The sequence below is a fragment of the Streptomyces sp. NPDC093586 genome (genome assembly GCF_044764905.1).
Taxonomy (GTDB): Bacteria; Actinomycetota; Actinomycetes; order Streptomycetales; family Streptomycetaceae; genus Streptomyces.
The window spans coordinates 1-53,625 of the sequence record NZ_JBIWJA010000048.1; the positions used below are offsets into that span (position 1 = coordinate 1).

The 53,625-nt window shown below is 68.8% G+C and carries 52 protein-coding genes and 11 pseudogenes; 31 read left to right on the top strand and 32 right to left on the bottom strand.

Annotation, left to right across the window (positions count from 1 at the left end):
• Positions 1–353, top strand: a 353-nt coding sequence (locus ACIRFH_RS32330) for a transposase (RefSeq protein WP_403528733.1), incomplete at its 5' end; no start/stop codon positions are given.
• Positions 354–405: 52 nt separating this feature from the next.
• On the opposite strand, the gene ACIRFH_RS32335 is transcribed toward ACIRFH_RS32330, so the two are convergent.
• Positions 406–1,104 carry an alpha/beta fold hydrolase gene (locus ACIRFH_RS32335; protein WP_403528736.1) on the bottom strand — a complete coding sequence of 233 codons (699 nt, stop codon included), beginning with the start codon at positions 1,102–1,104 and terminating at the stop codon, positions 406–408.
• A gap of 40 nt (positions 1,105–1,144) precedes the next feature.
• Between ACIRFH_RS32335 and ACIRFH_RS32340 the strand changes: the two are divergent.
• Positions 1,145–1,942 (top strand): annotated as a pseudogene (locus ACIRFH_RS32340) (IS5 family transposase).
• 21 nt (positions 1,943–1,963) lie between these two features.
• On the opposite strand, the gene ACIRFH_RS32345 reads toward ACIRFH_RS32340, so the two are convergent.
• The 3 genes from ACIRFH_RS32345 to ACIRFH_RS32355 are packed head-to-tail and all read right to left on the bottom strand — an operon-like array spanning position 1,964 to position 3,232.
• Complete coding sequence (locus tag ACIRFH_RS32345; protein ID WP_403528739.1) at positions 1,964–2,242, bottom strand: hypothetical protein; 279 nt, start codon at positions 2,240–2,242, stop codon at positions 1,964–1,966.
• A gap of 19 nt (positions 2,243–2,261) precedes the next feature.
• Entirely contained in the window at positions 2,262–2,777 is a 516-nt protein-coding gene (locus tag ACIRFH_RS32350; protein ID WP_403528866.1) for a transposase, read from the bottom strand.
• Positions 2,693–3,232, bottom strand: coding sequence for a winged helix-turn-helix domain-containing protein (locus ACIRFH_RS32355; RefSeq protein ID WP_403528869.1), 540 nt, complete (start codon positions 3,230–3,232; stop codon positions 2,693–2,695). The genes ACIRFH_RS32350 and ACIRFH_RS32355 overlap by 85 nt, the downstream gene beginning before the upstream one ends.
• A gap of 209 nt (positions 3,233–3,441) precedes the next feature.
• On the opposite strand from ACIRFH_RS32355, the pseudogene ACIRFH_RS32360 reads away from it, so the two are divergent.
• Positions 3,442–3,642, top strand: a pseudogene (locus tag ACIRFH_RS32360) (peptidase M4 family protein); the annotation flags it as partial.
• 963 nt (positions 3,643–4,605) lie between these two features.
• Here ACIRFH_RS32360 and ACIRFH_RS32365 read toward each other — a convergent pair.
• The gene (locus ACIRFH_RS32365) at positions 4,606–5,091 is read right to left on the bottom strand and encodes a recombinase family protein (protein ID WP_403528743.1); all 486 of its coding nucleotides are present in this window, start codon (positions 5,089–5,091) and stop codon (positions 4,606–4,608) included.
• 217 nt (positions 5,092–5,308) lie between these two features.
• Between ACIRFH_RS32365 and ACIRFH_RS32370 the strand changes: the two genes are divergently transcribed.
• The 3 genes from ACIRFH_RS32370 (at position 5,309) to ACIRFH_RS32380 (ending at position 7,097) form a co-directional block, all read left to right on the top strand.
• The gene (locus ACIRFH_RS32370; RefSeq protein WP_403528746.1) at positions 5,309–6,034 is read left to right on the top strand and encodes a molybdopterin-dependent oxidoreductase; all 726 of its coding nucleotides are present in this window, start codon (positions 5,309–5,311) and stop codon (positions 6,032–6,034) included.
• Positions 6,018–6,686, top strand: coding sequence for a cytochrome b/b6 domain-containing protein (locus tag ACIRFH_RS32375; RefSeq protein WP_403528749.1), 669 nt, complete (start codon positions 6,018–6,020; stop codon positions 6,684–6,686). The genes ACIRFH_RS32370 and ACIRFH_RS32375 overlap by 17 nt, the downstream gene beginning before the upstream one ends.
• 165 nt (positions 6,687–6,851) lie before the next feature.
• A complete protein-coding gene (locus tag ACIRFH_RS32380; RefSeq protein ID WP_403528752.1) occupies positions 6,852–7,097 on the top strand; it encodes an ATP-binding protein in 246 nt (81 codons plus the stop codon).
• 101 nt (positions 7,098–7,198) lie between these two features.
• On the opposite strand, the gene ACIRFH_RS32385 is transcribed toward ACIRFH_RS32380, so the two are convergent.
• Positions 7,199–7,840, bottom strand: a complete 642-nt coding sequence (locus tag ACIRFH_RS32385) for a TetR/AcrR family transcriptional regulator (RefSeq protein ID WP_403528755.1) — start codon at positions 7,838–7,840, stop codon at positions 7,199–7,201.
• Positions 7,841–8,226: 386 nt separating this feature from the next.
• Here ACIRFH_RS32385 and ACIRFH_RS32390 point away from each other — a divergent pair.
• From ACIRFH_RS32390 to ACIRFH_RS32405, 4 genes and pseudogenes are all read left to right on the top strand, one after another.
• Positions 8,227–8,499: pseudogene (locus tag ACIRFH_RS32390) on the top strand (aldehyde dehydrogenase family protein); the annotation flags it as partial.
• 332 nt (positions 8,500–8,831) lie between these two features.
• The gene (locus ACIRFH_RS32395; RefSeq protein WP_403528881.1) at positions 8,832–9,032 is read left to right on the top strand and encodes a hypothetical protein; all 201 of its coding nucleotides are present in this window, start codon (positions 8,832–8,834) and stop codon (positions 9,030–9,032) included.
• Positions 9,033–9,078: 46 nt separating this feature from the next.
• Entirely contained in the window at positions 9,079–9,339 is a 261-nt protein-coding gene (locus ACIRFH_RS32400) for a hypothetical protein (RefSeq protein ID WP_403528758.1), read from the top strand.
• Positions 9,340–9,370: 31 nt separating this feature from the next.
• Positions 9,371–9,709, top strand: coding sequence for a YidH family protein (locus ACIRFH_RS32405; RefSeq protein ID WP_403528761.1), 339 nt, complete (start codon positions 9,371–9,373; stop codon positions 9,707–9,709).
• A gap of 214 nt (positions 9,710–9,923) precedes the next feature.
• Here the strand turns inward: ACIRFH_RS32405 and ACIRFH_RS32410 are convergent, their stop codons facing one another.
• Positions 9,924–10,352 (bottom strand): organic hydroperoxide resistance protein, encoded by a 429-nt coding sequence (locus ACIRFH_RS32410; protein WP_403528764.1) that lies wholly within the window; start codon positions 10,350–10,352, stop codon positions 9,924–9,926.
• Between the two features lie 321 nt (positions 10,353–10,673).
• Between ACIRFH_RS32410 and ACIRFH_RS32415 the strand changes: the two genes are divergently transcribed.
• The 5 genes from ACIRFH_RS32415 to egtC all read left to right on the top strand — a co-directional run bounded on the left by ACIRFH_RS32415 (position 10,674) and on the right by egtC (position 16,201).
• Positions 10,674–11,234, top strand: a complete 561-nt coding sequence (locus ACIRFH_RS32415) for a hypothetical protein (RefSeq protein ID WP_403528767.1) — start codon at positions 10,674–10,676, stop codon at positions 11,232–11,234.
• A 5-nt stretch (positions 11,235–11,239) separates the two neighbouring features.
• A complete protein-coding gene (locus ACIRFH_RS32420; protein ID WP_403528769.1) occupies positions 11,240–12,679 on the top strand; it encodes a dihydrolipoyl dehydrogenase family protein in 1,440 nt (479 codons plus the stop codon).
• 125 nt (positions 12,680–12,804) lie between these two features.
• The gene (gene egtA / locus ACIRFH_RS32425; protein ID WP_403528773.1) at positions 12,805–14,106 is read left to right on the top strand and encodes an ergothioneine biosynthesis glutamate--cysteine ligase EgtA; all 1,302 of its coding nucleotides are present in this window, start codon (positions 12,805–12,807) and stop codon (positions 14,104–14,106) included.
• Positions 14,103–15,461, top strand: coding sequence for an ergothioneine biosynthesis protein EgtB (egtB, locus tag ACIRFH_RS32430; RefSeq protein ID WP_403528776.1), 1,359 nt, complete (start codon positions 14,103–14,105; stop codon positions 15,459–15,461). The genes egtA and egtB overlap by 4 nt, the downstream gene beginning before the upstream one ends.
• Positions 15,461–16,201, top strand: a complete 741-nt coding sequence (gene egtC / locus ACIRFH_RS32435; protein ID WP_403528779.1) for an ergothioneine biosynthesis protein EgtC — start codon at positions 15,461–15,463, stop codon at positions 16,199–16,201. Before egtB ends, egtC begins: the two co-directional genes overlap by 1 nt.
• A 114-nt stretch (positions 16,202–16,315) precedes the next feature.
• Here egtC and ACIRFH_RS32440 read toward each other — a convergent pair whose 3' ends face one another.
• Together ACIRFH_RS32440 and ACIRFH_RS32445 are read right to left on the bottom strand one after the other, a co-directional pair.
• A complete protein-coding gene (locus ACIRFH_RS32440; RefSeq protein ID WP_403528872.1) occupies positions 16,316–16,879 on the bottom strand; it encodes a TetR/AcrR family transcriptional regulator in 564 nt (187 codons plus the stop codon).
• A gap of 1,023 nt (positions 16,880–17,902) precedes the next feature.
• On the bottom strand, positions 17,903–18,514 hold the full coding sequence (locus tag ACIRFH_RS32445) for a TetR/AcrR family transcriptional regulator (RefSeq protein ID WP_403528782.1): 612 nt from the start codon (positions 18,512–18,514) through the stop codon (positions 17,903–17,905).
• A 109-nt stretch (positions 18,515–18,623) separates the two neighbouring features.
• Between ACIRFH_RS32445 and ACIRFH_RS32450 the strand changes: the two genes are divergently transcribed.
• On the top strand, positions 18,624–18,833 hold the full coding sequence (locus tag ACIRFH_RS32450; RefSeq protein WP_403528785.1) for a hypothetical protein: 210 nt from the start codon (positions 18,624–18,626) through the stop codon (positions 18,831–18,833).
• Positions 18,834–19,229: 396 nt separating this feature from the next.
• Positions 19,230–19,283 (top strand): annotated as a pseudogene (locus ACIRFH_RS32455) (hypothetical protein); the annotation flags it as partial.
• A 129-nt stretch (positions 19,284–19,412) separates the two neighbouring features.
• Here the strand turns inward: ACIRFH_RS32455 and ACIRFH_RS32460 are convergent.
• The 5 genes from ACIRFH_RS32460 to ACIRFH_RS32480 form a co-directional block, all read right to left on the bottom strand.
• Positions 19,413–19,721 (bottom strand): NAD-dependent epimerase/dehydratase family protein, encoded by a 309-nt coding sequence (locus ACIRFH_RS32460; RefSeq protein ID WP_403528788.1) that lies wholly within the window; start codon positions 19,719–19,721, stop codon positions 19,413–19,415.
• 40 nt (positions 19,722–19,761) lie between these two features.
• Positions 19,762–21,075, bottom strand: coding sequence for a preprotein translocase subunit SecY (secY, locus tag ACIRFH_RS32465; protein ID WP_403528875.1), 1,314 nt, complete (start codon positions 21,073–21,075; stop codon positions 19,762–19,764).
• Positions 21,076–22,194: 1,119 nt separating this feature from the next.
• A complete protein-coding gene (locus ACIRFH_RS32470; RefSeq protein WP_403528791.1) occupies positions 22,195–22,788 on the bottom strand; it encodes a chorismate mutase in 594 nt (197 codons plus the stop codon).
• A 93-nt stretch (positions 22,789–22,881) separates the two neighbouring features.
• On the bottom strand, positions 22,882–24,255 hold the full coding sequence (locus ACIRFH_RS32475) for an FAD-binding oxidoreductase (protein WP_403528794.1): 1,374 nt from the start codon (positions 24,253–24,255) through the stop codon (positions 22,882–22,884).
• Positions 24,256–24,568: 313 nt separating this feature from the next.
• Entirely contained in the window at positions 24,569–24,691 is a 123-nt protein-coding gene (locus ACIRFH_RS32480) for a hypothetical protein (protein WP_403528797.1), read from the bottom strand.
• A 650-nt stretch (positions 24,692–25,341) separates the two neighbouring features.
• Between ACIRFH_RS32480 and ACIRFH_RS32485 the strand changes: the two genes are divergently transcribed.
• The 4 genes from ACIRFH_RS32485 to ACIRFH_RS32500 all read left to right on the top strand — a co-directional run bounded on the left by ACIRFH_RS32485 (position 25,342) and on the right by ACIRFH_RS32500 (position 30,305).
• Positions 25,342–25,905: a hypothetical protein gene (locus ACIRFH_RS32485; protein WP_403528800.1), complete on the top strand. Its 564-nt coding sequence runs from the start codon at positions 25,342–25,344 to the stop codon at positions 25,903–25,905.
• Between the two features lies 1 nt (position 25,906).
• Positions 25,907–27,346 (top strand): dihydrolipoyl dehydrogenase family protein, encoded by a 1,440-nt coding sequence (locus ACIRFH_RS32490; protein ID WP_403528803.1) that lies wholly within the window; start codon positions 25,907–25,909, stop codon positions 27,344–27,346.
• A 297-nt stretch (positions 27,347–27,643) separates the two neighbouring features.
• The gene (locus ACIRFH_RS32495; protein ID WP_403528806.1) at positions 27,644–28,504 is read left to right on the top strand and encodes an alpha/beta fold hydrolase; all 861 of its coding nucleotides are present in this window, start codon (positions 27,644–27,646) and stop codon (positions 28,502–28,504) included.
• A 196-nt stretch (positions 28,505–28,700) separates the two neighbouring features.
• Entirely contained in the window at positions 28,701–30,305 is a 1,605-nt protein-coding gene (locus ACIRFH_RS32500) for a GMC family oxidoreductase (protein WP_403528809.1), read from the top strand.
• Between the two features lie 189 nt (positions 30,306–30,494).
• Here ACIRFH_RS32500 and ACIRFH_RS32505 read toward each other — a convergent pair.
• Positions 30,495–30,803: pseudogene (locus tag ACIRFH_RS32505) on the bottom strand (transposase); the annotation flags it as partial.
• A 102-nt stretch (positions 30,804–30,905) separates the two neighbouring features.
• Entirely contained in the window at positions 30,906–31,763 is an 858-nt protein-coding gene (locus tag ACIRFH_RS32510) for a LysR family transcriptional regulator (protein ID WP_403528812.1), read from the bottom strand.
• 68 nt (positions 31,764–31,831) lie between these two features.
• On the opposite strand from ACIRFH_RS32510, the gene ACIRFH_RS32515 reads away from it, so the two are divergent.
• Positions 31,832–32,731: an EamA family transporter gene (locus ACIRFH_RS32515; RefSeq protein WP_403528815.1), complete on the top strand. Its 900-nt coding sequence runs from the start codon at positions 31,832–31,834 to the stop codon at positions 32,729–32,731.
• A gap of 83 nt (positions 32,732–32,814) precedes the next feature.
• On the opposite strand, the pseudogene ACIRFH_RS32520 reads toward ACIRFH_RS32515, so the two are convergent.
• From ACIRFH_RS32520 to ACIRFH_RS32550, 7 genes and pseudogenes are all read right to left on the bottom strand, one after another.
• Positions 32,815–33,341, bottom strand: a pseudogene (locus ACIRFH_RS32520) (FAD-binding protein).
• 24 nt (positions 33,342–33,365) lie between these two features.
• Positions 33,366–33,725, bottom strand: coding sequence for an NAD-dependent epimerase/dehydratase family protein (locus tag ACIRFH_RS32525; protein WP_403528817.1), 360 nt, complete (start codon positions 33,723–33,725; stop codon positions 33,366–33,368).
• A complete protein-coding gene (locus tag ACIRFH_RS32530; protein ID WP_403528820.1) occupies positions 33,713–34,123 on the bottom strand; it encodes a MarR family winged helix-turn-helix transcriptional regulator in 411 nt (136 codons plus the stop codon). The genes ACIRFH_RS32525 and ACIRFH_RS32530 overlap by 13 nt, the downstream gene beginning before the upstream one ends.
• Complete coding sequence (locus ACIRFH_RS32535) at positions 34,105–35,286, bottom strand: M24 family metallopeptidase (RefSeq protein WP_403528823.1); 1,182 nt, start codon at positions 35,284–35,286, stop codon at positions 34,105–34,107. Before ACIRFH_RS32535 ends, ACIRFH_RS32530 begins: the two co-directional genes overlap by 19 nt.
• Positions 35,274–35,606, bottom strand: coding sequence for a hypothetical protein (locus ACIRFH_RS32540; RefSeq protein WP_403528826.1), 333 nt, complete (start codon positions 35,604–35,606; stop codon positions 35,274–35,276). The genes ACIRFH_RS32535 and ACIRFH_RS32540 overlap by 13 nt, the downstream gene beginning before the upstream one ends.
• Before the next feature lie 34 nt (positions 35,607–35,640).
• Positions 35,641–37,108: pseudogene (locus ACIRFH_RS32545) on the bottom strand (aldehyde dehydrogenase family protein).
• Between the two features lie 144 nt (positions 37,109–37,252).
• Entirely contained in the window at positions 37,253–37,591 is a 339-nt protein-coding gene (locus ACIRFH_RS32550) for a hypothetical protein (protein WP_403528828.1), read from the bottom strand.
• A 71-nt stretch (positions 37,592–37,662) separates the two neighbouring features.
• Here ACIRFH_RS32550 and ACIRFH_RS32555 point away from each other — a divergent pair, with 71 nt between their 5' ends.
• The 5 genes from ACIRFH_RS32555 to ACIRFH_RS32575 all read left to right on the top strand — a co-directional run bounded on the left by ACIRFH_RS32555 (position 37,663) and on the right by ACIRFH_RS32575 (position 40,835).
• Entirely contained in the window at positions 37,663–38,514 is an 852-nt protein-coding gene (locus ACIRFH_RS32555) for an oxidoreductase (protein ID WP_403528831.1), read from the top strand.
• A 110-nt stretch (positions 38,515–38,624) separates the two neighbouring features.
• Positions 38,625–39,242 carry a TetR/AcrR family transcriptional regulator gene (locus ACIRFH_RS32560; protein ID WP_403528834.1) on the top strand — a complete coding sequence of 206 codons (618 nt, stop codon included), beginning with the start codon at positions 38,625–38,627 and terminating at the stop codon, positions 39,240–39,242.
• A 106-nt stretch (positions 39,243–39,348) separates the two neighbouring features.
• Positions 39,349–39,945: a TetR/AcrR family transcriptional regulator gene (locus ACIRFH_RS32565; protein WP_403528837.1), complete on the top strand. Its 597-nt coding sequence runs from the start codon at positions 39,349–39,351 to the stop codon at positions 39,943–39,945.
• Between the two features lie 80 nt (positions 39,946–40,025).
• Positions 40,026–40,481 (top strand): alpha/beta fold hydrolase, encoded by a 456-nt coding sequence (locus tag ACIRFH_RS32570; protein ID WP_403528839.1) that lies wholly within the window; start codon positions 40,026–40,028, stop codon positions 40,479–40,481.
• 183 nt (positions 40,482–40,664) lie between these two features.
• Positions 40,665–40,835 carry a hypothetical protein gene (locus ACIRFH_RS32575; protein WP_403528842.1) on the top strand — a complete coding sequence of 57 codons (171 nt, stop codon included), beginning with the start codon at positions 40,665–40,667 and terminating at the stop codon, positions 40,833–40,835.
• Positions 40,836–41,238: 403 nt separating this feature from the next.
• On the opposite strand, the gene ACIRFH_RS32580 is transcribed toward ACIRFH_RS32575, so the two are convergent.
• The 6 genes and pseudogenes from ACIRFH_RS32580 to ACIRFH_RS32605 all read right to left on the bottom strand — a co-directional run bounded on the left by ACIRFH_RS32580 (position 41,239) and on the right by ACIRFH_RS32605 (position 46,635).
• Positions 41,239–42,036, bottom strand: coding sequence for an alpha/beta fold hydrolase (locus ACIRFH_RS32580; protein ID WP_403528845.1), 798 nt, complete (start codon positions 42,034–42,036; stop codon positions 41,239–41,241).
• Positions 42,037–42,552: 516 nt separating this feature from the next.
• The gene (locus ACIRFH_RS32585; protein ID WP_403528847.1) at positions 42,553–43,551 is read right to left on the bottom strand and encodes an MsnO8 family LLM class oxidoreductase; all 999 of its coding nucleotides are present in this window, start codon (positions 43,549–43,551) and stop codon (positions 42,553–42,555) included.
• Positions 43,552–44,087: 536 nt separating this feature from the next.
• A pseudogene (locus ACIRFH_RS32590) lies at positions 44,088–44,466 on the bottom strand (nitroreductase family protein); the annotation flags it as partial.
• Positions 44,467–44,492: 26 nt separating this feature from the next.
• Positions 44,493–44,684, bottom strand: a pseudogene (locus ACIRFH_RS32595) (hypothetical protein); the annotation flags it as partial.
• A gap of 120 nt (positions 44,685–44,804) precedes the next feature.
• Positions 44,805–45,587, bottom strand: a complete 783-nt coding sequence (locus tag ACIRFH_RS32600) for a hypothetical protein (protein WP_403528849.1) — start codon at positions 45,585–45,587, stop codon at positions 44,805–44,807.
• Between the two features lie 28 nt (positions 45,588–45,615).
• Positions 45,616–46,635 carry an aldo/keto reductase gene (locus ACIRFH_RS32605; RefSeq protein WP_403528851.1) on the bottom strand — a complete coding sequence of 340 codons (1,020 nt, stop codon included), beginning with the start codon at positions 46,633–46,635 and terminating at the stop codon, positions 45,616–45,618.
• Between the two features lie 149 nt (positions 46,636–46,784).
• On the opposite strand from ACIRFH_RS32605, the gene ACIRFH_RS32610 reads away from it, so the two are divergent.
• Positions 46,785–47,396, top strand: a complete 612-nt coding sequence (locus ACIRFH_RS32610) for a TetR/AcrR family transcriptional regulator (protein WP_403528854.1) — start codon at positions 46,785–46,787, stop codon at positions 47,394–47,396.
• A 535-nt stretch (positions 47,397–47,931) separates the two neighbouring features.
• Here ACIRFH_RS32610 and ACIRFH_RS32615 read toward each other — a convergent pair.
• Positions 47,932–48,156, bottom strand: a pseudogene (locus tag ACIRFH_RS32615) (transcriptional regulator); the annotation flags it as partial.
• Between the two features lie 157 nt (positions 48,157–48,313).
• Here ACIRFH_RS32615 and ACIRFH_RS32620 point away from each other — a divergent pair.
• Positions 48,314–48,520, top strand: a complete 207-nt coding sequence (locus ACIRFH_RS32620; RefSeq protein ID WP_403528858.1) for a hypothetical protein — start codon at positions 48,314–48,316, stop codon at positions 48,518–48,520.
• Between the two features lie 419 nt (positions 48,521–48,939).
• Positions 48,940–49,722, top strand: a complete 783-nt coding sequence (gene map, locus ACIRFH_RS32625) for a type I methionyl aminopeptidase (RefSeq protein WP_403528878.1) — start codon at positions 48,940–48,942, stop codon at positions 49,720–49,722.
• Positions 49,723–49,915: 193 nt separating this feature from the next.
• On the opposite strand, the pseudogene ACIRFH_RS32630 reads toward map, so the two are convergent.
• A pseudogene (locus ACIRFH_RS32630) lies at positions 49,916–50,399 on the bottom strand (transposase); the annotation flags it as partial.
• 166 nt (positions 50,400–50,565) lie between these two features.
• Between ACIRFH_RS32630 and ACIRFH_RS32635 the strand changes: the two are divergent.
• Positions 50,566–52,173: a GMC family oxidoreductase gene (locus ACIRFH_RS32635; RefSeq protein ID WP_403528861.1), complete on the top strand. Its 1,608-nt coding sequence runs from the start codon at positions 50,566–50,568 to the stop codon at positions 52,171–52,173.
• A gap of 1,086 nt (positions 52,174–53,259) precedes the next feature.
• Here the strand turns inward: ACIRFH_RS32635 and ACIRFH_RS32640 are convergent.
• On the bottom strand, positions 53,260–53,625 hold a 366-nt coding region (locus tag ACIRFH_RS32640; protein ID WP_403528864.1), incomplete at its 5' end, for a transposase.

The window sequence follows — 53,625 nt, forward strand, 5'->3', positions numbered from 1 at the left end:
TACTGGAGAAGGTCCGCGTGCCCCGCACCGGGCCGGGCCGGCCACGTGTCCGCCCCGACCGCGTGCGGGCCGATAAGGCGTATGCCTCCCGCAAGAACCGGGCTTACCTGCGCCGCCGGGGGATCCGCTGCACCATCCCGGACAAGGCCGACCAAGCCCGCAACCGCAAGAAACGCGGCTCGCGCGGCGGTCGGCCGCCGCAGTTCGACGCGCAGGACTACAAAGCTCGGCATGCGGTCGAGTGCGGCATCAATCGCCTCAAAAGGCACCGGGCCGTGGCCACGCGGTACGACAAACTCGCGGTCCGTTATGAGTCGACCGTCCTCGTCGCGGCCATCAACGAGTGGCTGTGATCAAGGCAGTTGATACAACGCTGGCAAGGAGTCCGCAAGCATGGACCTGCGGTCACGCCCCGGCTATGTCGAGGAGGACCTGCGCCAGTTCGCGTGGCTGGGAGAACATCGGCCAGTGGCCGGTGTCCATCTCGATCAGCCGCCAGTGCCCACTGGTCAGCAGCTTGGCTACGTCGTCGGTCGGCTCGGGGTCACCGAGCGTGCACTTGATGTAAGTCGCCGGGAGGTCGCCGAGCGGCCTTTCCAGCACGGCGGGTTCGGTCAGCGTGGCACCCGGGTGCGGCGTCGCACCGCCCACGATCCGTGCGATCTGCTCATCGGTGAGACCGTGGCCCTCGAAGTGGGTCGCCGGCGCGACCGGCCAGAATCCTCCGTTCTCGGCGATCGATGCCCTCACCATCGCTCCGCCGTCCGGCCAAGCGGAGACGAACGGTTCACCATCGGCCGGAACACTGGAGTCAAGGAAGACCACGTGCGCTAGCCGGTCGCCGATCCGCCCGGCGGCCTGACCGCTTGGGATACCCGAGTAGCTGTGACCTACCAGGACGACTTCACGCAGGTCCTGGCGCTCGACCTCATCAATGATGTCCTGTACGTGAGTCTGCTGACCAGCCGGTACACCTTGCTTCTCAGCGAGGCCGGACAGCGTCAGCGGGTGGACGCCATGGCCGGCCGCACGCAGATGCGGCACCACATCGTCCCACGCCCACGATCCGAGTCGCGCACCTGCAATTAGCACAAAGTTCGCCATGGCCGCACCGTATCGGAGCGGCCCGAAGACCGCTCCGGAAATACTTTCGATACACGCCCTAGCGGGGCTGTGGGAGTTGTTCCAACGCGCGGTGCCGGTGGCGCCGGTACGTCCGCAGGGTGGCGGCCGACGGCGGTATGGAGACCGGGAAGTGCTGGCCGCCATCTTGTTCGTAGCCGCCTCCGGCTGTACCTGGCGGCAGACGCCGGAGATGTTCGGGCCGTCCTGGTCAACGGTGTACCGACGCTTCGTCGAGTGGAGCGAGGCCCGCGTATGGGCCAAGCTCCACCGCCTGGTCCTCGACGAACTCGGAGCGAACGGCGATCTCGACTGGTCGAGGTGCGCGATCGATTCGGTAAACATGCGCGCGATGAAAGGGGGGCACTGACAGGTCCGAATCCCGTAGATCGCGGTAAGAAGGGATCAAAGATCCACTTGATCACCGAGCGGGCCGGCCTGCCCCTCTCTATCGGCATCTCCGCCGCGAACACCCACGACAGCCTGGGACTGGAACCGCTGGTCCGCGGCATACCCCCCCATCCGTTCTCGCCGAGGGCCAAGACGGCGCAAACCCGCCAAACTGCACGCGGACAAGGGTTACGACTACGACCACCTGCGGCGATGGCTCCGCACCCGCAACATCACACCCCGTGTCGCCCGCCGCGGAATCGAAGCCTCAACCCGCCTTGGACGGCACCGGTGGACCGTCGAGCGGACCGTGAGTTGGCTGGGCGGCTTCCGCCGCCCGCACCGTCGCTACGAGCGCAAGGCTGAGCACTTCCTGGCCCTCGCCGGCATCGCTGCTGCCCTCATCTGCTACCGGCGACTCACGACATGAGGCAGTGACCGGCCGTCTGGGTCAGCACCACTGTGGCGGGATGTTGGCCAGCTGCTCCAGCAGGTCCCAGTTGGCTGGACGCAGCTTCGGCTCATGCCATGGGGCTCCGGTGGCAACCCAATAGCCGCGCAGTTCACGGACCTGCGACACGTTGTCATCCCCGATACCGGACTCGTTGTAGCAGCACGGGCAGATGACGTACTGCGGGACACCGTACTCGTTGAACACCGGCTCGCCGACGTCGTACCCGCAGATTCGGCAGGCAGTCTCGGTCTTGTCCTCTTCGTCTTCCGTGCTCATCTCGGCGCCAGTCTATCGATCACCCCAAATGCAACGACCTCTGAAGGCGTTTGAGCCGGTTGCGTACGAGTGCTTCGAGCTGGTCGAGGGCGACGATGGCGAGGTTGGCCAGGCTGTGCTTGACGTGTGCCCATACCCCCTCGACGGGGTTGAGGTCGGGTGAGTAGGCGGGCAGCAGGAACACCGTCAGCCACCCACGCTCGGCGATCAACTCAGGCATGGCGCGGGAGACGTGGGTGTTGAGCCGGTCCCACACCAGCACGATCGGCGCCTTGACGAGCTGGTGGACGCCGTCGGCCAGCGCGATGAAGTCCCGCTCGCCCATGCTGCGGCGTTTGCCCTTGCCGGCGGGGTGGGTGCGCAGGCGGTGGCACAGCCGGGTCCGGGAGCCGGGCCGCATGGCGATCGGTCCGGCCACCGACAGGCGCCCTGAGCGTCGCCCGCTGACGGTCACGACCGGGGTGCGGCCGCGCCATCCCCAGGTGCGTCCTTTGGGCGGCCGGCGGGTGAAGCCCGCCTCGTCCTCGAAGCAGATGTAGCCTCCGCAGGCCGCCCGGGTTCTTTTACCTCCTCCCAGGTCGCCTCCTTCCACACGGTGACGGCCGTCTCGTCGCGTTCGGCGACCCGCCGGGCGGGGACCTGCGGGCTGAAGCCGAGCCGGTGCATCAGCCGCGTGGCACCCGAGACGCTGTAGGAGATGTGGAACTTCCTGCCGATCAGCGCGGCCACCCTCGCCGCGGTCCACACCTGGTCCTCCACCCAGTCGTGCGCGGCGGGTCCCTCATCGAGGTATGCGGCCAGCTTCTCCAGACACCGCGGGGACAGTCGGCACCGCGACCCGCTCGGGCCACGGGAGACCAGAGCCTCACGATCACCGTCCCGCCACAACTGATGCCACCGGTAGGCCGACTTCGGGCTCACCCGCAGGCGTCGTGCCACCTCCGGCGGCTTGATCTTCTGCTCGAACAGCTCGGCCGCCTGCATCCGCACCGTCTCCCGGCGCCGGCGTCCCACAGCGGTCAGCCCGCCCCCTCCGCATACCTCACCCACCACGGAATACAGCCTCTGCCCCAGGCTCAGCAGCAACTTCAGGAAAGCTCACCCTGACGAGCCGAAGTCAGTAACAGGGCAAACGTTGCCTGCCGTGGCACTAGCATCCTGGACGAGACCTTTCCGTGACCTCTCTATGGAGGTGGCCGGTATATGGCGAGGGCGAGGACCTTGGGCGGGATGCGACGGTCAACCGCGCCTACGCGGGGCTCGACGCCACCTTCGAGCTGTTCCTGAAGGCGTACCGGCGCAACTCCATCGACGGCGACGGACTGCCGCCGGACCCGACCGTGCACTACGACCGCGAGTACAACAACACCTTCTGGAACGGCGAGCAGACGGTCTTCGGACGACCCGCGCTTGGCGACCGCATCGCGTACGGACCCTCCGCACCAGTTTCCGGGCGGCTTCCTGCAGCACGTGGAAGAACGCCGGGATCGGGCCGGCGACGGCGAGGGTGTCGACGTCTTCGCTGTGCGCCGGGCTGCCATCCGATCGGACGCGCGCGATGTGATCGGGTGGCGGGCGCCAATGTCGCGCACGGTAGCCCCCACCATGGGAGCGGTCTCGGAAGAACCCACCCGGTGAAGAGCCCGTGCTGTCACCCGTGTGGGTGACAGCACGGGTAGGGGTGGTGCGGAATGCCGGCGGCACCGTCCAGAAGAGGAGCCCGTATGGTGACGATGCCGCGCAAACCGGACCGGCAATGCGTCCTGCCCGGTGATCCCTCGTGGCTGCACGAGCTGCGCTACCTGGAAAAGGGAGTGCTGCGTGTCATCGCCGCAGCCGTCAGGACCGCCGCCGACCGGTTCGACGCCGATCGGTTCGTCCTGTCCGCCGACACCTACCTGGCGGCGGCCGGCATCGTCGGCCGCCTGACCGAGCTGGCCGACGAAGAACCGGCCGACGACGAGGACACCAGCACGCTGCTGCTCCTGCCTGCGTGGGAGTTGGAGTACCTCTGGCAGGTCCTCACCGTCTTCCGCCGTGCGCGGGCCGGTGAGCCCGAGGCCGCCGACCTGCGCGAACTGCTCCACGATCTCGGGTACGGACTCGACCGCACCATCGAGCAGATCACCGACGACCTGCAGCGCCTCGTGGCCGTGCTGACGCTGGACACTCCGGCCGTGCGCACGCTGGCCGCCGCCGCAGCCCACACTCGCGGCCTCGTCGGCCCCCGGCCCCCCACGAGGCTGCCGTTCGCGAGGCGCTGGCACAGGTCAAGAAAGGATGGGTGGCGGCCGGCGTCCGGTGACCGGCCGCCAGGTGCTGTGGTCCGTCAGCGGCTGGCGCCGTCAGGCGTGGCGGTCACGTCATGCCGATGCCCGTGTGGTGAGGGCGTCAGGCACAGCGGTGAGTGCGGACCGAGGCGTGAGCCGGGCGATCAGTACGGCGAGAGCCAGGCCCCCGGCGGCGGCCGGCGCGCCGATGCGGAAGGTCAGGCGCTTCCGCCCGGTGCGGTGGGAGGAACGGGAGACGCGGCCTTCGACCTTCGGCAGGACCCTGGTGACCGATCGCCAGAACGTCGCGTTGGTCCGCTTCTCCCCGGCCATCGGTCGGCCGGCCAGGAACCGGCTGATGCCGAAGCCGGAGAACGCGCCGTCGTGGATGTGCAGGGCGAGGCGGTCGCGGTGGAGGACGTCGAGTACGTCAAGAATGTGCCCGGTGCCACGTACGAGGCGGAACATCTCGGAGATGTGCAGGGTGGCGCCCGGCCGCGCATACGTCAGCAGCTCACCGAACTTCGGCCGATCCAGCGGGTGGAGGCGGCTGGAGGTGCCAGCGCCCTCCTCGAACATGACTCGATCCTCATCAAATGATCGAGTCTCTGACGAACCCGGAACGGTTCATAGAACGTTCTGTCTTGACAGTCGGGGGAGGTTCTTGCCATCCTGACAAAAAAGAACGTTCTGTCTTGCAGAGGTGCCGCGGAACGCGGGCAAGCAGCTCGAGACACAGGCGTACCGACATCCACGAGACCGGCGGCCGGCCGGCGAACGCACAGGAGATGAGTCGGTGAACTCTGAACTACCGGAGGAGCGAGGCGCTCCCGTGGGGCGGCGCGTCTTCCTCAGCACCCTTGGACTCGGAGTGCTGGGCGTCGCGGCAGCACCCAAGCTTCAAAGAGGCATGGAGAGTTTCCTGGGGAGCGCCTCCGAGCTGGATCCTTCCGGCCTGACCGGTCTGCTCCCGAACGGCGGAGGCTTTCGCTATTACTCGGTCACTTCGTCCGTACCGAGGAAGAACGCCGAGAACTACCGGCTTTCCGTCGACGGCCTTGTCGACCGCCCGGCGACCTACACCCTGGGCGACCTCAAGGCGATGCCTCAAACGCGCATGGTGCGGGACATCCAGTGCGTCACCGGATGGCGTGTTCCCAGCACCCCGCTCGAAGGGGTACGCCTGTCCCACCTGCTGGACGCGGCAGGGGTGCACCCGTCGGCCGGCGCGGTGCGCTTCACCTGCTTCGACGGGGCGTACGCGGAAAGCCTGACCATGGAGCAGGCCCGCCGGGCGGACGTCCTGGTCGCCCTGCGCATGCGGGACGAGGACCTCGGGCACGCCCACGGCGGACCGGTCCGCCTCTACGTGGCGCCCATGTACTTCTACAAGTCCGCCAAGTGGCTCTCCGGCATCACCATCACAGAGAATGTCCAGCCCGGCTATTGGGAAGAGCGCGGCTACGACATCGACGGCTGGGTGGGCCGCTCGAACGGGCGGGACGATGAGCCGACGACATGATCCCCCGCAGGTCGGAAGCGTACGGCGATTCAGCAAGGCCGAGCGCTGGGCCCATCGCGCCACGGCCGTGCTGATGAGTGTGTGCGTCCTCACCGCGGCCATGCTGTACCTCCCCCTGTTCGCTGAACTCATCGGCCGCCGCGCCCTCGTGGTCACCGTGCACGAATGGTCCGGGATCGCACTCCCGATCCCGGTCCTGGCCGCCCTGGGCTCGCGCGCCTTCCGTGTCGACCTGGGGCTGTTGAACCGATTCGGCCCCCACGACCGCCGTTGGCTGGTCGCTGTGCTGCGGCGGGACGGGCGGCCCGGGTCCCGTCCGGCACACAAATTCAACGCGGGACAGAAGCTCTATGCCGCCTGGGCGGCCGGCGCCACGCTCATCATGCTCGGCACAGGGCTGATGATGTGGTGGACCCACCTCGTCCCACTGGAATGGCGCACCGCTGCCACCTTCATCCATGACTGGCTGGCCCTCACTCTCGGCGTCGTTCTCGCCGGTCACATCGGCATGGCCATGGGGGACCCCGAGGCCCGCCGCGGTATGCGCACCGGTTGGGTCACCCGGACTTGGGCGGAACAGGAGCATCCGCTGTGGCGGCCGGGGCCCAGACCGCGCCCGGACCAGAGTGGTGAGCGGCGGGGAGTGCGGTGAGCTCTCCCGTGGTCGCATCCTGGGATGCCGCCGGGTGCCACGGCGTTTGCGACGCTCTCCGGCTGCTGTGCAGTGAACGTTCCACACAGTTCGTTGGAGGAGCAGTATGTGGGGCAGGGCACGGCTGATTGCATGCCGGCGACCTCAGTGGTGGAAGGATCCGTAATGCCGCCCACAACGGTCCTCGATCAAACGCGGTGTCGTTCGGAGGCCGTCATCGCCCCGGACCTTGCTCGGGTAGCCCAGGCTCGACATGCCGCTTCCGCCGTCCTGCGACTCTGGGGCATGAGCGGCTCTCTGGTCGACGACGCGCAACTGGTCGTCTCCGAACCGGTGACGAACGCGATAGAGCACGGTCGTGATCCGATCACGATGAAGATGATGATCCTCGCGCCGGCACGGGCTCTGTAGTACATGGCAAGAGGCTGGCACGGGGCGTTCCACAAGCAGAGCCAAAGGGCTTACGGACTTACCGGGTTGAGGGGCACTCCACCGCGTCTGCCTCGTTCACATCACTGCGGAAAAGGCTGGAGAGACGGAGTGGCGCGGGGCGTGTTGTTGTCGGGCGCGTCCTCGGTGATGGTTCGCAGCAGTCCTTCGACGCCGTGGAGGAAGGTTTCGGAGATCCGTTTGGGGTCGAAGAGGCAGCCGGCTGCCATGGCGCCGTCGCGGAGCATGACGAGGTGTTGGCCGGCGGCTGGGGCCTCGGCTTCGTTGGTGCGTGCGAGCAGGTCGGTGAGGGTGGTGAGGAACCACTGCCGGTGGGCGAGGACGGCTTGGTGGATGGGATGGGCGGGGTCGAAGTATTCGGCGGCGGCGTTGAGGAAGGCGCAGCCGCGGAAGCCGGGGGACTGGATGCTGTCGGTGATGGTCCTGGCGACGGCGCGGACCTGGTCGGGCGGGGACGGGGTGCTGGCGATGGCGGTGGTGATCTGAGTGCGGATGGCCTGGTCGGCTTGGTCGAGGTAGGCGAGGACGAGTTCTTCCTTGCCGGCGAAGTGGCGGTACAGGGTGGCCCGGGTGACCTGGGCTTCGGCAGTGATCCGGTCGATACCGACGGAGTGGATGCCCTCGGTGTAGAAGATCCGGGTTGCCGTGTTCAGGAGCCGCGTACGCGCCTCGGAGATGGTGCCGCCTTGTGAACTCCTACTCATGGTCGCCAAGCCTACCGCACGGTAGAACGATCGGTCTGGGTGGAGGCCGGAGAGAGGACCGGGAGGCCGTGCGAGTCCGCCGGTGCTCCATGGTGACCGTTCCTGAGCGCTGATCCGGACGACAGACGCTGGACGACCGGGCCCGGGTAGGCGTTCAGCACGCCGGTGCCGCGGAAGGTCTCCCCGGCGCGTTCCAGCGCGGCGCAGGCGCCCCGCAACTCATGCGGGGCGGATCCTGGAGGCCGCCGCCGACATCGTCCGCGACGAGCGTGAGATCTTCACGCACGCGAACGTGTCCGAGGGCATCAAGACGGTCCGCGAGGCCGCGGCCGGGGTGAACCGGTGCGTCGAGACCCTATGGCTCAGCGCGATGGCCGTGCACGCCGTTGCCGGCAGGTCCTTCCGATGGACGTGACAAGCCGCCTGGCGTCGCACACCGGCAGCTACCAGTACTGTCCGCTGGGCGTGGTCGCGGCGCTGACTCCGTACAACGACCCCCTGAACCTCGTCGCGCACAAGAACGGCCCGCCCTCGCCGTCGGCAACAGCACGGTGCTGCGCCCGGACGAACGGACGCCTCTCCCGGCCCTGTTGCTGTGCGACGCGTTCTGGCGGGCGGGCACGCCTCTCGCCCGACTGCAGATCGTCATCGGCACCGGACAGGACGTCGTGACCGACCCTCGTGGGGGACCGGCGGTGCCTGGTGCCGCGGCAGGCGACGTTCGCCCGGTGAGGAGCGGTGTCCGGTGCGTGCTCCGGGGGTCCCCCCCCCGGCCAGAGGCTGGGGGAGTGCCGGCCGGAAGCCCCCGTACTGGACGTACGCGGGCTTCCGTCCGGTGCGGCGAGTGGGGGCGCCTCCTCCGGGGGAGCGTGCCGGGCGTCGCGACGGGGCGAACGTCGCCTGTTGCGGCACGAGCGATCACCACCGGAGGCCACCGCCTGGCACGGGCCTCACTGGGATCCATGACCTCCGCCACGATGATGGGCGCGGGATGGCTTCTGGACTCCTGGGATGGGCGGCGTTCGTCCAGATCTCGGTGGCCACGCCGGGCGAGGCGACGCCCATCCTGCAGTACATCTCCCAGTGGTGGCCGGAGGTGTTCCACGACGGCAGACTGACGACGCCGGGACTGGTCGTCGCCGTCGGCGTGCTCGTGCTGTCCGTCGTCCTGAACTCTTCGGAGTTCTACTGACGGCGCGCCTGAACAACGGGCCGCACGAGCCCTGGCGGACCGGTGCGTGGAGGGCATCGCCCCGAACACGGAAGGGCTTGAGCACCGGGTCGGCGACTCTGTCGGCATGGTGACGGCGTTGACGCCCGAACTCGGCTACGCCATGAGCGCCGAGGTGGCCGAGGAAACGCTGGCCGGCGGCGTACCGGCGTGGGAAGTCGCCGTCCGTCGCGGACCGCTGTCCACGGAACGTGCCGGTGAGTCGCTGTCCCCTGCCGGCCTCATGCGGCTGGCGAGGCCCTCGTCCTCCGGCTCACCCCACGTTTGAGGAGGCGACCACGCCATGCGTACCGAATCGGGTGAGACCAAGTGCCGACCCGCCCGGCGCTGGTACGAAGAGGGGGGAAGAGCCGGACCACCGTTTCTCTCTGGCCAACGAACGCACCTTCTTGGCTTGGTTGAGGACCGGTCTGGCCCAGCTGGCCTCTTCCGTGGCCACCGCGCAGTGCATCCAGGCGCTGGCTCCGAGTGCCCTGAGCAGTCTGCTCGCGGTGCTGCCGGCCGTGATCGGTACGGCGTTGTGCGCGTTGGCCTATCGTCGCCGGCGGCGAGTGCAGCACGCCATGCGCCACCGGTGTCCCCTGCCTCCCAGCCGGATGCCGCCTTTGACTCTCGCGGCAGGCGGGGAGTGCTGTTGAGTGCTCAAGCCCTGGTCCTTTCCCGGGTACGTGCTGACGGGCACCGCAGTCACTGGCGTCACTGCGGTGCCCGTATCAGTGCAAGGGCTCGAATCCGAACGGTGCTCGGTGGGTTACGGCCACGCGTGGGAGGGACGGCCGGCGCACCGATCCGAGCGGACGCCGATCATCTTTCTGTCGGGGCGAGAGGAACCCCCGGCCCCGACTGCCGGCCTCAGGCCGCCTTGACCTCGAAGTCGACGGGGATGTTGCCGCGGGTCGCGTTGGAGTAGGGGCACATCGCGTGGGCCGCCTCCACGAGCTTGTCGGCCGCCGCCTGCTCAAGGTCCGGCAGTCCGATGCGCAGCGTGGCGCTGAGACCGAACCCGCCCTCGGGCGTTCGCTGCACGCCGATCTCTGCGACGACCGTGGACGAGGTGAGAGTGGTCTTCTGCCCTGCTGCCACAGCCTTGAGGGCCGAGTGGAAGCAGGCGCCCCACCCTGCGGCGAACAGCTGCTCGGGGTTGGTCGCCCCGCCGGGGCCGCCCATCTCCTTGGGGATCGCCAGCGAGAGGTCGAGCAGGCCGTCGTCGGTCTGGACGCGGCCTCCGGCCCTGCCGTCGCCGGTGGAAGTCGCGATCCCCAGGTAAATGGTGTCTGCCATCGTATGTCCTTTGGTATGAGGTAAGCCGGTATGCCCGCTGTCTGCCTGGGCTGTTGCGGCGAGTGATGCTCGCGGCGCGGCACGCAAGGCGAGAGGCAAATCGAGGGAGAACGTTCTGTCTGCCTAGAGTCTCCCGGTCGAGTCACACGGTGTCAATACCGATCGTTCTCCATCGGGTGAACGAGTGGCGATGGTCTGCGTGGGGAGGGCCCCACGTGCGCCTTCGGAAGATAGAACGTTCTGTATTGACAGAGTCTCCCTCCCTTGTCATGCTGGCGCGACAGAACGATCGTTCTGTCCCTCCTTTCCGAAAGGATCATCGTGAGTACTGTTGCTGCCGACTCCGGCCTGGCCGGGACCGCTTCTGCTCTGCGACGGCTGTACTTCGTCCGGTTCGCATTCGCCATCGTCTGGGCCCTCGTGATGCTCACGATGGCCGACGAGATCACTCCGATCGGGTCTGTCCTGCTGGTGCTCTACCCGCTGTTCGATGTGGGAGCGGCGATCTATGACGCGAAGGTGTCGCGCAGCACGGGCAAGCCGAGGCTGCTGTATGTGAACGTGGCGGTCAGCTCGATCACGGCGATCGCTCTGGTGTTCGCCTGTGCGTCGGGTATCCCGGCGGTGCTGCGGGTGTGGGGTGCGTGGGCGGTCGTGGCCGGTCTCGTGCAGCTGATCGTCGCCGTCCCGAGGCGGAAGATGGGCGGCCAGTGGCCCATGATCCTCAGCGGCGGCATCTCGGTGCTCGCGGGCGGATCGTTCATCGCGTCGGCGGGTGCGGACGACCCCGTGCTGTCCAGCGCGATCCGTTACGCCATCCCCGGTGCCGTGTTCTTCCTGATCTCGGCTCTGCGGCTGGGCCGCACCGCGAAGGACGCGTGAACGGCGTGGCTGCGGACACGTACGACGTCATCGTCATCGGTGCCGGCCCGGTCGGCGAGAACGTCGCTGACCGAGTGGTGCAGGGTGGGCTGAGTGCCGCCCTCGTGGAGCGGGAACTGGTCGGCGGTGAGTGTTCGTACTGGGCGTGCATGCCGACCAAGGCGTTGCTGCGCAGCACGGCGGCCCTGCGGGCTGCGCAGCGGCTGCCGGGGGCGCGTGAAGCGGTCACCGGTGCGCTGGACGCGGGGGCGGTGCTGGCGCGCCGGGACGCGTTCGCCTCGCACTGGAAGGACGACGGGCAGGTGTCCTGGCTGGAGTCGGCCGGGATCGCGCTGTTCCGTGGGCAGGGGCGGATCGCCGGCGAGCGTGCGGTGGAGGTGGTGGGTGAGGACGGCGCCGTAACGTCGCTGACCGCGCGTCATGCGGTCGTGGTGGCGACGGGCAGCTCGGCCCTCCTGCCTGATGTCCCGTGTCTGGCCGAGGCGGGGGTATGGACCAGCCGGGAGGCGGCTGCCGCGAAAGCGATTCCGGGACGCCTGGCTGTCATCGGCGGCGGTGTCGTGGCGTCGGAGATGGCGACGGCGTTCGCCGCACTGGGGTCGCGGGTGACGATGCTGGCGCGTGATGGTGTGCTGCCGTCGTCGGAGCCGTTCGTGGGGGAGAGGGTGACCGCTTCGCTACGGGAGGCCGGGGCGACGGTCCTGCTGGGCGCCGAGGCGGGCGCGGTGGACCGTGCCGATGACGGCACGGTGCGGGTCACGCTGACCAGCGGTGCGCTGATCGAGGCCGATGAGGTGCTGGTGGCGATCGGGCGCAGGCCGAACACGCAGGACATCGGTTTGGACCGGGTGGGCCTGGAGCCGGGTGGCTGGCTCGCGGTGGATGACTCGCTGCGGGTGGTCGGCGGCGACGGTCAGGCTCTGGGCGGGGGGTGGCTGTACGCGGTCGGTGATGTCAACCGGCGTGTGCTGCTGACGCATCAGGGCAAGTACCAGGCGCGGGCCGCGGGTGATGTGATCGTGGCCCGGGCCAAGGGCAAGAGCGTAGAGGACGGCCGCTGGGGCAGGCATGTGGCCACTGCTGACGAGCGTTGGGTGCCGCAGGTGGTGTTCACCGAGCCGGAGGTGGCGTCGGTGGGGCTGACCGCGGCAGCGGCGCAGGCCGCAGGGCTGCGGACCCGGGCGGTGGACTACGACCTGGGCGCGGTTGCCGGCTCGGCCCTGCACGCCGACGGCTATCGGGGGTATGCCCGAATGGTCGTCGACGAGGACCGCAAGGTGATCGTCGGTTTCACCCTGGCCGGCCCCGATGTCGCGGAACTGCTGCACGCCGCGACGATCGCGATCACCGGTGAGGTGCCCCTGGACCGGCTGTGGCACGCGGTCCCCGCGTACCCCACGATCAGCGAGGTCTGGCTGCGTCTGCTGGAGACCTACGGTCGTTGACCGACGCATCGATGTCTACGGCGACTCCACCGGGGCCGGGCCGGGGGCGACCCCGGTCGGTGCCGGGTCCCGTCCCGTCCACGGAACATGATCGCAGGGGAACGGCACTCAGGAAGGGACTGCTGATGTCCGACGCGCACGGTGGCCGGACCCGTTCCGGCGCCGCGATCAGTGAGGCGGAGGCCGAGGCTCTGGTCCGCGGGATCTGTTTCGAGACCGGCCCGCCACGCCGCCTCGGTGTCGAGGTGGAGTGGCTCGTTCATGACACACAGGCGCCGCACCTGCCCGTGGCACCCGAACGGCTCCGGACGGTGTATGCCACCTTGCGGACATTGCCGCTGACATCGGCCCTGACCGTCGAACCCGGTGGCCAACTGGAGTTGAGCTCAGCCCCGGCCACTTCCTTGACGGAGTGCGTCCGTACCGTGAGCGAGGACCTGGGCGCCGTCCGGGCGGTCCTGCGCGAAGCCGGTCTCGTCCTCGTCGGCCTCGGCCACGACCCCTGGCACGAGCCCCGCCGGTTCCTGCGCGAGCCGCGCTACGACGCGTTGGAGGCCTGCCTGGACCGCAACGGTCCCGCCGGGCGCTTCATGATGTGCACCTCCGCCTCCGTGCAGGTGTCCCTGGACGCCGGACACGACGAGCCCGGCCCCCAGGGACATGCGCGGCGATGGTGGCTGGCCCATCATCTGGGGGCTGTGCTGATGGCGGCGTTCGCCAACTCCCCGTTGTCCGGTGGGCGCTCCACCGGCTGGCGGTCCACCCGCCAACTGCGGTGGACCCAGATCGGCATCGGCCGCGCCGGCGGTCCCCTGCTCACCTCCGACCCCCGCAGCGCCTGGACCCAGCATGTGCTGGACGCACCGGTGATGTGCGTCCGGCGGGACCACGGACCCTGGGACGTACCGGCGTCCATGTCCTTCCGGGAATGGACACGGCACCGGACCCCGAGAGCACCGACGCGGGAGGATCTCGAGTACCACGTCACCACGCTGTTCCCGCCGGTCAGGCCACGCGGCCATCTCGAACTGCGCATGATCGACGCGCAGCCCGGCGACGACGGCTGGATCGTGCCGCTCGCCGTGACGGCGGCGCTGTTCGACGACGTGGAGGCCACCGAAACGGCCTACCGGGCCGTCAAGCCCTTGGCCGAGCGTTCCCTCGGACTCCCCGCCCCGCACAACCCGTTGTACCGGGTTGCCGCCCGTCTCGCCCTCACCGATCCGGAGCTGCGCGAGACAACCGACACATGCTTTCGCGCGGCGCTGGATGCCCTGCCCCGGCTCGGCGCCTCGACACACGTCACGGACGCCGTCGCCGAGCACCTGGAGCGCTATGTCCGTCGGGGCCGCTGCCCCGCCGACGATCTGCTGGAGATGCCGGACGGCGCGAGCCGCGGCCCGCACGGGAGGGAGACCCGCCCATGAACGACCCTGCCCTGGACGCCGCCACCGAGAGCGGCATCACCGCCGAAACGTCGTCGGGCTCGGAGACCCTGCGTGAACGCGCCTTGACGGCGCTGGTCGTCGCGCGCGAGCGGACCACACTGCTGACCGGCTGCGTCGAGGAGCCCGACCTGACCGCGCAGCACTCGCCCCTGATGTCCCCGCTGGTGTGGGATCTCGCCCACATCGGCAACCAGGAGGAGCAGTGGCTGCTACGGGCCGTCGCCGGTCAGGAGGCGATACGGCCCGAGATAGACAGCCTGTACGACGCCTTCGAGCATCCGCGCGCCGAGCGGCCGAAACTGCCCCTGCTCTCACCCACCGAGGCTCGCGGCTACGCGGCCGACGTCCGCGCCCGGGTGCTGGACGTGCTGGAGCGGGCCGCCTTGCACGGGACGCGGCTGACCGAGGCCGCCTTCGCGTTCGGGATGGTCGCCCAGCACGAACAGCAGCACGACGAAACCATGCTGGTCACCCATCAGCTGCGCACCGGCCCCCCGGCCCTGACCGCCCCGGACCCGGAGCCTGTGCCGCTGTTCACCGGCCCGTCCGAAGTCCTCGTGCCGGGCGGTCCGTTCACGATGGGCACCAGTGACGAGCCGTGGGCCCTGGACAACGAGCGTCCCGCGCACTGGCGCGAGGTGGCCCCGTTCTTCATCGACACCACGCCGGTGACGAACGCCGCCTACCAGGCGTTCATCGAGGACGGCGGCTACACGAACCCCCGCTGGTGGACTGCTCAGGGCTGGGCGCACATCCGCAGGCACGACATCGATGCCCCGCTGTTCTGGCGACGGGACGGCAGACAGTGGCTCAGGCGCCGCTTCGGCGTCACGGAGGTCGTGCCGCCCGACGAGCCGGTGCTGCACGTGTGCTGGTACGAGGCGGACGCCTACGCCCGTTGGGCCGGGCGTCGGCTGCCCACGGAGGCCGAGTGGGAGAAGGCCGCGCGGTACGACCCGGCCGGCGACCGCTCGATGCGCTATCCGTGGGGCGACGCCGACCCGGGCCCGGAGCACGCCAACCTGGGCCAGCGGCATCTGCGCCCGGCGCCTGCGGGGAGCTACACGGCCGGTGAGTCGCCGCTCGGGGTGCGGCAGTTGATCGGCGACGTGTGGGAGTGGACGGCGAGCGACTTCCTGCCGTACCCGGGCTTCCGGGCGTTCCCGTACAAGGAGTACTCGGAGGTGTTCTTCGGCTCCGAGCACAAGGTGCTGCGCGGCGGTTCGTTCGCCGTGGACGCGGTGGCCTGCCGGGGCACGTTTCGCAATTGGGACTATCCGATCCGCCGGCAGATCTTCTCCGGCTTCCGCACGGCACGCTCGGAGGACGTCTGATGTGCCGTCACGTGGCGTACGTGGGGCCACGGGAGGCGCTCGGCCGGTTCCTGGTGGAGCCCCCGCACGCGCTGTACCGGCAGTCGTGGGCACCCCGGCATCAGCGGTACGGGACGGTCAACGCCGACGGGTTCGGTGTCGGCTGGTACGCGGAAGGGGACCCGGTGCCGGCCCGGTACCGGCGGGCCGGGCCGATCTGGGCGGACCTGTCGTTCGCCGACCTAGCCCGGGTCGTACGGACCACCGCGCTGCTCGCCGCGGTGCGGGACGCGACCCTGTCGGGCGCGGACGCGGAAGCCGCCGCGGCCCCGTTCGCGGCGGGGACCTGGCTGTTCAGCCACAACGGCGCGGTCCGGGGCTGGCCCGGTTCCCTGGCCGCGGTGTCCCGGACGCTGCCGCCCGAGGACCTGCTGTCGCTGGAGGCCCGCAACGACTCGGCGCTCGTCTGGGCGCTGGTCCTGGCGCGGCTGCGCGGCGGTGACGCCGAGGGCCAGGCGCTGGCCGGCACGGTGCTGGAGGTCGCGGCGGCGGCCCCCGGCTCCCGCCTCAACCTGCTGCTCACCAACGGCCACACGATCACCGCCACGGCCTGGGGCGACACCCTGTGGTACCTCACCCGGCCCGGCGGCGGCACCGTCGTGGCCTCCGAGCCCTACGACGACGGACCGCACTGGCAGCAGATCCCCGACCGGACGCTGCTGACCGCGCATGACACAGATGTACGCCTCACACCGCTGTAGGCGTTGTCCCGGCCCCGCCCTGGTTGCCGGGGAGCGCGGAGAGAAGAGACGCGCGAGATCGGTGACCTTCTCCGGTGCATGACCGGCGGTCGACGGCGTCGTGCCGCATCCGGCTCAGATGTCGGCGAGTTCTGCCTTGTCACTGGCCACGTGACGGCGCAGGAGACCCTCGACGCCTCGCAGGAAGGCGTTGCGAACCATCCCGGGGTCGAACAGGCAGCCGACGACCGTGGCGCCGTCGCGCATCATCACGAAGTGATGGGCGGCGGCCTCAGCGGGCGTCTCCCGGATGTCGGCCAGCAGTTCGGTGACCTTGTCGAGGAACCACTGGCGGTGTGCGAGCACAGCGACGTGGACGGGGTGCTCGGGGTTCGGGAACTCGGCGACGGCGTTGAGGAACGCGCATCCTCGGTAACCCGGGGACTGGACGCTCCCGGCTACCGACTTGCTCAGCGCCCTGATGGTGTCGGCCGCTGGAAGCCCAGCGGCGACCGCTTCGTCGACCCGTTGCCGCATGGCCGCGTCGGCTTCACCCAGGTAAACGAGGACGAGGTCGTCCTTGCTGGGGAAGTACCGGCAGAAGGTCGCTCGTGTCACCCGCGCCTCCGTGGCGATGCGGTCGACGCCCACGGCGTGAATCCCTTCCGCGTAGAAGAGCCGACAGGCCGTGTCGACCAGCCGTGCCCGTGCTTCGGACGGTCGGTCTCGGGATTCGCTGCGTACTACGCCTCCATGTCAGCGAGCAGATAGAACGTTCGGCATTGCGCGCGGTGCAGAATTGCTCATATGGACACCGACGGGACGCCCTGCCTGTTCATGGCAGTGTCGGCCGGGAAGCGGGCGGACCGGCATCAGTCTCCCGAGCCGGACTGAGTGTTGCAGGTGAGGATGCCGGTGGGGCGGCGTCCATGGGTGGACGGCGACGTCTGACGATCCGCAGTCGGCGTAAGCTGACTTCACCCAGCAGCTGGGACAGTTCGCCGCTTGGAATGTGGAATCGCGATAGAGGCTTCCTTGTTGTGCTGGCTGCCTCACGCGCCACAGTGCATGTCGATGGGGGAGGGTGCGGCACTCCGCTGCCCCCCGGGTCCTGCCTGCGCGCCCGGCCCGGAGCTGCAAACGCCCCAGCGCCGTAACCGGCCAGGCCGCTCACCACCGGCAGAGAACTTACGCCGGGTGTAAGGAAAAAAATGAACAGCCCGTGTCCGTGACATAGGTCGTCGAGCGGTGGTCTTACATGCGGGACACCTGGGAATAGAAGCCACGAGCGGTGGCCGGTGTAAATGCGCAACTCGCCAGAGTGTCGGACGTCCGACACTCTGCCTCAGCTGTCCTGCTGTCCTGCGGTCCTGCTGTCCTGCGGTCCTGCGGTCCTGGGGCGTGGAGGAGCCGCTGGCCGCCGACGTTCAGCTGGTCGTATCCGCGCTTGCGGCGAATGCGATAGCGCATGGCTCCGGGGGGTCGAACTGAGGATCGCGGTGACGACGGGGCGCATCACGGTTGAGGTCTCAGACGAGAACCGTGCGCCGGCCCGAATGGGCGACTCGCGGCCTGACGACCCGAGAGAGCGAGGACTGATGATCGTGGCGGCACTTGCGCAGAGCTGGGGAGCGAGCGGGAACGGTCGCACGACATGGGCCGCATTCCCCTTCTCGCCTCCGCCAGGCTGATCCAACCAGGAGGCGTTGCTTCCCTGCGTAGTCAGCAGCCGACGGGATTGTCGGGCGCGTCCTCGGTGATGGTTCGCAGCAGTCCTTCGACGCCGTGGAGGAAGGTTTCGGAGATCCGTTTGGGGTCGAAGAGGCAGCCGGCTGCCATGGCGCCGTCGCGGAGCATGACGAGGTGTTGGCCGGCGGCTGGGGCCTCGGCTTCGTTGGTGCGTGCGAGCAGGTCGGTGAGGGTGGTGAGGAACCACTGCCGGTGGGCGAGGACGGCTTGGTGGATGGGATGGGCGGGGTCGAAGTATTCGGCGGCGGCGTTGAGGAAGGCGCAGCCGCGGAAGCCGGGGGACTGGATGCTGTCGGTGATGGTCCTGGCGACGGCGCGGACCTGGTCGGGCGGGGACGGGGTGCTGGCGATGGCGGTGGTGATCTGAGTGCGGATGGCCTGGTCGGCTTGGTCGAGGTAGGCGAGGACGAGTTCTTCCTTGCCGGCGAAGTGGCGGTACAGGGTGGCCCGGGTGACCTGGGCTTCGGCAGTGATCCGGTCGATACCGACGGAGTGGATGCCCTCGGTGTAGAAGATCCGGGTTGCCGTGTTCAGGAGCCGCGTACGCGCCTCGGAGATGGTGCCGCCTTGTGATTTCTTGCTCATGACCTCTAGCTTACCAAAATGATAGAACGTTCGGTCTTGACAGATGGTGCGACAGCGCGTTGAATCACCATAACTAGACAGAACGTTCTCCCGTCGTGGTGGTGTCCCCGTGGTTCTCCGTCGCTACCTCCTCTTCGTGGGCTTTGCCCTGGCCGTCGTGACCGGCTCGGCGAGCGCCCTGCCGTTCATCGCCTCCCATGCGACGGCCGCCGTCGGCGCCACGTCCGGAAGGGAGGCTGCGCAGGTGCAGACAGTGGAGTCGGGGACGGAATCCGACTGGACGGTGGCGAGGATCGTGCCGAGTTCCCCGCGGGACTGAACCGCGCGAATTCTCGTCTCTTGCGCGTTCTTCACATGGATGGTCGGGTCTTTCAATTGCCTCCGGTGAATACCTCGGTGGCGTGCTCGCGGGGTCGGTTTTGGCGAGTGCACGAATCTGGCCATGCCTCCCCCTTCTGTGGAGTGAGCGTTACATGCAGCTGTCGTAACGCGGGTCCTCGAGTTCAAGCTGACCGATTACCGAGCCTCGGGGTCTGTATTTTCTGCGCTGCAACAGGACGCACCACAGCATCGCGCCGGCGCGGGCGGAAACGACGTCCACCCATCCTCTTGAGATCGAACACGAATCCCTCGATGATGTGGGACGTGCGCATGATCGCGCGGGTCCGACGGTGTGCCCATCTCGATCAGCCTCGGTCGGAAGGTCATCGAGCGGATGCGGAAGCTCGGCATCGTCCTCATCCCGCCGGGGATCAGCGGTACGGTGCCGCCCGGTTTCGCCGAGCGCTGGGCCGGCTCTCGCACCGTTGCGCAAGGCCGTTGGTTCGAGGACCTCGTCGTCCCGGTACGGCCGGACCGGCTCGACCATCGATGCGTACGCCGCCGTGGCGCAGATGTTCTACACCGAACAGCGAGCCGCGTTCGGCACCGCTGCCATGTGGGCGGTGTACCCGAACTCCATTCTGGCCGCGGCGTGCACGACGGCGTCCACGCTGAGCAGGTGCTCCAGCCGGGCCGGGGGAGCCGTCGAGTAGCCATGGGGCAGCTCGATCAGGTCGCCCCGCACCGGTTCGGCTTCCACGTCGGTCACCTTTCGCGCGCTCGCGGCCGAGCGGGCCAGGGTGACGACGTCGTGGCCATCGGAACGCAATCGGCGTATCAGGTGCTGACCGACGAAGCTGCTGCCGCCGGTGAGAAAGACGCGCATGAGCCCCTCCTCATCACAGGTGGTGGGCTCGACGGTCCGCTCAGCACAGGAAGCCCTCGTAGTGGTGTTGCTGGAGCTGGCTCTCGATCTGCCGCACCGTTTCCAGACCCACACCGACGATGATCAGGATGCTGGTTCCGCCGAACGGGAAGTTCTGGCTCGCTCCCGTCGTGGCCAGCGCGATGGTGGGGATGAGCGCGATGAATCCCAGGTACAGCGCGCCGGGCCAGGTGATTCGATTGAGCGTGTAGCGCAGGTAATCGGCGGTCGGCCGCCCGGCCCTGATCCCCGGAATGAAGCCCCCGTACTGCTTCATGTTGGTCGCGACCTCGTCCGGGTCGAAGGTGATCGTGACGTGGAAGAACGCGAAGAACACAATGCGCACGGAGTAGGTGGCGATGTAGGTCGGGTGGTCGCTCTGGGCGAACGTCCGGGTGGCCCAGGCCTTCCATTCCGAGTCGCCGCTGGAGAACTGGGCCACCAGCGAGGGGATGGAGAGCAGTGAGGAAGCGAAGATGACGGGGATGACACCCGCCTGGTCCACCTTGAGTGGAATGTACATGGAGGTGCCGCCGTAGGAGCGCCGGCCGATCATGCGCCTGGCGTACTGCACGGGGATGCGGCGCTGGGCCTGTTCGACGAACACGACGAGGCCGACCAGGGCCAGAGCGACGAGGATGACACCGCCGAGCTCGATCCAGCCGTCGGCCAGGGAGCCCTGTTCCTTGATCGCCCACAGAGCAGCGGGAGTGGTGCTGACGATTGAGATGAACATCAGGATCGACACCCCGTTGCCGATGCCGCGGTCGGTGATGAGCTCACCGAGCCACATCACGACGGCCGTGCCGGCGGTCATGGTGATGACCATGGTGATGGTGGTGAAGACCGAGCGGTTCGGGACGACCTGGCCGGCGACGGCGCAGTTCGGGAACAGCGCGCCGCTGCGGGCGGTGGCCACCAGACCGGTGCCCTGAAGGACGGCGAGTGCCACGGTCAGGTACCGCGTGTACTGCGTGATCTTCGCCGTGCCGGTCTGGCCCTTCTTTTTCAGGGCTTCCAGGCGTGGGATGACGACGGTCAGCAGCTGCAGGATGATGCTGGCGGTGGTGTAGGGGAGAATGCCGAGGGCGAAGATGGTGATCTGCAGCAGGGCGCCGCCACTGAACAGGTTGACCAGCCCGAACAGCCTCTGATCGGTGGAGGTCTGGTCGATGCACTGCTGGACCGCCCGGTAGTCGACGCCGGGGATCGGGACGTGGGTGCCAATGCGATACACCACGATGATCCCGAGCGTGAAGAGCAGTTTCCTGCGCAGGTCAGGCGTTTTGAACGCGTGGGCGAACGCCACGAACACGGTGCCTCCCACGACCCTCCGTGCAGCGCCGTCGTGAGGGTCATAGATTTCCGATCGGCAACGGCACATCGGCGACGGCTGTCGCGTCAGTGTGGAAACCAGCCGCACGGGGGCGGTGACGGCTCCCCTCAGCGCCTGCGACCAAACGTTCTGTCTCGCCCTACCGTGAGTCTTCGTGTTGCCACCGTCAAGACCGAACGGTCTCCCTCGCGTGGAGGGCGTGCGGTCGCGGGAAAGCCGGCCCGGTACCCCATCTGGACGGTGCGCCCGCATCCTGCGAACTTGCTCACTGCGCAACTGCGGTCAGGAGTGGACTGTTTGAGCCACTCGGAGATCGATGACCTGCTGTACGGCGTTCGCGGCGGATCCCTACCCGGCATCATCTCGCGGTACGAGGACCTCGGGCGAGTCTTCAAGGACAAGAAGTCCGAGTCGGTCTATGGAAGCTCGTGCGGGCGCAGACTCATGTGAGTTATGCGCGTGATGTCAGGTGTCCGGCAACGAGCGCATCTCATCAGTCATTTCGGTCACTTGAGGAGCAGGCGCACGGCAGATGACACGGCCGTCGATGGGTGAACTTCCCGGCGATTGCGCCGTAATCATCGGGGTGCGGCGCCCGACTTGCTGGGTCACATCGCTCCGGTCGGCGCCCGTTCGTACGATGGGCCCGTTCTGAAGGACGGCTGCACGCAAGCACGGAACTCGGGGCCGGGGCAATTCCCGCTGCAGTCTCAGAACTTGTCATGCGCGACACGTAGGTCCAGATCCGGGCCGCCGTGACGGCTTCACGCCGTGCGGGCTGCCACCGGTCGAGTGCCGCGGCAGGCGACGTTCGCCCGGTGAGGAGCGGCGTCCGGTGCGTGCTCCGGGGGCCCCGGCCGGAGGCTGGGGGAGTGTCGGCCGGAAGCCCTCGTACTGGACGTACTCGGGCTTCCGGCCGGTGCGGCGAGTGGGGGCATCCCCTCCGGGGGAGCGTGCCGGGCGTCGCGACGGGGCGAACGTCGCCTGTTGCGGCACGAGTTCCTCCGGTGGCAGCCTCGCGTCCTGCCAGGGCCGGCCGTACGGGCCGGCGGGGCACCGCGCCCCGGTCCAGGAGGCGCCGTGCAGGGAAGGCCGGTGCTACTGGCCGGCCGGTGCGCACACGGAGTCGGTCGCCGTCCTGAGCGCCTGCCGGTGGAGCGCGTCCAGGTGGTCCGCCACCGCCCCCGACACACCGGCCAGCGTGAGCTGCACCGTGCAGGCGATGGGCTTGTCCCGCACGTGCTCCGTGGCCTTGAGCTCGGCGAGCAGGGCCGTGGTCAGCCGGTCGAGCCTGGTGCGGATGGCGCCGAGGTCGGGGCGTGTCGTGGGGGCCTCCTCGGGGTGAGCGGTCCAGCGGGCGAACAGACCACGCTGCACGACCTTGCTCGCGGTGATCTGGTCCCGGAAGAACGCGACCGCCGCGTCCGCGTCCACTCCGGCGGCGTCGGCCTGCTTGCGCACCGACTCCAGCACCTGTGCCTCGCGCACCGGGTCCTCGATCGGCGAGCCGGTGCCGAACTTGGACGCCGCCACGTCGTCACTCACCAGGATGCGCTCGATGACGAGGTCCGTCAGGGGGCCGAGCTTGCCGATCGGCGTGCTCGTCGTGCCGCTCACGGGCCCGTTGTTCGTACGCGCGTCCGCGTCCGCTGCCATGGCCTGGGGAACGGTCACCGCCGTGGTGACCAGCAACAGCCCCAAGGTCGCGGCGCAGCGAGTCGTCCGATTTCGGAGGTTCAATGAATTGCCTCGTCTCGATGTGTGGAGGGATGGTCGCCCGACCTCTTACGAGGGGTCCGGCAGGGGAATGGCCTTGAAGACGTGGTCGGGATCGAAGCGGTGCTTCACTTCGAGCAGCCGTGCGGTGTTGGGGCCGTAGGCATGTGCGATCTGCGAGGTCTCGTCCGGGCCCAGCAGATTCGGATAGCCGCCCGGGAGGGCATCGGAGGCGAGAGCGCAGGTCAGTTCGTCGGCCCAGGCGCGGTGTTCCGCTGCGTGGATGTCGCTCGCGTCCCACAGGGCGATGCTCTCGATCATGAGGTGCGGGTCGCGGTTGCCGAACGCCGTGTCCGGGACGGGGACGCGCGTCGCGGCTCCGTGCAGGCTGTGTACCGACACCGCCGAGTAGGGCGAGGTCAGCGTGTCTCCCGCGAGGCTCAGCATGTCGCGCACTCCCGGGGTGAGTGACGGCACCGAACGCGAGCGGATCACGACGTGCCGTCCGAAGGGGAACAGCGCGTCGATGCCGGCCAGCATGTCGGAGGTGGTGGTGGGCCCCACCTGCGAGACGAGGGGTGTGCCGAGGGCGTCGAGCTGTGCCACCGCGCGTTCTCCCGTCACGGTGTCGTCGCCGCTCCAGGTGGGTGAGAGGAACACCGCGGGCTTGCCGTCGGGCCCGGGCAGGACGCCGGACTGCACCGTCAGCTCGTCCGGGCTCTCGGCCAGGACGTCCGACAGCGCGGTCAGTACGGTTTCGTCCTGGTCCCACGGGAACAGCACCAGACCGGACAACAGCGTGGGCACACGGTGCAGGCGCACCCGCATCGAGGTGACGACACCGAAGTTCCCGCCGCCGCCGCGCAGTGCCCAGAACAGGTCCGGTTCCCTCTCGGTGTCGGTGGTGACGACCGAGCCGTCGGCGAGGACGACGTCAGCGGACAGCAGATTGTCCAAGGCGAGCCCGAAGCGGCCGCTGAGCGGCCCGTAGCCCCCGCCGAGTGTCAGGCCCACCATGCCCACGGATCCCGCCGAGCCCGTCGCGGCGGTCAGGCCGAACGGCTGGGCGGCGGCCACGACATCGGCTGCCGTGGCCCCTCCCGACACCTCGGCGACCTCGGCCACGGGGTCGACCGTCACCCGGCGCATGGCCGAGAGGTCGAGGGTCAGGCCGCCGTCACTCAGTGCCCTGCCGGCCCAGTCGTGGCCCCCGCCGCGCACCGTCAACGGCACGTCGTGCATCCGCGCGGCATGGAGGGCGACCTGGACGTCGGCCTGGTCGGCGCACCGGACGATGACGCCGGGACGAGTGGACACGGCACCGTTCCAGATGCTCCGGCCGGCCTCGTAGTCGGGTCCGGTGGTGACCACCCGTTCCGCCTGTACGAAGCGTCGCAGAGTGTCGATGAGGCGGGCGACGGGTTGTGGGTCGGTGGCAGGCATGGGACCTCTTTCTCTGTTGCTGAGCAACGAGCGTGGCCGGTCGGGCAGTTGTCGGCCGCCCACGTCGGCGGGCACCGGGCAGGTCCGGTCGGGGCGGCCCGTGGAGGGGCAGTGACGCGAGGGAGGCGTGGCGCCGGGTGTCACGCGGGAACGTCCTCGATCAGCGGATCCGGCGGGCCTGAGGGATGGTCAGGCTCCCAGGGGCCGGAGAGGAGCGAACGTTCTGCCTTGTCATCATGGCAAGGTTCGTTCACGACTGTCAAGACCGAACGTTCTCCATCATTGCATGCCGGGCTCGGGCTGCGCGCGCCGCTCAGGACGTGCGCCTCCCGCCGCTGGACGCCGTCGCGGCCGTGACCTGGTCCTGGGTGCCGAGACGGCCGATCCTCGCGAGGGTGTGGTGGCCGGTCCGGGTGGTGAGGACCGAGCCGAGCACCGACACCTCCATCGCGCCGCCGAGTGAGTGGAGGAAGGTGTCACCGTGGGGGCTCGAGGTGCGGCTGCGGATCGTCGGCCTGAATTGTCGGACGCGGCGCCACCGTGCGGGCGATGGCCTCGGTGATCGCCCGCACGGTGACGGCTGCAGGGGGTGTCGCTCTCACGGGCCGGCCGGCGGAGTCCGTCCGCGTGCCGCGTAGAGGGACGGGACTCGGTCGCGAAAGCGAAGATCACTCCCAGGGCCCCAAGTCCTCCCCGGGGCCGCAGTGGCTCCGAACAGGAGGAGGGCGCCCGTGGTGACGACAGTGCGCCACAGGGTGCGAAGTCTCATGACACGTCCCGCCTCTCAAAGGTGGAAGGAGCGGTGGCGGAACATCCTGGAGAGAGCGTTCCGCTGCTCGCCACTCTGGCAGGCGCCCACCGAGTGGTCAATGGAGAACGTTCTGTCTTGCCGTGAGTCGCTCACCACCTCCGGCGGGCATCGCGATCACGCGCCTGTCTAGGTGGGTAGAACGTTCGGTCTTGACAAGTCGAGGTCTGCTTGCCAGGCTGCAGAGCAGAACGTTCAGTCTCTCTGCGGGTGGTCAGTGCGTCACGCGACACACCGAACCTGAACGTCGTCCCCCTCGCATCCACCGAAGGATCAACGTGACCAGCAACGCTGCTGCGCCAGCCCTCGCAACCGGGACAGCCTCCGCCCTGCGCAGGCTGTACTTCGTCCGGTTCGCTTTCGCCATCGTCTGGGCCCTGGTGATGTTCACCATGGCCGAGGAGATCAGCCCCGTCGCGGCCGTGCTGCTGGTCGTGTATCCGCTGTTCGACGTCGGTGCGGCCGTCGTCGACGCGAACGCCACCCGCGAGACCCGATCGCCTGTCCTGCTCTACGTCAACATGGCGGTCAGCCTGGTCGCCGCCGTCAGCGTGGGCATCGCTGCCACCTCCGGCATCCCCGCGGTGCTGCGTGTATGGGGAGCCTGGGCGATCGTGTCCGGGCTGGTCCAGCTGATCGTGGCCGTTCCGCGTCGCAAGCTGGGCGGCCAGTGGGCGATGATCCTCAGCGGCGGCATCTCGGTGCTGGCCGGAGGCTCGTTCGTCGCGTCCGCCGGTGCCGACAACCCGACGCTCGCCAGTGCGATCGGCTACGCCGTCCCGGGCGGCATCTTCTTCCTCATCTCGGCCCTGCGCCTGGGCCGCGCCGCCAAGGAGGCCTGACATGAGCGACCACACCTACGACGTCGTCGTCATCGGTGCGGGTCCTGTCGGGGAGAACGTCGCCGACCGGGTGGTGCAGGGCGGGCTGAGCGTCGCCATCGTGGAGCGCGAACTCGTCGGCGGTGAGTGCTCCTACTGGGCCTGCATGCCGACCAAGGCGTTGCTGCGCAGCACGGCCGCGCTCCGTGCCGCCCGGCAACTGTCGGGATCGCGAGAGGCGGTGACCGGTGACCTCGACGTCACGGCGGTGCTGAGCCGCCGTGACTCCTTCGCCTCGAACTGGAACGACGACGGGCAGGTGTCCTGGCTCGACTCCGTCGGGATCACCTTGCACCGGGGCCAGGGGCGGATCAGCGCCGACCGGGTCGTCGAGGTCACCCACGAGTCCGGCGTCACGACCACGCTGACCGCACGTCACGCGGTGGTCGTGGCGACCGGCAGTGCCGCACTGCTGCCGGACATCCCCGGTCTGCTCGAGGCGAAGCCGTGGAGCAGCCGGGAGGCCGCCGCCGCGCGCACGGTTCCCGGCCGGCTCGCCGTCATCGGCGGCGGCGTGGTGGCGTCGGAGATGGCGACGGCGTTCGCCGCTCTGGGATCGTCCGTGACGATGCTTGCCCGTGACGGTGTCCTACCGCTCGCGGAGCCCTTCGTCGGCGAGCGGGTCACCGAGTCACTGCGGGAAGCCGGAGTCTCGGTGCGCCTCGGCGCGGAGGCCGGGGCCGTGAAGCGGGACGACGACGGTACCGTGCACATCACGCTCACCAGCGGTGAGGACGTCCACGCCGACGAGGTCCTCGTCGCGATCGGCCGTACACCGAACACCCAGGACGTCGGACTTGACGCCGTGGGACTGACACCGGGTGCGTGGCTCACGGTGGATGACACCCTGCGGGTCGTGGGGAAGGACAAGGCGCCCCTCGACGGCGGGTGGCTGTACGCCGCCGGCGACGTCAACCGGCGTGTACTGCTGACCCATCAGGGCAAGTACCAGGCCCGCGCGGTGGGTGACGTCATCGTGGCGCGCGCCAAGGGCGAAGCGGTGGACGACAGCCCGTGGGGCCGCCACGCGTCGACAGCCGACGAGCGCGCGGTGCCGCAGGTGGTCTTCACCGAGCCGGAGATCGCGTCGGTGGGCCTGACCGCGGCCGCGGCCGAGGACCTCGGCATCCGGACCCGCGTGGTCGACTACGACCTGGGTGCCGTCGCCGGATCGGCCCTGCAGGCCGACGGGTACAAGGGACACGCCCGCATGGTCGTCGACGAGGACCGCAAGGTGATCGTCGGCTTCACGCTCGTCGGCCCCGACGTCGCCGACCTGCTGCATGCCGCGACGATCGCGGTGGTCGGCGAGGTGCCCATCGACCGGCTCTGGCACGCGGTGCCGGCGTTCCCCACGGTGAGCGAAGTGTGGCTGCGACTGCTGGAAGCGTACGGACGCTGATCGTGCGACCGAAGCCTCGTCCCGGGCGGCTGCGAAGGGACGAGAGGACGGGAGGAGGGCAGGGGGCGGCGCCCACAACCAGGCGTACTACGCGGGGGATCACCGCCGCCGCGCCTGGTCTGCGACGCGCCCTTGCCGAACCTCGTGAAGTACAGACGGGACACAGATCATCCGACAGAAGGGATCGAGTCGATGCACCCACGTTCCACGGACAAGGATGGCGGGTCGCCGCCCGCATCGGGGAGCCGATCCCCGGACAGCGGTGACAAAAGCGCCGGAAGCACGGACTTGCAGTCGATGTACCTGCAGGACGGCCGTGTGCTCGAGTTCGCCGTTCGAGGGCCCGAGCGCGGACCGGCCGTTCTGTTCCACCACGGCATGCCGGGCTCGGCGGTTCCCATGGACTCCGTCCTCGACTCGGTCACTGATCGGGGATACCGCGTCGTCACCTACTCCCGCGCCGGTTATGGCCGCTCCAGTCCGCTGCCTGGACGTACTCTCCTGGGCACAGCCGAGGACTGCCGCACGCTGATGGATCACCTGCGGGTCGATCAGTATCTGGTGGTGGGCTGGTCCGCGGGTGGGCCGCACGCGTTGGCCGGCGCGGTGGGGGACTCGCGGCGCGTGTCGGGAGTGCTGCTGATCGCATCGTTCGCACCACACGATGCCGAAAGACTCGACTTCGTCGAAGGCATGGGCATGCAGAACACCGTTCAGTTCGGCAGCGCGTCCAAGGGGGAGGGGGAGCAGCGCGCGGTGGTATCGCACTTGGCAGCGCTGGTCCGGGACACCCCGGCTGATCTCGCCTCCGGGATCGCCAGTCTGCTGCCTCCGCCGGATGTCGCCGAGGTGACCGGTGCTTATGGCGCGGACAGTGCCGTGCACCTGAAGCACGCTCTCGCGGCCGGAAACGAGGGGTGGGTCGAGGACCTGCAGGTACTGACCAGGCCATGGGGCTTCGACCCCGGGGACGTGATCGCTCCCGTCGAGCTGTGGCACGGAGACGTCGACCGGATGGTGCCGGTCGCACATGGGCAGTGGCTGGCAGGGCGTCTGCCGACCGCCCGCGCCCACATCGAGAGCGGGCACGGCCACATCTCGATCGCCGTGGGCAGCCTCGGCGACAAGCTCGACCTGCTCAGATCGAGGACGTCCTGACCATGTGACGCGACGGAGACAAGCCGCGCGGTCCCGGCAGGGAGCACGCTGGTCGAGGCCGGTCCTCGCCGCCCGTGAGCCGTGCGCCCGGCCCGCCGCTCCGCGTAACGCCGCTGACACACGTGACCACCGAGACAGGGGGGGGTGAGGCGCTCACCGTGCCGCTCTCCCGACCCCAAGCGCGTAGGGAGCTGTCGTGTCATCGAAGAAGCTCGTGGACTACATCATCGTCGGGGCTGGGGCCGCGGGATCGGCGTTGGCTCAGCGGCTCGGCGCGAATCCCCACAACCGCGTTCTGGTGATCGAAGCCGGCGGCACGGACGAGCATCCGCACCATCGGATGCCGGCGCCGTACGCCCAGGAACCGACGCGTCCGCGATACCGGGACCAGCACGCACCCCAGCCGCTCGCGGTGAGGCGGCTGGGACACAGGCGCATGGGCGGCCTCATCGCGGGTGGCTCGACGGCGGCCAGTGGGACGGGCCGGGGAGGGGAAGCGGACCACGACATGTGGGAGACGCCCGGCGTGACCGGCTGGAACCGGGCCCGTTTCCTGGGGGCCTACACGGCTATGGAGCGGCATGCCGCCCGTGCCACCGGACCGCACGACGACCGCGGCCGTCAGCCGGCCGAGGTGGTGAGCCCGCCCGACGCGGCCACTGAGCTGTGGATCCGGGCTTTGGCACGCTGGGGGATCGACACGGAGGAGGATGTCGACGAAGGTCCTGAAGTGACGGCGGACCTGCCGCGATCGATGCCGACCGGTGCCTGGACGAGTACGTTCCGCACGCTTGCGCGCAGGCGGGCGCGGCGGCGCAACGTCCGTGTCCGCTCGCACTGCACAGCCCGGCGCATCCTGTTCGACGGCACGACCGCGATCGGGGTCGAGGCCGAAACCCCCAGGGGCACGACACAGTTCACTGCCCGCCGTGAGATCATCCTCTGCGCGGGCGCGGTGGGCAGTTCCCTGTTGCTCGAGCGAAGCGGCGTCGGGGACCCGGAGGTGCTCACCACGGCCGGCGTCCATCTCGTCGCCGCGAATCCGGCCGTGGGCAGCAACCTCAGACAACGTCGGGGCGCCGCATTCACCCTGCGGCTCGACGGTGTACCGGACCGCCGCGACCCGAAGCCGGTGACACCGGCCGCGCGGCTGAAGGCGAAGGCCGGCAAAGTACTGCGGCGTGCCGAGGCTCAGAGGGGCGGTGACACATCCGTCCTGGCCGTACTCGACTCGCAGGGTGAGGCGTCCGGCCCGGACATGGAATTGCTGTTCACCTCCACCCCGGTGGCGGACCGCGACGGTGACGGCGCCGGAGGGACCGGCCGCCCCGAGGAGGCGACCGTGACCTTCTGCCCCCAGTCGTCCACCAGCGTCGGTTCGCTCCACATCACGGGACCGACCCTCCAGGACCCGCCCCGGCTCGTGCCCGGCTACCTGTCCACCGATCAGGACAAGGAACGGACGGTCGCGGCCTTCACCAGGGCACGCGAGATCCTGGCGACCGAGCCGTTCGCGTCGGTGATGACCGAGACGTTCCCCGGGACAGACGTCGTTGATCCGGAAGCCGTACTGCGGTACGTGCTGGATCACGGGGTCACAGTGGACGCGGTCGGCACCTGTGCCCTTGGAACGGACGGCGTCGTCGACGACGAGCTCCGGGTGCGCGGCACTCACAGGCTGAGGGTTGCCGACGCATCGGTGATGCCGGCACTCACCACCGGCGACACGGAGGCGACGAGCATGGCGGTCGGCTGGATCGCCGGCGACATCCTGCGGAACGCGAACACCCGTAGCAGGTAGTGCAGTCAGGGGCGCCATTCGGACCAGGGCACGACGGGACCGCCGCTCTGTTCGAGGACGGCCGCCTGGTGCTCTCTCTGGAGAGGGAGAAAGACTCCTTCCCCTCCCCAGATACGGAGAGATCACTCCGAGCGTGGTGGCCGAGGCGACGGAACTCTGCGACGCGCTACCGGACGTCATATGCATCGGCGACCGCAGCTTCTTCAACAGCAGCACATGCAGTTGGCCCCACACCCCGGCCTCGTTCCACGCCGCCAGCCGCCGCCAGCAGGTCATCCCCGAACCGCACCCCAGCTCCTGGGGCAGGTACTCCCACTGGATGCCGGTGTGCAACACGAACAGGATCTCGCACAACGCCTGCCGGGCCGGCACCCGGGGCCGCTCCTCGGCCGGCTTCGGACCCGGTCCGGGCAGCAACGGCTCGATCAGCGACCACAGTTCATCCGACACGGCCCACGGCCGCGACTGACGTGTTCTCGCGGCCAGACCAACGACCATCCCAGTGCAAAGTCATATGATCAACAGCTTCTGTGGGGACCTCCAAGTCTCGCGGCGGGGCCTGCCACTGTCGCAACGAGATCGGCCCCTTCCTCGTGCCGATCACGACCGGTCACGGTAAAGCGCGGTCAGCAATTCGACCGCCGACTGGGTGGCTGGGTGCGGGTCGTCTCGCCACCAGACAAGGCGCACGGCGACGGGCTCGGCGTCGCGAACCGGGCGGTAGACGACACCGGGCCTGCGGTACTGGTGAGCGGTGGACTCCGGCGTCAGGCCGATGCATCGCCCACTGGAGATCACGTTCAGCCAGTCGTCGATGTCGTGGCTCTCTTCTGTAGCCGGGCACGCGTCCGGTGGCCACAGCTTGGATGTGGCGGTCCCGGTCCGCCGGTCGACGAGCAGAGTTCGCTCGCTGAGGTCGGTCAGCCGCAGTGAACGGCGCTTGGCCAGCGGATCGTCGAAGGACAGGGCACACATGCGTCGTTCCAGACCGATGATGGCCGTGTCGAACCGGCGGTCCTCCAGGGGATTGCGGACGACGGCGAGGTCGCAGCTCCCCTCTGCCAGGCCGGCCGTGGCGGAGTTGACGCGGATCAGATGGAGGTCGGTGTCCGGGTGGCTCTTGGCCCAGCGACGCTGGAAGGCCGGGGTGTGGCGACCGAGTGCCGACCAGGCGTAGCCCATCCGCAGGCTGGTATGCCCTGAGGTGGCCTCCCGAACCAGATTGTCGACCTCTCCGAGCACTCGCCTGGCGTGGGCCACCACCCGCAGCCCGGAAGTGGTCGGGGACACCGAGCGCGAGGTGCGCCTGAGCAGCCGTACGCCCAGTGCGCGCTCCAGCGACGCCAGCGTCCGGGACACTGCCGCCTGCGAGACGCCGAGTGCGATGGCTGCGTCGGTGAAGGTCCCCTCCTCGACGATGGCGACGAGGCAGCGCAGCTGCCGGAGCTCCACATCCATAACCCAAGTGTATAGATGGTGGCACTCGTGCATTTTGTGAAAGCGCCGATGGGCTACACGATCGGGGCATGCGAAGCTCGACTGCCACGGCCTCTGCATCCACCGCGCCGTCCATGCGCGCATCGGTCCCGGCACCTTCGGGCGGACGGCTGGCCGGCACGGCCACGATGGCCGCCAGCGGCCTGTCGAACCAGGTCGGTGCCGCGATCGGCTCGCTCGCCTTCCCCGTCCTCGGACCGGTGGGTGTCGTAGCGGTCCGTCAGTACGTCGCTGCGATCGTCCTGCTTGCCGTCGGTCGCCCCCGTCTACGGGACTTCACCTGGGCGCAGTGGCGGCCCGTCCTGGGGCTGGCCGTGGTGTTCGGGACCATGAACCTGTCCCTCTACACCGCCATCGATCGCATCGGCCTCGGCCTCGCGGTCACCCTGGAGTTCCTCGGCCCGCTCACCATCGCTCTCGCCACCGCCCGCCGCCGTGTCGACGCGTGCTGCGCTGTGATCGCAGCGGCGGGCGTCGTCACGCTGATGCGACCCCAGCCCTCGACCGACTACCTGGGCATGGGCCTGGGCCTGCTGGCCGCCTGCTGCTGGGCCTCCTACATCCTCCTCAACCGCAGCGTCGGGCGCCGTGTCCCGGGCGCCCAGGGCTCCGCCGCCGCGGCGGCGATCTCTGCGCTGATGTTCCTCCCGGTCGGCGCCGTCCTGGTCCTCAGGCAGCCGCCGACTGCCACCGCGGTCGGCTGTGCCGTCGCGGCCGGTGCGTTTTCCTCGGCGGTGCCCTACCTCGCCGACCTCTTCGCTCTGCGGCGCGTCCCCGCCCAGACCTTCGGCCTGTTCATGAGCGTCAACCCGCTCCTCGCCGCGCTCGTTGGCTGGATCAGCCTGGGTGAGGACCTGGGATGGGCGGCGTGGGTGAGTATCGCGGCGATCATGACAGCCAACGCGCTCAGCATCCTGGTACGGCGCTGACGACTACCGGCGTGCCACCACGGGCCGCGACAGTTTGCTCGAGGCGAAAGAACAGGCATCCCCCGTCCGGACGGCTGCTGCGCTCAGCCCTTGCGGGCCTTGATCTCCTCGGTCAGGGCCGGGACGACGTCGAAGAGGTCGCCGACGACGCCGTAGTCGACGAGGCCGAAGATCGGCTCCTCGGGGACCTTGTTGACGGCCGCGATGGTCTTCGAGGTCTGCATGCCGGCACGGTGCTGGATCGCGCCGGAGATGCCGGAGGCGATGTACAGCTGCGGCGAGACGGACTTGCCGGTCTGACCGACCTGGTTGGTGTGCGGGTACCAGCCGGCGTCGACGGCGGTACGCGAAGCGCCGACGGCCGCGCCGAGCGAGTCGGCGAGGGCCTCGATGACCGCGGCCTGCAGGGCGTCCACCTTCGGCACGACCAGGTAGTCGGCGTACTCGGGCGCCTCGTGGGTGAGGACCTTGGCCGCGCCGTGCTCGGTGAGCGGGGCGGCGGTGTCCGCGGCGCCGCCTCCCAGCGCGACAGCGACGGGCTCGCCGACGCGGCGGGCAGGGTCAGCAGCTCCGGAGTGGGCTTGCGGACAGCACCGTCCAGGTGGCCGATGTAGACGAGAACTTCTGCTGTCGGTCAGAACGGTGCCTGCCTCTTTTCGCGCTCAGGCGAAGGCGCGCTCCTGGATGAGTCGGCAGGTGCTCTACTGAGCGCCGCGGCGAGGTTGCGCGTGCCGTCCCCGTCCACATTGACCCGCTGGATCTGGTCCGGGTCGGGGGTGCGCAGGACTGCCGCGAGGTGGATGACGGCGGTCACGCCCTGCACGGCCCGGGGCAGCGAGGCCGGGTCGAGCAGGTCGCCCTCGACAACGGTCACGCCGTCGGGGACCTCCTTACCGGCACGTACCAGCGCCCGGCAGTCGAGACCCGCATCCACGAGGCGGCGCAGGAGGCGGGTTCCGACGAGTCCGGTACCGCCGGTGATCAGGATGGCCATGTTTCTCTTCTTTCTGAGAGCAGGTCGGTGAGTCGGTCTGTGGCTGTGCGGAGCACCCGCGTGGTCGTGTCGATGTCCGTCTGAGGGACACCGTCGAAAGCGACCTCGAGGATGCGGGTGATGGGGTCGGGCAGTTCGCGCCAGAGCGCGGCGCCGGCCGGGGTCAGGGACAGCACCTTCTGCCGCTGGTCGGTGGAATCGGGTGTCTGTTCCACCAAGCCCTTGCGGACGAGTGCCGCCACCACGCCGGTGAGGGTGGCGCGTTCGACCTGGAGCATGCGCACCAGGTCGCGCTGTGGCGTCGCCCCGGCGTTGGCAAGCTGACGCAGGACGTACCACTGGGTGGGGCCGAGATCGTAAGGACGGAGCACTGATTCGATCACCAGGCGCGAGGCCATGTGGTATTTCTTCGCCCAGACACCGGGGGAATCAGGGTGGGGTTCAGGGTGTTTGTCAGCCACCTGACGATTATCGTCGGGCATGAGGCACATGAGGCACATGAGGCACATGAGGCAGGGGCAAACGGGCTTCGAGGCGGGGGCCGCTGTCTGCGGCGGGTGGCGATGGCGTGACAGCGCCCGCGGTGTTGCCGTGCGCGCCGCGGCTGACGGGGCGGGGCATACGTGGTCCGCATCCGGCAGGGGAGACTGTTGGTCTCCTCGTACCCCTTCTCCGGCACGATGACGGTGCGGCCGGAGACCACACGCGTTCGCCCGATGCAGGCGTTGGGCTCCAACGCCAGGGTCGCACCGGCCGGCAGGATCGAGTCGCTGCCCATCAGTTGCGGCAGGTTGCGTGGCGGGGGACCGGGGAGCGTGGACACCGGGACGGCATCCTGTGCGTTGACCTCGGTGAAGCCGAGGAACGCCTGGGGATTGAGGCTGTGGACCAGCGGGGTCAGGGCCCAGCAGCCGGGTTCCCTCAAGGGTCGTTCCATCGCGTGGACGAGTTCGCGGAAGGTGATGCCGGCGCGCAGGACCGACAGCCCCGCTTCGTAGGAGGCGCGGGCCACGGCAGCGCACTGGGCGACAGCCGCCTCGGGCTTGCCGACCGCGACCGACACCTGCACCTGGGCCTCGGCGTTGCCGAAGGCGGGGAAGATCTCGGCCATGACCAGGTCGCGCGCCCCGATACGACGCACGGGTTCCGCCGTGGTGGTCCATCGGGGCGGCCCCCACGCGAGGCTGGGGCAGCCCGAGTCGAGGATCAGCGTCGGATACCGCACCCCGCAGCCGTGTCGCGCCAGTGTGGCGAGGACGGCGGCGTAGATCTCGGTTTCTGGAACTCCCGGAGCGACGGCCTCGAGCATCGCTTGGCAGACGGCCTCCGCCGTGCTCGCGGCCCACCACCGGACCAACGTGATCTCCTCGTCGCTCTTGGGCAGCATCATCTCGTTGAACGTCCACGAGATGGCGGCGGTCTCCCGGCCGGTGAGGTTGTCGGTCAGACCGCTCCAGAACCGTGCGGGAACGAAGCCGCTGAACTCCCCTGCGGTCTGCGTCTCCAGACCGACGACTCCGATGCGGCCGCGCGGTCTCCGCTCCCTGATCAGTCCGGCCACCGCGACGCCGTCCGGCCGGTGCAGTAGCGGTCGATCCAGCGCGCCGCACCGCGAGCGAAGCTGTCCTCGGCCCGGAAGATGCGTGTGCCTCCCCAGGTCACCGTGACCGGCGCCTCGACGCGGGGGAAGAGCACGTGGCTCTCGGTGTAGTCGTTGCTCAAGTAGTGCTCGTAGTGGTCGCGGCCGCGGAACCCGCCCGGCAGGATGAGATCGAGATCCAGTTCGTCCATCAGGGCGCGGGTCCGGGTCCAGCGGTGGTCGCGTTCCGCCGGTGACAGTGCGGGTGCCCCGTCGAGCAGATCGGTACGTACGCCGTTCATCGTGGGTCCTCCTCGGACGGCCGGGCGCTACCGGTCAGAAGGGGTGGTGAGCGGGGTCGCCGCGCAGTGTCGTCCACTGCGTCTCGGTGAACGCCTCGATGTTGGCCAGGTGGCCGCCGTGTCGCGACCCGGTGCCCGAGTTCCCGACGCCGCCGAAGGGGACCGGGGCCTCGTCGTTCACGGTCTGGTCGTTGATGTGGACGTTCCCGGACGGGATGCGGTCGGCGAGTTGCAGGCCGTGCATGAGGTCACGCGTGAGAATGCCGAGGGACAGCCCGTACTCGGTGTCGCGCGCCGGTTCGGCCGCCTCGTCGAGTGAGGAGAAGCGGATGATCGGAGCCACCGGACCGAAAATCTCCTCACGGAACGCGCGGTGGTCCGGTGTGACGTGGTCCAGAACCGTGGGCCGGTAGAACAGGTGCCGGTACGAGCCCCCTGCGCGCAGTTTCGCGCCGGCCGCGACCGAGTCCGTGACGACCGCATGGATGTGGTCGCGCTGCCGTTCATCGATGACCGGTCCCAGCTGGACCGGTTCCTGTCCGGCCGGGTCGCCGACGACCAGCGCCTCCGCGCACTCGGTCGGCCTGGCCACGTAATAGTCCGCGATCGACTCGTGCACCAGATGCCGGCCGGTCGCCATGCGGATCTGTCCCTGGTGGATGAAGGAGCCTGCCGCGCCCACGCTCGGAGCATGGGCCAGATCCGCGTCGGCCATCACGATCAGTGCGTTGTCGCCGCCGAGTTCGAGATGAGCGCGCTTGAGATGGCGCGCCGCCAGCTCGCCCACCCGCCTGCCCACGCCGGTGGAACCGGTGAACGCGATCACCCGTGTACGGGGCGTCGTGATCAAGCGTTCGCCTGTGGAAGCCCCATGGCCGGGCAGCACCTGCAGTAGGCCCGGCGGCAGCCCGGCCTCTTCGAAGACGGCTGCGAGCGTGACACCACCACTGATCGGCGTGCGGCTGTCCGGCTTGAGGAGGACCGCGTCGCCCAGCGCGAGGGCCGGAGCCACGGCACGGATCGACAGGACGATCGGGGCGTTGAACGGTGCGATCACTGCCACCACCCCGACGGGGAAGCGGCGACTGAGGCTGCGCCGGGGCTGGGTGGACCTCAGGACCTCGCCATAGGGCACGGAGGCCAGAGCCTCGGCCTCGAAGCACTCCTGCGCTGCCGTCTCGGCTTCGAATCGGGCCTTTGCCGCGGCGGAGCCGGACTCGGCTCCGAGCCGCTGCGTGGCCTCGTCGACATGGGCGTGCCGGAGATTCCCTGCGCGCCGCAGGGCGGCGGCCTCTCCTCGTAGCTGCGCGCGGCCCAATCGCGCTGGGCCGCTGTGGCCATCTCGGCTGCGGCGTCGGCCTGATCGGGGGAGGCGAAGCCGACCGTCGCCAGGGCCTTCCCGTCGAGGGCGGATGCACGGCGTGCTCGCCGTCGGTGCCGGACGTCCACTCGCCCGTCCAGATCCTGCCCGCCCATCGGGCCGGGTCCAGGAGCCTCGTCACCGTTGTCGTCGTGCTCACGTGCTCACCTTTCGGCCCGGGCGCGGAAGCGACGGGGCGAGAGTCGCCGACGGCGCCTTGCCGGGCATCGTTAGGCACCTGACATATTTTGCTAGGTGCCCAGCACCCTGTCGTCCCATTAGGTGCCTAGCGTTCCTGCGTACTCGCCGGCGACGACCGGGACATGGCATGCGCGCACAGCAGGGCTGTGGCCCCGCTCCCGAGCGCAGGGCTCGGGAGCGGGGCCACCGCCTTCGTGACGGGCCGGACGAGAAGACGCCTCGGGTCGGGTCCGTACTGGTCGGCACCGCCGTGCCGGACTCTTCGCTCCGCGCGTTTCCGTGCGGTCCGGGCCCACTGTTCGAAGGCCGTGGTCTCGATGTCCAGGGCGTGGGCCACCTCCGGGTGGGTCGGCGCGGGGTGGGCGTCCTTCCGTCGCTGCGACTGCGGCGAGACAATCGACATGGTGTCGAAAAAAGTCGACATGCTGTAGATTCGATGGTCGACGTGAACTGTCATGGCGGTGCGCCGCCAGGAGTCGAAGGATGTGACCGGTCATGAAGACCTTTCTGATCACCGGTGTGAGCAGCGGCCTGGGCCGGGCGTTCGCCGCGGGAGCTTCGGCGGCGGGGCACACAGTTGTGGGCACCGTCCGCAGGCAGGACGACGTCGCCGCGTTCGAGGCGCTTGCGCCGGGCCGGGCGCACGCGCGCCTGCTCGATGTCACGGACGACGAGGCTGTCGCCTCGGTGGTCGACGATGTGGAGTCGGGCGTCGGTCCGCTGGATGTGGTCATCGCCAACGCCGGTTATGGCCTGGAGGGCGTCTTCGAGGAGACGCCTCTGGCCGCGGTGCGGGCTCAGTTCGAGACGAATGTGTTCGGTGCTGCTGCCACGCTTCAGGCCGCTCTGCGCCATATGCGTCCTCGGCGCTCGGGTCATCTGATGGCGGTGACCTCGATGGGTGGTCTCATGGCGGTGCCCGGTATGTCCGCGTACTGCGGGAGCAAGTTCGCGCTGGAGGGCATGCTCGACAGCATCCGCAAGGAGGTGGCGGCCTTCGGCATCCATGTCACGGCCATCGAACCGGGGTCCTTCCGGACGGACTGGGCGGGCCGGTCGATGACCCGGGCGGAGCGGTCGATCTCGGACTACGACGAGATTTTCGACCCGATCCGTGCGGCGCGGCTCAAGGCGAGCGGCAACCAGCTGGGCAACCCGCAGAAGGCCGCTGAAGCGCTGCTGCACATCCTCGATGTGCCCGAGCCTCCCGGTCACCTGGTGCTGGGCTCCGACGCCCTGCACCTCATCCGGCAGGGCCGGGACGCGGTGGACGCCGACATCCGCAACTGGGAGGAACTGTCGCGGACCACGGACTTCCCCGACGGAGCCCAGATCGCGACCAACTGAGTCGCCCAGCGGACACCCGGTCCGGCTCGAGCGGACGGAGGTTCCGGTCCGCCCGAGCCGGACCGCCGCTCCACGGTCCTCGCAAGGCATGCCGTGGGGAAGGAGTGAACATGGCGGCACAGCCCGCTCAGAGACGGCGGCGGCCGGACGCGCCGCGCAAGGGCGATCTCAGGGAGCAGGCCATCCTCGACGCGGCGGAAGCACTGCTGGGAGGGGCCGGCTTCGAGGCGACGACGGTCGCCGGCATCGCGGCGGGTGCGGGTATCTCCCGCGGCTCGCTCTACTTCTGCTTTCGTTCCAAGCAGGACGTGGTGGCCGGGATGGTCGCTCGCACCGTCGCCGCGTTGCAGCGCAAGTCGCAAGACGCCGCACACGATCCCGCCGAGCCGCGTAAAGCGATCGAGACCGTCATGGCACGCACCAGCGGCCTGTGGCAGGCACACGGCGTGGTCATGCGGGCCGCCACCGACCTCAATCGGACGGTGCCGGAGGTCGGGGCGCTGTGGAGCCATACCGCGGAGGTGTTCATCGAGGCGATCACCCGCATCCTGCACCGTGCGGGTGTGCCCGAGGGAGACGGTCCGCACGCTGCCGGCTCGCTCGCCAGAGCCCTGTGCTGGATGATCGAGCGGACCTTCTACCCTGCCTCCCAGGCCGGTGCCGACGAACTCGAGCGGGCCTCCGCCACCTGCCTGGAAATCTGGCTGCGCACCGCACGCCTCGCCTGACCCGGTCGGTCACACGGTGACGCCGCCCCCGCGATGCAGAGCGCTCGGAGCGTGCCCGCCCGGTGGAGAAGTAAAGTGCTGCGAGAGCCGAACAGAGGAGATGACCGTGGGAAGGCGCAGGGACGCCCCCAGCAAGGGAGACCTGCGTGAGCAGGCTCTTCTGGACGCCGCCGAGGAACTGCTCGAGCAGACGAGCCTGGAGAACCTGACCGTCGAGGCGATCGCCCAGAAGGCCGGGATCTCCCGCGGCTCCCTGTATTTCTACTTCGGAAGCAAACACGAGGTCCTGGCAGCCCTCGTCGAACGGACCATGCGCACCGTCCGGGCGCACGCCGACGCCACGGCCCGGGATGATGCCGCCCCGCCCGTGGAGGCGATGGAGCGGGCCGTCCACGCGACCGAGGAGGTATGGCGGGCCCACAGTACGGTCATGCGCGCCGCCGTGGACTACTCGGCGCTGCACCCGGTCATCGGAGCGGCATGGCGCGAGACCGTCGAACGGTTCGCCGTCACCATGACCCAGGTCCTGAGAAGCGCCGGCATCCCGGACGACGACGGACCGGACGGCGCTTCCGCGCTGGCGACCGCCTTGTGCTGGATGACGGAACGCACCTTCTACCGCGCTGCCTGCGCTCCGGACGGCGACTTGAGCCGGGCCAGTGCGACCATCTCGGAGATCTGGCGCAGAGTGATCGGGGGCTGAATCGCCCGCATGACGGCCGCCGCGGACGGGCCGGCCCGTCATGTCCGCCGGGCACCGGAGCCGAGGCGGCGGCGAGCGCGATGACGAAGTCGCGCAGTTCATCCGGCCGTTCGATCACGAACGGCCGGACCGGAAATCCCCGTCAAACACCCGCTGCCGCCGCTGCCGGTCGTCACGGTTCCGACCGTGGCCGCGGACGGCACCAAGAGCGCGGACGTGTACCTGGCGCCGGATCAGTTCGCGAAGAGGTTCGCCGAGACGTGTACCCGGTGACCACAGCGGCGATGGCTGTCACACAGCGGCCGCTCGACGCCCGCGCGAACAGCTCCCTCAGCGAGGCGGCGGCCTGGCACGACATTCCGAGCCACTACCTGACCGCAGCGAAGGACCAGACCATCGAGCCCGAGAAGCAGCGTTACTTCGCGAAGCGGGCCAAGGCCCACGCGGTGGAGGACAACTCCTCGCACGCCGTCATGGTCAGTCACCCGGCCGCGGTCACCCGTCTGATCGAGGAAGCCGACCACGAAAACCGCTGAGGGTCCTCGGCCTCGTACCTCCAGCAGCCGCGTCCGTGTCTGTGCCGAACCCGGCGTCCCCGGTGGCCGGCACCACGGCAGGTACTCAACCGGCCTCTGCTCCGCGGACGTTCAGCAACTCCAGCGCCTCGGTGCTGGACGACCCGAACGCCGAGAGGAATTCCCGGGGAGGCCCGCGCCACTGTGGAGACCACCGGCGCGGCGCAGGCCCGCGGCTCGGTGGAGACCGTGCGACGCCGCTTCGCTGAGATCGTGGGGCGGACCGGCGCGGCCGAGCTGATGCTTTACGCCTTCGTCTACGACGCCGACGCACGGATCCGCTGCTACGAACTGGCCGCCCAAGCCGCCGGGTAGCAGCCGCTGCTCCGTACGGAACGTCCAACGTCCTTCAGCGGCACTTGCGGGACCTCTCCGTCGCCGGCCGCCACCCCCGCCTCGATCCGTACTCGCGGTCGAGTCGTTCGGGACGACGCTGGTGGAGGATCTCTGAGACGCGCGGGAACGACCCAGCATGCGATCCGGGTGCCGACAGGCCGTGCCCCTGGCGAGTTTGCTCAACTGCCAGAGGGGCGGCCTGCACGGAAGGTCGTGTGCGAATGGCACCGTCACCCGCTGGTTCTGACGCGGGTCGTGAGGGCCACCGGCACTGCAGTCGGTGCGGTGAGCGGCCGGAGGGCGGGCGCGTCGGCCGCACCGTCCCTCACGGACCGCCACCCGGATCCGCACACCGGCGGAGCCGGGTCCGGGCGGGTGTGTGTCACTGGGTGCTGTGGGAAGCCTCCTCGATCACCTTCGTGACCACGCCGGGGCGGCTGATCATCACGGCGTGCGAGGCGTTGACTTCCTCGGTGTGCGCGTGCGCCCGGTTGGACATGAACCGCTGGAGGCCGGGAGCTATCGCCTTGTCCTGGCGGGTGATCAGGCTCCAGGAGGGAACGTTCTGGTAGGCCTCGGCCAGGCTGGCGTCGGTCACCGCCTTGAGGTTGGCGGGTCGCTGTGCCGCCGCCAGGTTGGCGGCCGTCGTCTTGGCGACATCACCGGCGAAGGCCTCCCGGAAGTGAGTCGGGTCGATGGAGACCTCCGTACCGCCCGGGACGTTGGTGGAGACCAGCGGAATGGGCGGCGAGGACTTCGCGGCCAGTTCGCCGACCGTCTCACCCTTGGCGGGGATGAAGCCGGCGATGTAGACGAGGGCCTTGACGTCGGGGTCGGAGGCCGCGGCGTTGGTGATCACGGCACCGCCGTAGGAGTGGCCGACCAGGACCACGGGGCCCTCGATGGTGGACAGGTAGCTGGAGACGTAGGCGGTGTCGCTGGTGAGGCCCTGCAGCGGGTTGGCGATGGCTCGTACCGGATAGCCGTCCTTGCGCAGTCGCTCCATCACGGGCGCCCAGCTGGAAGAGTCCGCCCAGGCTCCGTGGACGAGGACGACGGTCGGCTTGGGCTCGGTGGCCTGGTCACTGTTCGACGTCGCCACGGCCGGAGCCGTGGCGGCGCCCAGCAGGGCGAGGGCACCGGCGGCGAGCGCCACACGACGTGAGATACGGATGCGCATGAGATGTCCTATCGGGCAGCAGGGAGAGCAGGTCGGTCGACCGGCCAGGACCGACACCCTCAATGAGGGAGAACGTTCGGTACATCAAATTAGATGCCGTCGCGGTCGCCATGTCAACCGAACGTTCTCCCTCGATATGCGCAAGGATGATGCCGTGCCCGTCGAGCGGCGAAGTCTGTGCGCTCTGCCGGGTGTGCGTGCCGTACGTCAGTCGGGACTGACCGTGCCGGAGGGGAGGTTCTGGGTGGCGCCACAGGGCGAGGTGAAATCCCAAGTCCGGGATGCTGCGGGCTGTTTCATCCAGGTGAGGTCGTTGCGGTCCGGGAACTCCCGGCCCTCTCGGACCTCGGGGCAGCTGGACAGGGTCCCGAGGTTGAGGCCGCTGTGCCGGCAGGCGTTGATGTGGGCGCCGTGGGCGTACGTGACAACCGTTCTCTCACGACCACCTTCGCGGCCACTCATCCGCGAGCGCTCGAACACGGGTCGGGCTGCCGCCCCGGCTTTCGCGGGCAGCTCTCAGGCTTCCGCAGACACGTCGCAGGCTTTCGCGGACAGTTCGAAGCAGCGGATCCGCGCCTCGGCGTCGTGCAGGGGGACGTACAGCATCAACTCGTCCGCGCCGGTCTGCCGCACGATGTCGGCGAACCGGCGGCGCGCCGTCTCCACCGACCCGCGCGCCTGTGCCGCTGCGATCGACGCCACCATGGCGCGGGCGTCCTCCGGGATCTCCTGACGGGCCGCTTCCTCCGCAGTGGGCAGCGCCGCCGGGGACTGCCTGGCCCGCGCGAGGTCGATCGGCCGTGCCAGGCGTGCGGCCTCCTCGTCCGTGTCGGCCACCACCGTCTCGACGGCGACCAACACATAGGGCCGGTCCGCCCACCGGGACGGCGTGAACCGTTCCCGGTAACGCTCCGCCGTGGCGACACTCCCGTCCGGCCGGATGTGGTGCGCCAGCGCGATCGGCAGTCCCAGCCGGGCCGCCAGCATGGCGCCGGCCGGGCTGGACGCCAGCAGCCAGGGGCGGGCACCGTCTGCATCCGGTCGCCAGCCGGGTATCAGCTGTACTCCGCTGTCGCCGGAGAGGTAGTGCAGGATCGCGGCCACGTCCTCGGCGTACTCGGCGTCCGTGGCCGGCTCGGCGCCCCGGCGCAGCGCCCGCACGATCGATGGGTCGGCCGTACCCGGGCCGCGGCCGATGCCCATGTCGATGCGGCCCGGATGCAGCACCGCCAGCATGGCGAACTGCTCCGCGATCGCCAAGGGCGCGTGGTTGGGCGCCAGGACCCCGCCGGACCCGAGCCGGATGCGGCGGGTCAGGGCACCGAAATGCGCCATCAGAACCGCCGGTACCACGCTCCCTGACAGCCCCATTGCGTGATGCTCGGCGAACCAGACGCGCCGGTAACCGAGTTCGTCCAGACGAAGCACTGTTCGGCTGGTCGCGGCGAGCAACTCTTCGGCGGTGCGGTTCGATTCCGCGATCACGAGGTCCAGCGCGGACAGTGAGATCGTCATGGTCGAAGGGTAGCGGCGGCCTGCGGCCCGACGGGCGCGGCACCGCACCGGGTCACGACGGGCCTCGACCTCGCGCCCATTGCTTCTCGGTGTCCCAGCGCGATGACGCCTTGCAGGCGAGGCCGCCATGTTCCGCGATGACCTCTGGAGCGGAGTCGCAGGGGTCGGGGCGCCAGGGGAGACGGAGAGGACACCGGGGTCCGGGAGCTCCAGGCCGTCGATGTACGCGGTGAGCTCGTCGACGGTGCGCAGCGTGTACGGGACGGGCCACTGTCCTTGTACGCGTCATGAGCCTGCTCGGGGGGCGAGGAGACCAGGTGTACCGAGACCATGTCGGCCGAGGTCAGCGTCGTCTTCTCGACAGTCCTGCGGGACGCCAGGATGGGCCTGCTCGTTCCGCGCCGGGTACCGGTTTCCGTGCCGCCCGCCGACGACACAGCCGCGGCCGCGGGTTCGTGGGATGGCTGTGTCGACGCGCCAGGGCTTTGTCGTGTGTGCCGGGGCTTGCGGGTCCAGACCGTGGTGACGACCTGGTCGTACGCGGCCTGCAGGGCCGTGTCCATCGACGCGGCGCCCTCGCGCCCGGCGCTTGCTGAAGAAGGCGTCCCTTGGCGGCGGGGAGGCGGGGGAACGGCTGTGGCAGCTCCTCGTGGAACTCGCTGTCCGCGGAGAGGATCGCGACCAGCGGGGCGATGGCCCTCTTGGGCCGGTAGGCCTCGGCCATGTGCCGCACGAGGCGCTCGCGAGCTTCGAGGGAGTGGACCGGGGTGATACGCGGGGGTGACTGGTCGAACGCGGTGGGGCCGTACTTGACCAGGTCGAAGATCGCCCGCACTTGCTCGTCGGTGAAGGTGTTCGCGGTGTGGGCTCACGGAACAGCGGGTCCTGGGCGGCGGGGTCAAGGATGAGAGACAGGCGTGGATTTTCTTCGGGGGATGCGTCGCGAGAGAAGTGTGTTCGCGCAGGTACACAAATGCCACCATCGTGCGCTGGGACGGATGGAGCTTGCAGCGGCGGTCACTCTCACGGGTGACGATGAGCATGGTTTCTCACTTCACGAGTGCATGCGACAGGTCGAGTGCGGCAGGGCAGGTGACCGACGAGGCCCCTGAGCAGCGTGGTTGAGACGTCAGACATCTCGACCGACTGCTCAGGGGCCTCGCTCGTTGGACTGGGCGGGTGTCACCTGATCGGGGCCCAGCTCGAAGAGGCCCAGTGTGAGACAGGGCCGCTCGTTTGCCAGATCCGATCGACTACACGCGAGGACTCTGGATGCCCAGGAGGCACAGTTCACGAAATTCGATGGCCATGTGCAGCTTGTGGCCTTCGACGATGTCGGAGGGAGTGTGAGGCGGGAAGTATGCGCCGAGTTTCACGGCGAAGCCACCAGGGGTGGGTTTGACCTGGTGGAAGGCGTACATGCGGATGTCGGTGCCATCGCTTGCGAGAGTGGTGAAGCCGGAGGTGAGGCGGTGGTGGTCGGGGTCCGGTGAGACGGGCCGCACATCAGGGTCGACAGTGATGTACATGTCTGTGGGGTTCGCATGCATGCCGAACGTCTCCATGGCATGGGCCCGCTCACCCTCGGTGCGCAGGAAGTAGTGGTCGGGGTTGAGCAGCCGGTAATTGTGCTCGACGGCTGTCGGGTCGGCAGCGTGTGCACCCAGATCATCGAGGGACATGCCCTGCACCTCGATGTCGGTGACAGCCGCACGCAGTGGGGCGTGCGCGTCGTTTCCGACGGCCTGTTTCCACAGAGCGTCGGAAGCACGGAGCTGTTCGCGGAACAGGGTGGTGATGCCATCGATGTCGTACGCGCCGCGGATGCCGATGCTGAGCTGTCGTGCGGTGTGCGGAGTGAGGGCGTCGATCTCGGGGCTGCCCAGGGATCGTCCTTCATGGGGGATCGGTGCGCCCAGGGCCGCCATTGTGTGCAGGACATGCAGGTGGCGTTGGTGTTGCAGTCGGTCGAGCTGCTCGCCGGACCAGTCGTGGCCGTCGATGCTGACGCTGATGCGGACAGGGGAAGTACTCATGTCGGCCGCTTTCCTTCACTCGGCTCGTTCAGGCGGCCGCACGCTCGGTGCCGGGGCGGCGGCGCAGGTGCGAGTTCTGCAGGGCTTCAGGCACGTAGTCCTGGTCGAGGGTGCCGACATCAGTTCCGGGCGGCACGATCTCATCGATCCTGTCGAGGATGTCGTCGCTGAGCTGGACGTCGAAGCCTGCGATGAGATCGTCGAGGTGAGCCATGGTGCGGGCGCCGGCCAAAGCGCTGGTGACGCCGGGATGGGCGATGGCGAAGGCCATCGCGAGGCGCGTCAGTGACATACCCGCCTCCTCAGCGAGGGGGAGGAGCCGTTCGACGACCTCGATGCGGCGTTCGTCGTTGAGGTGCTTGAACAAGCCGGCTCGGACCAGGTTGTTCTCCTGGTTCCTGCGCACCCGGCCGGTGAGCATTCCCTGGCCGAGGGGGCCCCAGACCATCACGCCCATGCCGTATCGCTGTGCGACGGGCAGGACCTCACGCTCGATGCTGCGGTTGAGCAGTGAGTAGGGCGGCTGCTCGGTGCGGAAGCGCTCCAGTCCGCGCCGCTCTGCCACCCACTGGGCCTCGACGATGTCGGAGGCGGGCGTGGTGGAGGAACCGATGACGCGGACCTTGCCGCTGCGGATCAGGTCGGTGAGCGCGGAGAGGGTCTCTTCGAAGTCCGTCGTGGGGTCCAGGCGCTGGACCTGGTAGACGTCGATGTAGTCCGTCTGCAGCCGGCGCAGCGAGTTCTCGACAGCCTTGATGATCCAGCGCCGTGAGGTGCCCCGCTGGTTGGGGTCCTCTCCGGCGGGCATGCCGAACTTCGTCGCCAGGACGACGTTCTCGCGGCGTCCCTTCAGAGCCTCGCCGACCACTTCCTCGGAGTCGCCGTAGGCATCCCCCGTGTCGAGGAAGTTGATCCCCGCGTCCAGGGCCCTGTGGATGATCCGAGCCGACTCCTGGGGCTCGTTGCCCATTCGGGTGGCGTACATCAGGGTCCCGAGCGCGTAGGGGCTGACCTTGATGCCGGTGCGGCCAAGGGGGCGGTACTGCATGGCGAGTCTCCCAAGGATTTGCTGGAGGGAACAGGAACGGAAGGGCGACGGCGTCAAGAACGGACCTGAGCCGAAACGGAAAGCTTTTCCGCTTCGGACTATACGGAAAGCCTTTCCGGATTACCACTGGCCGCGGCTAGACTGCTGACATGTCCCAGCGCCCCGTATCCGCCCGGGCCTCCTCCACTGCCTCAGGTGGACGGCGCCCCCGCGCCGACGCACGCAGGAACCTCGATGCCCTCGTCGAAGCCGCCAAGGCCGTCTTCGCCCGCTCCGGGGTGGACGCGCCCGCGAAGGAGATCACCGACCTGGCCGGCGTCGGGGTCGGCACCCTCTACCGTCACTTCCCGCGCCGCGCCACACTGGTCGCCGCCGTCCTGCAGCACGAGATCGACGCCTGCGCGGACGCGGGCCCCGCTCTCCTCGCCGGCCATGACCCGGTGGTCGCCCTGGAACGGTGGGTGCATCGATACACCGAGTTCGTCGGCACCAAACGGGGCCTGGCCGAGGCGATGCACTCCGGCGATCCTGCCTACGACGGGCTGCACGCCTATTTCCTGGAGCGACTCGAGCCCACCCTCGCGGCCATGCTCACTTCTGCGGCCGCGGTCGGAGGAGTCCGCGAGGACATCAGCGCCCGCGATGTCCTGCACGCCGTCGCCCTGCTGTGCCAGGCCGTGCCCGGCGAGGACGACTTCGCCTACAACCAGCGCCTGGTCACAGTGTTTATCGACGGGCTGCGTACACCTCCTCGTCCGTGACGAAGTGAACCGGAGCCACAGGCCCCGGCCCTCGTCGGCAGTCCAGCGCGGCCGAAATTTCCGGTAACGCCGACACGCCCTCGCGGCATCGACGTCCACAAGGCCGCTGACCTGAGGAAATGGGCCGCGGCCCGGGGCCGGCTGACCAGCTACCGGCCGTCAGACCCGCCTGGGCATCCCGCGACGTCACGAGTGCGATCTCAGTAACGACGTCGCGTCGCAGGAGGGACCGGATTCCTTCGACGGGGGTCGAGGCCGCGTGCGTAGGGCTGCGGGCAAGGCTCCTCCAACGTCGCTTTCGCCACACCTGGACGCCTCGTCCAGCGCATCCGTCGCGGCCTACGGGACATCCCGTACCACAGCGACCTCATGGAGGGCTGCCTCGCCGAGACCGGCCTGTACGAATCAAAGACGCAGAACACTAGCGGGGGGATCGGCGTACATGACCAGCGTGAGGCGCCTCTGGGGATGTGTCAGGACGGAGCACCCTGTCCCTCGGCTCCGGGGGTCTTTCGAGCGTGGTCGGTGTGGCGGGTCATTGGGCACCGGACGTCTGGAAGTCCTGCGTCCCGATCGTCCGCGGAAGTGCGAGCTTCTCGCGTGCGTCGGTGCCCTCGGTGGGGAAGAACGCCAAAACCTTGGTGTCCGCTTCGGGTGAGAGCAGGACCTCACAGGTCAAGTGCAGAACGCCGACCTCAGGGTGCAGGAACCTCTTCTGGCCGAAGCGGTGCACCGCCACATCGTGGCGTTCCCACAGAGTACGGAACTGCTTCTGCGGCTTCCGTGCCTACCTGCGAAAACGCGGCATTGCGCACACCATCCCAGAGAAGACCGACCAGCGTCGGCACCGGCTGAGGCGCGGTTGCCGCGGCGGCCGACCGCCAGGGTTCGACGGGGAGACTCACCGGCAGTGCGACATGATCGAGCGCTGCTTCAACCGGCTCAAGGGCTTCCGCGGGATCGCCACCAGAGACGAGAAGACCGCCACCTCCTACGAAGCGGCGGTCACCCTCGCGTCGTTCCTGCTCTGGGCAAGATCCGATCGAAGGCGGACCCTGGGCGTACTTCACGCCAGCGTGCTCGAAGGCGTACGTCCGGCGCCCACGCAGCTGCCGCCACCATGAGTACGAGGACCGCTTGCCGCTCTGTGCGGAGATCTCAGCAGCCCCGGTTCGCCGCAGGCATGTCGGCCCTGTGCGCGAACATCCCCAGAAGCTTCCGCTCTATCGCAACGTCCTTGACTACCGATAGGGAACCAACGGCTTCTGTGCCGGTGGTCGAGAGTTCGAACACCTCCCTCAACGGCACGGGGTCGGCGAGTGCCGCAACAGTCGGGAAGGCAGGAGCGGCCACACGACCGGATCCGTTCTTCTGGAGGGGCCCGGACGAAGTGCGTGCGGCCGGCGTGACGTCGAGCATCGAGCGGCAGCCTCGCGCCCGTCGCAGGGTGCTCGGTGGGGTGAGCGGCTGCCCTGAGCGTGAGCCCATTCTAATACCGGTATAGTTTTACCGGTATAGTTATTGGAAGTACGTGAGAGGTCTCATGATCGAGATTTTGAGCCGCCCCATGCTCGACAGGGCGAGAGAGACCGGCGCGCTGGTCGGTGACATCCTGCAGAACCTGAAGAGGCGCAGCACGGTCGGCACGAACCTCCTGGACATCGACCGGTGGGCCAAGGAAATGATCACCGAGGCGGAAGCGCAGTCCTGCTACGTCGACTACGCGCCCTCCTTCGGGCGCGGCCCGTTCGGCCACTACATCTGCACGGCCGTCAACGACGCCGTACTTCACGGACGGCCCCACAACTACACACTGGCCGACGGTGATCTTCTGACGCTCGACCTGGCCATCTCCAGGCGTGGAGTGGCCGCAGACGCCGCTATCAGCTTCCTCGTGGGAAAGGCCAGGCCCGCAGACAGCGTCGCGATGATCGAGGCGACCGAGCGCGCGCTCGCCGCAGGGATCGATGCCGCCAAGCCGGGGGCGAGCATCGGCGACATCTCCCACGCCATCGGAACGGTCCTCCGCGAAGCGGGCTACCCCATCAACACCGAGTTCGGTGGTCACGGCATCGGCTCGACCATGCACCAGGACCCGCACGTAGCGAACACCGGACGGCCCGGCCGCGGATACAAACTACGCCCCGGATTGCTGCTCGCGCTGGAGCCCTGGGTCATGGCCGACACGGCCGTCCTCGTCACCGACCCCGACGGCTGGACGCTACGCAGCGCAACAGGGTGCCGGACTGCGCACAGCGAGCACACCATCGCCGTCACCGACGACGGAGCTGAAATCCTCACCCTGCCCGGACAGACACGGCCGTGAGGGCTCAAGCGTAAGTGGCAGTCCCCAAGGGGTCACTTCAGTCGGGTGGACCGACTCTCGGCATCCATGTCCGTTCAACCTGACGAGGTGCGGCTGCGGCCGCCGCTACGTGCGGCTGGTGATCCGACACCGTCCCTGCCACTACCGACCAACTGCTGCGGCCACGTCTACGGACGCGGCCGCAGCAAGGGCCGGCTGCATCCGTCCACTCACGCGCCAGATATAACTCCCGGTTCAGCGGGCAGAACACGCTGTCGGCGGCAGCAAGGACGCTGACCGCGACCTACTGGGTTCGCTCGCTTGCCAACCGCTCCACAGCGCGGACGGGCCACCCCCACCGACGCGGTGCGGAGCTTGGGGAACGACACGTCGTCGACCACCCACACCTCGGGCGTAGTCGCCTCGGTCAGCCGCTGGGCAATCCGCTGCCTGACGGGAAGCGGGTCCCGCGGTGACTGGTCCACGAACTGCTGCAGAGCCTGCATGTTCCCGTCCGGCAGCCGCTCGGCCATCCGCTGGATCAACTTGAGCCGGCCGTCCAGCATCAGACCCCGCAGATGACATGCAAACCACCGCCGCTGATCCCGACGCGGCACCGAGGCGAACACATCGGCAACCAGAGAAGATGCCACCAGGAGATGAGATCCCCCGACGTAGCGAAGCGCTACGAGGGCCATGATGCCGAAGGCCAGCGGGCGCCGGATTTCGTTTCGTCGTTCTCCGAACATCACGTGCGGGCACCTTGCGGGGACTGCGCCCCGTGCCAACCGTGCGCACACGTTTCGGCCTCGGTCGGGATCAAGCGGTTCTGAGCCGCCCGCTGCCGAGCGAGGTACGGAAGGTATGGTCAAGGTGCGGGGCGACACGAGTTCTCGGGCGGAGCTGATGGGGAAGTCGGGCTGGGATGTCATCGTCGTGGGGGCGGGCTCGGCCGGCTCGGTGCTGGCGGCTCGTACCGCAGCCCGGGGCAAACGGGTGCTGTTGCTCGAGGCCGGCCCCGACTGTCGCTCGGCGGAACTGCCGGAAGCCTGGCGGTCACCGAACCCCATGGTCGCTCTGTCGGACCTCGCTACCTCGGCGAGCATGCTCTGGTGGGACGTGACCGCGTCGCGGACCGACAAACAGCCACCCCTTCTGTATGCGCGTGGCCGGGGGGTCGGAGGCAGCTCGGTCGTCAACGGCCAAATCGCAATCCGACCCCCGATGGAGGACTTCGAGGACTGGGCCCGCTGCGGCTGCGAGGGTTGGGCACCTCACGACGTCATGCCGTACTTCGTCAGGCTCGAGGACGACGAGGTGTTCGGAGACTTGCCCTATCACGGCCGTGGCGGCCCGACTCCCATCCACCGCACACCACAGGCAGCCTGGGGCTCCGTGGACCGCGCGTTGGTCGAAGCATCCCTCGCCGCTGGCTTCCTGTGGGAGGCGGACGCCAACGCACCTGCTGCCTGCGGCGTATCCCCATACCCGATGAACTCGCGTGACGGGCGGAGGGTCAGCGTCAACGACGGTTACCTTGAGCCCGTGCGTGACTTGGAGAACCTCACCGTCCGAGGGGACGCCCTCGTGGACATGGTGGTCTTCGAGGGGCAACGTGCCGTCGGCGTCCGCGTGGTCATCGACGGACGGCCGGTTGTTGAGTACGCGGACGAGGTCGTCCTGAGCGCAGGATCGGTCCACTCCCCTGCCATTTTGATGCGTTCGGGCTTCGGCCCCGCTCAGCGGCTGCGGACCCTGGGGATCGAGGTACGGCAGAATCTCCCGGTGGGACTCGGTATGCAAGACCATCCGATCGCCCTGCTCTCCTTGCCGCTACTGTCAACACATGCCATCTCCTCTCCTCACGACCGGCATACCAACGTCTGCGTGCGGTGGTCGAGCGTCAGCGGAACGCATAAGAACGACCTTCTCCTCATCGCACTCAATCAGGACGTCTGGGCCATGGCCGCAGGCAACGTCGGGACACGGGCAGGGGCGCTCGGCGTCATCCTGAACAAGGCCCACTCGCGCGGTGACCTCACTCTCGTGTCGACCGACCCGTCCGTCCAGCCGCGGATCGCCGAACGGATGCTTTCCGATGAGCGCGACCGGTCGGTGCTGCGCGAGGGCGTTCGCACCGTCGTCGAAATGAGCGGCCACGAGGGCATCTCCCGTCTGCTGTCCCAACCTCTGCGGGAGGCCAACCAGCCACTGTTCGACGCTTTGTCGAGCAACCGCGCTCTGGACGATTACCTGCTGTCCACCGTCGCAGACGCCCAGCACGGCACGAGCACGTGCCGGATGGGCGCGCCCGACGCCGCAGGCACGGTCGTCGACTCCGCATGCCGAGTCCTGGGAGCCGAAGGGCTGCGTGTAGTGGATGCCTCCGTCTTCCCCTCAGTGCCCCGAGCGAACACGAACCTGGCGACAATCATGATGGCGGAGCGCATGTCGGACCGGCTTGATGACTGACGGGGGGAGAAGCGTGGCTTCGCTCTGGGTTCAGGCCAGCGATCTGACGTGTCCCGGTTCGCCACCGTCTGAACGTTATGGACTTTCGTTGCCTCGTAACCACACGCGCGTTGGGTGTGCTGTGCCGATAGGTTGCTGATGCGGCTGGTGGGTGGCGGGTAACGCCGAAGTGGGGTCGGTGGTAGTCGTACCGGTCCAGCCGGTCGGGAGACGCCGCCTGCCGTTTCGATGTCTGAGGTATAGGGCTGCTGGTGGGCCCGTTCATCGAGCAGGCACGATAGAAGCGTGCGGTCTTGCCGTTGGTCTGTGGTTCGAGAGCAAGGCCACGAACAGCTCGTTCCACTGCGCATCGGCCTCTGCCGCGGACGCCGCCTGGGCACCTTCGCGTTGCGACGCAGCCGACCCTCATTCCGGTACGGCTCCGGCGGATTGTGGTGGGCATGCGGCCGGTGCCGGCCGATGACGTCACGTCTCCTGACAGCGCGGGTACGGTCGGCCAGGGTAAGATCCCGCCGTCTGGCCCAGGCCACCGCGGTCGCTGAACACAGCCAGTGCAACGGCGTCCTGCCCGATGTGTGGCTGCTGGCCGAACGACTTGACAGATGTCAAGGTCCAGCGTGGAACTGCAATCGCCACCAGAGCCGCTGGAGCGGCTCAAGTGGTCAGCGTGGTCCGGACGACCTTTCCGATTCCCAGAGCTGACCAGATTGCTCCGCCCGCACCCGGCGTGATGCCCTGTGGTTCTGAAGATGGGCAGTGCAGGGAGTGTTCGTCGATTCGGCCGATGCCGAGGACACCAGGACGGAGTCGTCCTCCCTCTTGTGCCGCGGCGGCCAGAGCAGACACGTTGACCCACTGGCGGAACAGGCCATACTGCGTCCGACGAGACCGAACGCGAAGCCCTCGACCTGGGCGGTGGTCCAGGTCGCCGCAGATCGTGGTGTGTGGCTGCAGCAGTCCACGGCGAGGGGCGTGGCCGTGGCACGTGAGGAGTTCGCCGTCCCCATCGACGCCGACCAGACTTGCACCACCCAGACCTCCAGGGACGGGCGATGTGCAGCCGAAGAGGTCCTACTGAGTTTTTCGTTAGTTCTGTGGTGTTTGGGGATGAATGGTCAGGCCGGTGTGGGTGAGGAAGGACCACGGGAGTTGCTCGCTGGAGCAGACTCGGTGGATGCCGCGTTCGGCTGCGTCAGCGACATCGGCGTGGTGGTCGCCGGCGAGGTTGGCCAGCTCGCGGGTCTTGATGGCCGACCACAGCAGTTCGACCGGGTTGAGTTCGGGTGCGTAGGCCGGCAGCCGCTCAAGCGTCAGCCAGTCCTGCTCGGCCGCCCAGGCCCGCATGCCCCGGCTCCAGTGGGCGGACAGTCCGTCCCATACCAGCACCACCGGCTCACCGGCGTAGAAGGTCTTGATCTGTTCCAGCACCTCGATCAGGGAAGTGGTGTCGCA

What these genes read in the sequence shown, in the direction of transcription:
- ACIRFH_RS32335 (WP_403528736.1), bottom strand. Translation starts at nt 1,104, where the DNA reads ATGGCGAACTTTGTGCTAATTGCAGGTGCGCGACTCGGATCGTGGGCG.
- ACIRFH_RS32345 (WP_403528739.1), bottom strand. Translation starts at nt 2,242, where the DNA reads ATGAGCACGGAAGACGAAGAGGACAAGACCGAGACTGCCTGCCGAATC.
- ACIRFH_RS32365 (WP_403528743.1), bottom strand. Translation starts at nt 5,091, where the DNA reads ATGTTCGAGGAGGGCGCTGGCACCTCCAGCCGCCTCCACCCGCTGGAT.
- ACIRFH_RS32375 (WP_403528749.1), top strand. Translation starts at nt 6,018, where the DNA reads ATGAGCCGACGACATGATCCCCCGCAGGTCGGAAGCGTACGGCGATTC.
- ACIRFH_RS32380 (WP_403528752.1), top strand. Translation starts at nt 6,852, where the DNA reads ATGCCGCCCACAACGGTCCTCGATCAAACGCGGTGTCGTTCGGAGGCC.
- ACIRFH_RS32385 (WP_403528755.1), bottom strand. Translation starts at nt 7,840, where the DNA reads ATGAGTAGGAGTTCACAAGGCGGCACCATCTCCGAGGCGCGTACGCGG.
- ACIRFH_RS32395 (WP_403528881.1), top strand. Translation starts at nt 8,832, where the DNA reads ATGGCTTCTGGACTCCTGGGATGGGCGGCGTTCGTCCAGATCTCGGTG.
- ACIRFH_RS32410 (WP_403528764.1), bottom strand. Translation starts at nt 10,352, where the DNA reads ATGGCAGACACCATTTACCTGGGGATCGCGACTTCCACCGGCGACGGC.
- egtA (WP_403528773.1), top strand. Translation starts at nt 12,805, where the DNA reads ATGTCCGACGCGCACGGTGGCCGGACCCGTTCCGGCGCCGCGATCAGT.
- egtB (WP_403528776.1), top strand. Translation starts at nt 14,103, where the DNA reads ATGAACGACCCTGCCCTGGACGCCGCCACCGAGAGCGGCATCACCGCC.
- egtC (WP_403528779.1), top strand. Translation starts at nt 15,461, where the DNA reads ATGTGCCGTCACGTGGCGTACGTGGGGCCACGGGAGGCGCTCGGCCGG.
- ACIRFH_RS32445 (WP_403528782.1), bottom strand. Translation starts at nt 18,514, where the DNA reads ATGAGCAAGAAATCACAAGGCGGCACCATCTCCGAGGCGCGTACGCGG.
- ACIRFH_RS32460 (WP_403528788.1), bottom strand. Translation starts at nt 19,721, where the DNA reads ATGCGCGTCTTTCTCACCGGCGGCAGCAGCTTCGTCGGTCAGCACCTG.
- ACIRFH_RS32475 (WP_403528794.1), bottom strand. Translation starts at nt 24,255, where the DNA reads ATGCCTGCCACCGACCCACAACCCGTCGCCCGCCTCATCGACACTCTG.
- ACIRFH_RS32490 (WP_403528803.1), top strand. Translation starts at nt 25,907, where the DNA reads ATGAGCGACCACACCTACGACGTCGTCGTCATCGGTGCGGGTCCTGTC.
- ACIRFH_RS32495 (WP_403528806.1), top strand. Translation starts at nt 27,644, where the DNA reads ATGTACCTGCAGGACGGCCGTGTGCTCGAGTTCGCCGTTCGAGGGCCC.
- ACIRFH_RS32510 (WP_403528812.1), bottom strand. Translation starts at nt 31,763, where the DNA reads ATGGATGTGGAGCTCCGGCAGCTGCGCTGCCTCGTCGCCATCGTCGAG.
- ACIRFH_RS32515 (WP_403528815.1), top strand. Translation starts at nt 31,832, where the DNA reads ATGCGAAGCTCGACTGCCACGGCCTCTGCATCCACCGCGCCGTCCATG.
- ACIRFH_RS32525 (WP_403528817.1), bottom strand. Translation starts at nt 33,725, where the DNA reads ATGGCCATCCTGATCACCGGCGGTACCGGACTCGTCGGAACCCGCCTC.
- ACIRFH_RS32530 (WP_403528820.1), bottom strand. Translation starts at nt 34,123, where the DNA reads ATGGCCTCGCGCCTGGTGATCGAATCAGTGCTCCGTCCTTACGATCTC.
- ACIRFH_RS32540 (WP_403528826.1), bottom strand. Translation starts at nt 35,606, where the DNA reads ATGAACGGCGTACGTACCGATCTGCTCGACGGGGCACCCGCACTGTCA.
- ACIRFH_RS32550 (WP_403528828.1), bottom strand. Translation starts at nt 37,591, where the DNA reads ATGTCGACTTTTTTCGACACCATGTCGATTGTCTCGCCGCAGTCGCAG.
- ACIRFH_RS32555 (WP_403528831.1), top strand. Translation starts at nt 37,663, where the DNA reads ATGAAGACCTTTCTGATCACCGGTGTGAGCAGCGGCCTGGGCCGGGCG.
- ACIRFH_RS32560 (WP_403528834.1), top strand. Translation starts at nt 38,625, where the DNA reads ATGGCGGCACAGCCCGCTCAGAGACGGCGGCGGCCGGACGCGCCGCGC.
- ACIRFH_RS32570 (WP_403528839.1), top strand. Translation starts at nt 40,026, where the DNA reads ATGACGAAGTCGCGCAGTTCATCCGGCCGTTCGATCACGAACGGCCGG.
- ACIRFH_RS32580 (WP_403528845.1), bottom strand. Translation starts at nt 42,036, where the DNA reads ATGCGCATCCGTATCTCACGTCGTGTGGCGCTCGCCGCCGGTGCCCTC.
- ACIRFH_RS32585 (WP_403528847.1), bottom strand. Translation starts at nt 43,551, where the DNA reads ATGACGATCTCACTGTCCGCGCTGGACCTCGTGATCGCGGAATCGAAC.
- ACIRFH_RS32600 (WP_403528849.1), bottom strand. Translation starts at nt 45,587, where the DNA reads ATGAGTACTTCCCCTGTCCGCATCAGCGTCAGCATCGACGGCCACGAC.
- ACIRFH_RS32605 (WP_403528851.1), bottom strand. Translation starts at nt 46,635, where the DNA reads ATGCAGTACCGCCCCCTTGGCCGCACCGGCATCAAGGTCAGCCCCTAC.
- ACIRFH_RS32610 (WP_403528854.1), top strand. Translation starts at nt 46,785, where the DNA reads ATGTCCCAGCGCCCCGTATCCGCCCGGGCCTCCTCCACTGCCTCAGGT.
- ACIRFH_RS32620 (WP_403528858.1), top strand. Translation starts at nt 48,314, where the DNA reads ATGATCGAGCGCTGCTTCAACCGGCTCAAGGGCTTCCGCGGGATCGCC.
- map (WP_403528878.1), top strand. Translation starts at nt 48,940, where the DNA reads ATGATCGAGATTTTGAGCCGCCCCATGCTCGACAGGGCGAGAGAGACC.
- ACIRFH_RS32635 (WP_403528861.1), top strand. Translation starts at nt 50,566, where the DNA reads ATGGTCAAGGTGCGGGGCGACACGAGTTCTCGGGCGGAGCTGATGGGG.